Source organism: Adhaeribacter sp., assembly GCF_057359045.1.
This window is the reverse complement of the sequence record NZ_JBMQUD010000095.1, coordinates 1-57,671: the sequence shown is the minus strand read 5'-3', so window position 1 is coordinate 57,671 and position 57,671 is coordinate 1. Positions and strand designations below refer to the sequence as shown.

50 protein-coding genes and 1 pseudogene (1 of these 51 running past the window's edge) are annotated in these 57,671 nt (G+C 44.0%); 29 read left to right on the top strand and 22 right to left on the bottom strand.

Features of this window, described 5'->3' with window-relative positions:
- Positions 1-1,958, bottom strand: the beginning of a protein-coding gene (locus ACO1R6_RS15060) for a PKD domain-containing protein (protein WP_486265750.1). Its footprint begins 1,969 nt before the window's first position; the window shows 1,958 of its 3,927 coding nt (coding positions 1-1,958); the start codon lies at positions 1,956-1,958; its stop codon lies beyond the left edge, outside the window.
- Between the two features lie 291 nt (positions 1,959-2,249).
- On the opposite strand from ACO1R6_RS15060, the gene ACO1R6_RS15055 reads away from it, so the two are divergent.
- The 9 genes from ACO1R6_RS15055 (at position 2,250) to ACO1R6_RS15015 (ending at position 10,629) form a co-directional block, all read left to right on the top strand.
- On the top strand, positions 2,250-2,816 hold the full coding sequence (locus tag ACO1R6_RS15055) for a Crp/Fnr family transcriptional regulator (protein ID WP_486265749.1): 567 nt from the start codon (positions 2,250-2,252) through the stop codon (positions 2,814-2,816).
- Positions 2,817-2,872: 56 nt separating this feature from the next.
- Positions 2,873-3,325, top strand: coding sequence for a DoxX family protein (locus ACO1R6_RS15050; RefSeq protein ID WP_486265748.1), 453 nt, complete (start codon positions 2,873-2,875; stop codon positions 3,323-3,325).
- Positions 3,326-3,482: 157 nt separating this feature from the next.
- Positions 3,483-4,217 carry a hypothetical protein gene (locus ACO1R6_RS15045; protein WP_486265747.1) on the top strand — a complete coding sequence of 245 codons (735 nt, stop codon included), beginning with the start codon at positions 3,483-3,485 and terminating at the stop codon, positions 4,215-4,217.
- Between the two features lie 322 nt (positions 4,218-4,539).
- The gene (locus ACO1R6_RS15040; RefSeq protein ID WP_486265745.1) at positions 4,540-5,319 is read left to right on the top strand and encodes an NIPSNAP family protein; all 780 of its coding nucleotides are present in this window, start codon (positions 4,540-4,542) and stop codon (positions 5,317-5,319) included.
- Positions 5,320-5,585: 266 nt separating this feature from the next.
- Positions 5,586-6,458 (top strand): EboA domain-containing protein, encoded by an 873-nt coding sequence (locus tag ACO1R6_RS15035; protein WP_486265743.1) that lies wholly within the window; start codon positions 5,586-5,588, stop codon positions 6,456-6,458.
- Positions 6,459-6,590: 132 nt separating this feature from the next.
- On the top strand, positions 6,591-7,511 hold the full coding sequence (locus ACO1R6_RS15030; protein ID WP_486265742.1) for a TatD family hydrolase: 921 nt from the start codon (positions 6,591-6,593) through the stop codon (positions 7,509-7,511).
- Positions 7,512-7,640: 129 nt separating this feature from the next.
- Entirely contained in the window at positions 7,641-8,552 is a 912-nt protein-coding gene (eboC, locus tag ACO1R6_RS15025) for a UbiA-like protein EboC (RefSeq protein ID WP_486265741.1), read from the top strand.
- 31 nt (positions 8,553-8,583) lie between these two features.
- Positions 8,584-9,114: a hypothetical protein gene (locus ACO1R6_RS15020; RefSeq protein ID WP_486265740.1), complete on the top strand. Its 531-nt coding sequence runs from the start codon at positions 8,584-8,586 to the stop codon at positions 9,112-9,114.
- Positions 9,115-9,441: 327 nt separating this feature from the next.
- The gene (locus ACO1R6_RS15015; RefSeq protein WP_486265739.1) at positions 9,442-10,629 is read left to right on the top strand and encodes a 3-dehydroquinate synthase; all 1,188 of its coding nucleotides are present in this window, start codon (positions 9,442-9,444) and stop codon (positions 10,627-10,629) included.
- A 116-nt stretch (positions 10,630-10,745) separates the two neighbouring features.
- Here ACO1R6_RS15015 and ACO1R6_RS15010 read toward each other — a convergent pair whose 3' ends face one another.
- Entirely contained in the window at positions 10,746-12,053 is a 1,308-nt protein-coding gene (locus ACO1R6_RS15010) for a neutral/alkaline non-lysosomal ceramidase N-terminal domain-containing protein (RefSeq protein WP_486265738.1), read from the bottom strand.
- A 93-nt stretch (positions 12,054-12,146) separates the two neighbouring features.
- On the opposite strand from ACO1R6_RS15010, the gene ACO1R6_RS15005 reads away from it, so the two are divergent.
- The 3 genes from ACO1R6_RS15005 to ACO1R6_RS14995 all read left to right on the top strand — a co-directional run bounded on the left by ACO1R6_RS15005 (position 12,147) and on the right by ACO1R6_RS14995 (position 15,094).
- The gene (locus tag ACO1R6_RS15005) at positions 12,147-12,545 is read left to right on the top strand and encodes a DUF6960 family protein (RefSeq protein WP_486265737.1); all 399 of its coding nucleotides are present in this window, start codon (positions 12,147-12,149) and stop codon (positions 12,543-12,545) included.
- 334 nt (positions 12,546-12,879) lie between these two features.
- Positions 12,880-13,641 (top strand): SDR family NAD(P)-dependent oxidoreductase, encoded by a 762-nt coding sequence (locus ACO1R6_RS15000; RefSeq protein ID WP_486265736.1) that lies wholly within the window; start codon positions 12,880-12,882, stop codon positions 13,639-13,641.
- 166 nt (positions 13,642-13,807) lie between these two features.
- Positions 13,808-15,094, top strand: coding sequence for an MFS transporter (locus ACO1R6_RS14995; RefSeq protein WP_486265735.1), 1,287 nt, complete (start codon positions 13,808-13,810; stop codon positions 15,092-15,094).
- Positions 15,095-15,237: 143 nt separating this feature from the next.
- Here ACO1R6_RS14995 and ACO1R6_RS14990 read toward each other — a convergent pair whose 3' ends face one another.
- Positions 15,238-15,375 carry a hypothetical protein gene (locus tag ACO1R6_RS14990; RefSeq protein WP_486265734.1) on the bottom strand — a complete coding sequence of 46 codons (138 nt, stop codon included), beginning with the start codon at positions 15,373-15,375 and terminating at the stop codon, positions 15,238-15,240.
- A gap of 158 nt (positions 15,376-15,533) precedes the next feature.
- Between ACO1R6_RS14990 and ACO1R6_RS14985 the strand changes: the two genes are divergently transcribed.
- Positions 15,534-17,843, top strand: a complete 2,310-nt coding sequence (locus ACO1R6_RS14985; protein ID WP_486265732.1) for a DUF7133 domain-containing protein — start codon at positions 15,534-15,536, stop codon at positions 17,841-17,843.
- Positions 17,844-17,938: 95 nt separating this feature from the next.
- On the opposite strand, the gene ACO1R6_RS14980 is transcribed toward ACO1R6_RS14985, so the two are convergent.
- The 4 genes from ACO1R6_RS14980 to ACO1R6_RS14965 all read right to left on the bottom strand — a co-directional run bounded on the left by ACO1R6_RS14980 (position 17,939) and on the right by ACO1R6_RS14965 (position 21,776).
- The gene (locus ACO1R6_RS14980) at positions 17,939-18,610 is read right to left on the bottom strand and encodes an SGNH/GDSL hydrolase family protein (RefSeq protein WP_486265731.1); all 672 of its coding nucleotides are present in this window, start codon (positions 18,608-18,610) and stop codon (positions 17,939-17,941) included.
- 55 nt (positions 18,611-18,665) lie between these two features.
- On the bottom strand, positions 18,666-19,832 hold the full coding sequence (gene galK / locus ACO1R6_RS14975; protein WP_486265730.1) for a galactokinase: 1,167 nt from the start codon (positions 19,830-19,832) through the stop codon (positions 18,666-18,668).
- 109 nt (positions 19,833-19,941) lie between these two features.
- Entirely contained in the window at positions 19,942-20,970 is a 1,029-nt protein-coding gene (locus ACO1R6_RS14970) for a LacI family DNA-binding transcriptional regulator (RefSeq protein WP_486265729.1), read from the bottom strand.
- 422 nt (positions 20,971-21,392) lie between these two features.
- Positions 21,393-21,776 carry a T9SS type A sorting domain-containing protein gene (locus ACO1R6_RS14965; protein WP_486265728.1) on the bottom strand — a complete coding sequence of 128 codons (384 nt, stop codon included), beginning with the start codon at positions 21,774-21,776 and terminating at the stop codon, positions 21,393-21,395.
- Between the two features lie 155 nt (positions 21,777-21,931).
- On the opposite strand from ACO1R6_RS14965, the gene ACO1R6_RS14960 reads away from it, so the two are divergent.
- From ACO1R6_RS14960 to ACO1R6_RS14950, 3 genes are all read left to right on the top strand, one after another.
- Positions 21,932-23,044, top strand: a complete 1,113-nt coding sequence (locus ACO1R6_RS14960) for an NAD(P)/FAD-dependent oxidoreductase (protein WP_486265727.1) — start codon at positions 21,932-21,934, stop codon at positions 23,042-23,044.
- A 106-nt stretch (positions 23,045-23,150) separates the two neighbouring features.
- The gene (locus ACO1R6_RS14955; protein ID WP_486265726.1) at positions 23,151-24,260 is read left to right on the top strand and encodes a type III polyketide synthase; all 1,110 of its coding nucleotides are present in this window, start codon (positions 23,151-23,153) and stop codon (positions 24,258-24,260) included.
- A complete protein-coding gene (locus ACO1R6_RS14950) occupies positions 24,253-24,966 on the top strand; it encodes a methyltransferase domain-containing protein (RefSeq protein WP_486265725.1) in 714 nt (237 codons plus the stop codon). The genes ACO1R6_RS14955 and ACO1R6_RS14950 overlap by 8 nt, the downstream gene beginning before the upstream one ends.
- A 587-nt stretch (positions 24,967-25,553) precedes the next feature.
- On the opposite strand, the gene ACO1R6_RS14945 is transcribed toward ACO1R6_RS14950, so the two are convergent.
- Positions 25,554-26,456 carry a histone deacetylase family protein gene (locus ACO1R6_RS14945; protein ID WP_486265724.1) on the bottom strand — a complete coding sequence of 301 codons (903 nt, stop codon included), beginning with the start codon at positions 26,454-26,456 and terminating at the stop codon, positions 25,554-25,556.
- Positions 26,457-26,912: 456 nt separating this feature from the next.
- Here ACO1R6_RS14945 and ACO1R6_RS14940 point away from each other — a divergent pair, with 456 nt between their 5' ends.
- From ACO1R6_RS14940 to ACO1R6_RS14915, 6 genes are all read left to right on the top strand, one after another.
- Positions 26,913-27,539 carry a DUF6799 domain-containing protein gene (locus ACO1R6_RS14940; RefSeq protein ID WP_486265723.1) on the top strand — a complete coding sequence of 209 codons (627 nt, stop codon included), beginning with the start codon at positions 26,913-26,915 and terminating at the stop codon, positions 27,537-27,539.
- 454 nt (positions 27,540-27,993) lie between these two features.
- Positions 27,994-28,590 carry an RNA polymerase sigma factor gene (locus ACO1R6_RS14935; RefSeq protein ID WP_486265721.1) on the top strand — a complete coding sequence of 199 codons (597 nt, stop codon included), beginning with the start codon at positions 27,994-27,996 and terminating at the stop codon, positions 28,588-28,590.
- Entirely contained in the window at positions 28,565-28,795 is a 231-nt protein-coding gene (locus ACO1R6_RS14930) for a hypothetical protein (protein WP_486265720.1), read from the top strand. Before ACO1R6_RS14935 ends, ACO1R6_RS14930 begins: the two co-directional genes overlap by 26 nt.
- A 19-nt stretch (positions 28,796-28,814) precedes the next feature.
- Entirely contained in the window at positions 28,815-29,489 is a 675-nt protein-coding gene (gene nth / locus ACO1R6_RS14925) for an endonuclease III (protein ID WP_486265719.1), read from the top strand.
- A 217-nt stretch (positions 29,490-29,706) separates the two neighbouring features.
- Positions 29,707-31,575, top strand: coding sequence for an asparagine synthase (glutamine-hydrolyzing) (gene asnB, locus ACO1R6_RS14920; protein WP_486265718.1), 1,869 nt, complete (start codon positions 29,707-29,709; stop codon positions 31,573-31,575).
- Entirely contained in the window at positions 31,575-32,735 is a 1,161-nt protein-coding gene (locus tag ACO1R6_RS14915; protein WP_486265716.1) for a glycosyltransferase family 4 protein, read from the top strand. Before asnB ends, ACO1R6_RS14915 begins: the two co-directional genes overlap by 1 nt.
- A 49-nt stretch (positions 32,736-32,784) precedes the next feature.
- Here the strand turns inward: ACO1R6_RS14915 and gldB are convergent, their stop codons facing one another.
- Complete coding sequence (gene gldB / locus ACO1R6_RS14910) at positions 32,785-33,783, bottom strand: gliding motility lipoprotein GldB (RefSeq protein ID WP_486265715.1); 999 nt, start codon at positions 33,781-33,783, stop codon at positions 32,785-32,787.
- Between the two features lie 78 nt (positions 33,784-33,861).
- Between gldB and ACO1R6_RS14905 the strand changes: the two genes are divergently transcribed.
- Positions 33,862-34,518 carry a porin family protein gene (locus ACO1R6_RS14905; protein ID WP_486265713.1) on the top strand — a complete coding sequence of 219 codons (657 nt, stop codon included), beginning with the start codon at positions 33,862-33,864 and terminating at the stop codon, positions 34,516-34,518.
- Positions 34,519-34,586: 68 nt separating this feature from the next.
- Here ACO1R6_RS14905 and ACO1R6_RS14900 read toward each other — a convergent pair whose 3' ends face one another.
- The 3 genes and pseudogenes from ACO1R6_RS14900 to ACO1R6_RS14890 form a co-directional block, all read right to left on the bottom strand.
- Positions 34,587-36,197: an Rne/Rng family ribonuclease gene (locus tag ACO1R6_RS14900; protein ID WP_486265712.1), complete on the bottom strand. Its 1,611-nt coding sequence runs from the start codon at positions 36,195-36,197 to the stop codon at positions 34,587-34,589.
- 234 nt (positions 36,198-36,431) lie between these two features.
- A complete protein-coding gene (locus tag ACO1R6_RS14895; RefSeq protein ID WP_486265710.1) occupies positions 36,432-37,259 on the bottom strand; it encodes a tetratricopeptide repeat protein in 828 nt (275 codons plus the stop codon).
- 125 nt (positions 37,260-37,384) lie between these two features.
- Positions 37,385-37,723: pseudogene (locus tag ACO1R6_RS14890) on the bottom strand (HU family DNA-binding protein); the annotation flags it as partial.
- 171 nt (positions 37,724-37,894) lie between these two features.
- Here ACO1R6_RS14890 and mutY point away from each other — a divergent pair.
- From mutY to ACO1R6_RS14860, 6 genes are all read left to right on the top strand, one after another.
- Positions 37,895-38,974 carry an A/G-specific adenine glycosylase gene (mutY, locus tag ACO1R6_RS14885; protein WP_486265709.1) on the top strand — a complete coding sequence of 360 codons (1,080 nt, stop codon included), beginning with the start codon at positions 37,895-37,897 and terminating at the stop codon, positions 38,972-38,974.
- A 48-nt stretch (positions 38,975-39,022) separates the two neighbouring features.
- On the top strand, positions 39,023-39,475 hold the full coding sequence (locus ACO1R6_RS14880; protein ID WP_486265708.1) for a single-stranded DNA-binding protein: 453 nt from the start codon (positions 39,023-39,025) through the stop codon (positions 39,473-39,475).
- A 27-nt stretch (positions 39,476-39,502) separates the two neighbouring features.
- The gene (gene gldE / locus ACO1R6_RS14875; protein ID WP_486265707.1) at positions 39,503-40,840 is read left to right on the top strand and encodes a gliding motility-associated protein GldE; all 1,338 of its coding nucleotides are present in this window, start codon (positions 39,503-39,505) and stop codon (positions 40,838-40,840) included.
- Positions 40,824-41,441: a gliding motility lipoprotein GldD gene (gldD, locus tag ACO1R6_RS14870; protein ID WP_486265706.1), complete on the top strand. Its 618-nt coding sequence runs from the start codon at positions 40,824-40,826 to the stop codon at positions 41,439-41,441. Before gldE ends, gldD begins: the two co-directional genes overlap by 17 nt.
- Positions 41,442-41,582: 141 nt before the next feature.
- Complete coding sequence (gene recG, locus ACO1R6_RS14865) at positions 41,583-43,676, top strand: ATP-dependent DNA helicase RecG (RefSeq protein ID WP_486265705.1); 2,094 nt, start codon at positions 41,583-41,585, stop codon at positions 43,674-43,676.
- Positions 43,677-44,534: 858 nt separating this feature from the next.
- Positions 44,535-46,007, top strand: coding sequence for a hypothetical protein (locus ACO1R6_RS14860; RefSeq protein WP_486265704.1), 1,473 nt, complete (start codon positions 44,535-44,537; stop codon positions 46,005-46,007).
- Positions 46,008-46,041: 34 nt separating this feature from the next.
- Here the strand turns inward: ACO1R6_RS14860 and ACO1R6_RS14855 are convergent, their stop codons facing one another.
- The 10 genes from ACO1R6_RS14855 to ACO1R6_RS14810 form a co-directional block, all read right to left on the bottom strand.
- Positions 46,042-47,334: a MutS-related protein gene (locus ACO1R6_RS14855; RefSeq protein WP_486265702.1), complete on the bottom strand. Its 1,293-nt coding sequence runs from the start codon at positions 47,332-47,334 to the stop codon at positions 46,042-46,044.
- A 158-nt stretch (positions 47,335-47,492) separates the two neighbouring features.
- On the bottom strand, positions 47,493-49,280 hold the full coding sequence (locus ACO1R6_RS14850) for an acyl-CoA dehydrogenase family protein (RefSeq protein WP_486265700.1): 1,788 nt from the start codon (positions 49,278-49,280) through the stop codon (positions 47,493-47,495).
- Positions 49,281-49,450: 170 nt separating this feature from the next.
- The gene (locus ACO1R6_RS14845) at positions 49,451-49,690 is read right to left on the bottom strand and encodes a four helix bundle protein (protein WP_486265698.1); all 240 of its coding nucleotides are present in this window, start codon (positions 49,688-49,690) and stop codon (positions 49,451-49,453) included.
- A 52-nt stretch (positions 49,691-49,742) separates the two neighbouring features.
- A complete protein-coding gene (locus ACO1R6_RS14840) occupies positions 49,743-50,921 on the bottom strand; it encodes a thiolase family protein (protein ID WP_486265696.1) in 1,179 nt (392 codons plus the stop codon).
- Positions 50,922-51,416: 495 nt separating this feature from the next.
- Positions 51,417-51,542: a GIY-YIG nuclease family protein gene (locus tag ACO1R6_RS14835; RefSeq protein ID WP_486265695.1), complete on the bottom strand. Its 126-nt coding sequence runs from the start codon at positions 51,540-51,542 to the stop codon at positions 51,417-51,419.
- A gap of 106 nt (positions 51,543-51,648) precedes the next feature.
- Positions 51,649-54,051: a 3-hydroxyacyl-CoA dehydrogenase/enoyl-CoA hydratase family protein gene (locus ACO1R6_RS14830; protein ID WP_486265693.1), complete on the bottom strand. Its 2,403-nt coding sequence runs from the start codon at positions 54,049-54,051 to the stop codon at positions 51,649-51,651.
- Between the two features lie 92 nt (positions 54,052-54,143).
- Positions 54,144-54,578, bottom strand: a complete 435-nt coding sequence (locus ACO1R6_RS14825) for a MarR family winged helix-turn-helix transcriptional regulator (RefSeq protein ID WP_486265692.1) — start codon at positions 54,576-54,578, stop codon at positions 54,144-54,146.
- Between the two features lie 353 nt (positions 54,579-54,931).
- Entirely contained in the window at positions 54,932-55,555 is a 624-nt protein-coding gene (locus ACO1R6_RS14820) for a GntP family permease (RefSeq protein ID WP_486265763.1), read from the bottom strand.
- Between the two features lie 26 nt (positions 55,556-55,581).
- Positions 55,582-56,280, bottom strand: a complete 699-nt coding sequence (locus ACO1R6_RS14815; protein WP_486265691.1) for a GntP family permease — start codon at positions 56,278-56,280, stop codon at positions 55,582-55,584.
- A gap of 12 nt (positions 56,281-56,292) precedes the next feature.
- Positions 56,293-57,671: AMP-dependent synthetase/ligase (locus ACO1R6_RS14810; RefSeq protein ID WP_486265690.1), on the bottom strand; the 1,379-nt coding region annotated here is incomplete at its 5' end.

Below are 57,671 nucleotides of genomic sequence, written 5' to 3'. Positions count from 1 at the left end.
ACGGGCTTGGGGTAAATAATTACCCTCTGCGAGAGGGTATCGATACAACCGCCATTATTGGTAACCATTAATTTTACTCGGTAGGTACCGGGCGCCGAAAACAAGTGCTTGGGGTTTTGTTTATCCGAAATATTATTTCTTCCGGAACCAACATCGCCAAAATCCCAGCTCCATTTTTTTATGGCATTGTTCTGACTAACATTGGAGGCATCGGTAAAGGCAGTAGAGTCGCGGTAGCAGGGTACACTAAAATTAAAAGCTGCTACCGGGTTAGGATTCACGGTAAAGTCGTAGGTTATCTCGTCCTGAGCATCGCAATCTACATCGCTGGAGCGGGTTATCATTAACTTAACTGTAAAAGTACCGGCCTGGCTGTACGTATATTCCGGCGATTTAATGGTATAAGCCGTGGGCGATACCTGCACAATTTTGGTTAAATCTTTTTCTTCGTACACCGGCGAACCATCGCCAAAGTCCCAAACTATTTTCAAGGGGGCATAGGGGAAATTGCCCGTAAAATCCAGCACTTTGCCCAGACAACCCGAGTCGGTACCGGTATTGGTGTTGGCTGTAATATTTTTGGAGAGGTCCTTTACATTGGCTCCCGCCGAATAAGCGTAAGATTCTACGGCGCCGTAACCATAAGCAATTGCGTTAAAACCGGCGTCGGCGGTGAGGTTATGCGTAGGCTGGCCGTTCGAAATAAGCGATACATCTTCCTGCAGGTAAGAATATTCTGAATTGGGGATAGGTACAAAATTAGCTGTTGGGCGGTTGCCGTTTATCCGAAAAGAATTTATTTCGGCAGTTTTCATTACCACATTTATATAATGCTGGGTAATGTTGGTAGCCGGGTTGGTTTGGTTTTGTAACGCCGAGTAAAGCGTGGTGCTGGTTACAGTTTGTTCTACGGGGTTTAGTACTACCATATCGGGGTCGCCGGGAAAAAGCGGGTTATTGGTGCCCCGGCCCGAATTGCGGAAATCGCAGGTTTGGGCAATCTGAAACTGGGCTACCGAAATGCCTTTATCGGCGGTAATAACATTGCTCCGGTCGCTCTGGAACTCAATCATGGCTCCTTTGCGGTAAGGGTTGTTTAAAGGTGTACCATTGGCACTAACCGCCGAGCCATTTACCTGAACGGTGGTATTATCTTCGCCAACAATAATCCGGAAAATATCGAATGGGCGCTGAATAAACGGAGCCGTTACAAAATTTTTGCCCCAGGAACTAAGCGGGTAAAGCTGCTGGTAAAGGTTATCGCCGCCACTGGCCCCAAAACAGCCAAAAGCTGTCCAGGTACTACCCGAGAAAACCGCTACTTTTTTACAGGTTATGTTTTCGGGCACGTTGGTGGTTATCCGGCTACCCGTTAAATCAATTAAAGATTGTACCTGGTAAATTTCGCCGGCGTTTAATTTAACTTTAAACGGCGAATTGGCCGCCCGCCCGGCGCGGGTGCTTTGGGTAGGGGTAACTTCTACAGTGGTGTTATCTTCGGTTGCAATAATGGTAAATTGCGAGTAGCGTTCCGGTTCGTTGTTTGCCGGTAAAGATTGTTCGTAGTTCAAGGTGTAATATTCGCGCCCCATAGTAGCCGTGGGCAACACCAGGGTAGCCGCCGAGCGCGCACTCCGGAATATATGCGAATAAACCACAATGGGCTGCACGGCCGTAACGTGTATACCTTTTCTTTCGATTACCTCAGAGCCGGCAATGTACGCCTGGCTGCCTTCAATGGGCACTACGGTTACAGCGTTGGCATTAACCGGATAACTACGCGGTGCACCGACTCCAATGGTTACAGTAGCGGTAGTAGTTACATCAGAAGTTAAATACAGAAACATCCGGGAATTTAATCCGTCTATATGCCCCGTATAAGCCACCCAAAAATCGCGGCCTTTGTTAGACGAATTCTGGGCCTGCAGCGGCTGAACTACCCCTATTCCCAGAAGCAAGCATGCGCATAAAAGATAGAAATATTTTAACGAAAAGGGTAAAATTCTAATCATAATCCGGACAAAGCATAGAGCAGGGAAAGGGCTCTCCAAGTTAAATAATTAATCAGAAATTTGTATTCTCGCCGGTAAAAGTTTTATTTAAATAATCTAAAGCGCAGCCCAATTCCAATAAAGCGTTTTTAGCCGCTAAACAGATTTATATTTGCCAAGCTTATAGTAAGCTTATTTTTGTAAGAACCGCCAGCCTCTAATTACCCAGGGCAACAAAACAGGAAAGATTAAATTTAAATGGAACAAATCCGGGAATATTTTCAAAAACTGGTACCGCTCACCGAGGCCGAATGGCAAATATTTTCGTCGAAATTAGTACAACAGCAATTTTCTAAAAAAACCATTTTGCTTAAAATCGGCCAAACCGAAAATTTTCTTTCCTTTATCCAGGCAGGCATTATTCGGTTTTATATTCCCAAAGAAGAAAACGACTTAACCTTTGGTTTTGCCTTTACGAATAATTTTGTAAGTGCTTACGATTCTTTTCTGGCCCAAAAGCCCTGTACTTACCAGGTAGAAGCCCTGACAGATATAACGCTTTGGCGAATAACTTACCCTGATTTACAAATTGTTTACCGCGAAACGGCTGTTGGCAATACCATTGGGCGGTTGGCCGGCGAAGACCTGTTTCTAAAAAAATCGAGCAGAGAACTGGCGCTGCTAAATGAAACCGCCGAACAACGCTACCTGAATTTATTTACCGAACAACCGCAATTGATAAAACAAATTCCGCTTAAATATATTGCCACTTACATCGGGATTACGCCGCAAGCCCTCAGTCGCATCCGGAAACGGATTTCTTAACCCAGGTTCATTGTTTTCTTTTTGCCGGCAACGGAATTTTGTAGAAAAGAATATTTATGAAACCGTTAATTGTGTTACTCGCGGGTTTTGCGCTTGCCTTACTGGGCCAGCAAATTTGGGTTAAAGAAATTATTCTGGCGATAGCGGGCCAGGTTGCTATGGCGGTTATGTTGTGTTTTACGGCCGTGGCACATTTTGCTTTTACCCGAGGCATGACCATGATGCTGCCCGATTTTGTTCCGGGTAAAACAGCTCTGGTGTACTTAACCGGGATTATAGAAATTGCGGCGGCCATTGGTTTACTTATTCCGGCAGTACAAACTACAACCGCCTGGTCTTTAATCGGCTTTTTTATTTTACTACTGCCGGCCAATATTTACGCCGCTATGCACCACGTAGATTATCAGAAAGGCACTTACCAGGGCAACGGTTTGTCTTATTTATGGTTCCGGGTTCCGCTCCAGGTTCTATTTATTATCTGGACTTACCTATGCGTACTTGGGGGTTAACTCTAGCCACAAGAACTTAGACTTCTGCTTTAAAATATTATCATTCTTTAAGATTTAAGCGCCGGTTGCGGTAAGTTTAAATTTTACTTTCTGAGGAGCAGCTAAAATTAAGTTTATTGCGTAAAACCATTGTTTCCTGAACCACAACCAAACAAACTTGGGTAGAATCGAAGATTTTTTGGCCCGCGCCCTTCCCAGTAAGGCCGAAATATTGTTGCTAAGTCCGCTGATATTTATTTATGTGCTGCTGGTAGCTATACTGGTTTGCTACCTGAAAAAATACCGGCAGGTACGCACGCCCTATACCCGTAAAATTTTTCATTTTCTCATATTTACCACGGCGGGCATTTTCCAGTTCTGGTTTGGGCTGTCGCTGGTAGTTTTATTTGGCTCCATTGTAAGTTTATTTGTTTTGGCGGCTGTGCTGCTAGGCAATGGGTTTATATTTTATGAGGCCCTGGCCCGCGAAACCGATCGCCCCCACCGTACTTTGTTTGTTTTAGTACCTTTGTTTACCACGGCTTTGGGCGGTGTACTCATTAATATTTTCTTTCCGCAGTTCTCTTTTATTGGGTATCTGGTAGGCGGCTGGGGCGATGCCGTAGGCGAACCCGTGGGCACCCGCTGGGGCAAACACCGCTATGCTGTACCTTCTTTAATGGGCGTACCGGCCCAACGCAGTTTAGAAGGCTCGGGGGCAGTGGTATTGGTTAGCACTTTGGTGGCGTTTGCCGGCTTGTATTTGTCTGGCTATCCGGTAACAGTAGCCGCCGGTACGGCGCTGGCCTGCGGTATAGGTAGTGCCGCCGTAGAAGCCATTAGTAACCACGGCCTCGATAATTTAACCATTCAGGTAGCAGCCGCCGGCATTGCTTATTTTCTGCTTGGTTAAACCAGATATTTTCATTACAAAAAGCAACTGCCTATTTAACTTAAATCTACTATTTGCGCTATTGAGTTACCCATTTTCTTACAAATAAAACCGCGTATTTAAGTGTTTATATTAACTTAAAATATCATGATGCGACAGCGTAGATACCTATCATCTGCCCTAACTAACTTTCTTGTAATCCGGTCTTAAATAAGTTATCCACAAACCTGCAAAAAATAGCCTTTTAACGTCACCTTTAAACCCAAAAGAAAGTACACACAAGCTCTTAAATTAAATCTTATCATTTATCCTGAATTAAGTTTAATTTTTAGGTTACTGTTGTATGAAAAATATTTTACTTTTTTCGGTACTGTTTATTTTTGCAGCCTTTGGTTGCAACTCTTCTAAAACCACCTCTGCGGCTGCTAAATCCGAAGTACTTTATGAAATGATAACGTACTATGCCGCTCCGGGCCGGTTAAAAGATCTGGATGCCCGCTTCCGGAACCATACTACCCGGCTGATGGCCCGGAATGGCATGAAAAATATTGGTTACTGGATACCGGTAAATAACCCGCAAAATAAACTGGTTTACTTACTGGCTTTCCCTAACCGGCAGGCCCGCGACCAGGCTTGGCAACGTTTTAACCAGGATGCCGCCTGGCAAGCCGTAGTAAAAGCCACCGAAGTACACGGCAAACTGGTAGACAAAGTAGAATCTATTTACCTTAAACCTACCGATTATTCGCCGGTACCAACCTTAAACGGCACCCAGCAGCCCCGCTCTTTTGAGCTGCACACCTTTACGGCTACCCCGGGTAATATTGGCAATTTACACGCCCGCCTGCGAAATTATACCAGCAAACTTTACGAGAAATATGGCTTAACCACTATTGCTTATTGGCAGCCTACCGACCGCGATAAAGAAACCCGCAGTAATATGCTTATTTTTATGGTGGCCAGCGCTAACCCCGAAGCCGGCGAAGCTTCTTTTAAAGTGGTACGAGACGATCCGCAGTGGCAACAAGCGTTCCGGGCCTCTGAGAAAGAAGGAGGCGGTTTGCTTACCACCAAAGCCGAAGCGGTTTATATGCTCCCCACCGATTATTCGCCGCTTAAGTAAGTTGCGGGCTTAGCCCCAATAATTTGGGGTTTAGGTAACCGATGGCTCCGGCCTTATTATTTAGATGATTTATATCATATTTACGCTTTTAATATAGCTGCCTTTAACCCGGGCAGCTATATTTGTATATAGCCCGGGCTGAAACAACAACTTGTTTAAGCTATTTAAAACAGGTAAAAGTATTTACCTTTAAATAAATTTAAAAAAATCTAAAACTTACTTTGGTTAAGGAATCCTAACCAAACTAAAATGCTGTAATATTCATTATGCCATCCGCCAATATCAGCCAATACTTAACCCAAATCCTGTATCCACAATTACCGCCATCGGGCACCGACTGGCTACAAAAACAGTTAGCTAATTTAAAAACTGAAAAAGATTTTTACCTGGCTTTTAGCCTGGCCCCGCGGTTTACAGGCAAAAAAAAGTTAGACTTTAGTGCCGCTGATTTACAAACCGCACAAGCACTACGTTCCGGCTTTACGCCTTATAACTGGACAGCCGACCAGGCGGCGCGTACTTTACTGGTACTAGCTATACCCCATACTACCCCAGAAGCTTACGTAGCTACCCTGAATAAACTTTTTAGTACCGCCAATTTAAGTGAATTAGCTACGCTGTATGCGACTTTACCCCTGTTGCCTTACCCCGAGCTACACGTAAAACGAGCGGCTGAAGGCGTACGCACCACCATGACCCAGGTTTTTGATGCCATTGCGCTGAATAATCCTTATCCGCACGATTATTTACCCGAAGAAGCCTGGAACCAGATGGTGCTTAAATCAATCTTTAACGTACGGCCTTTGTACCAGATTTACGGTTTAGATGCGCGCCGCAACCTAGCTCTGGCCCACATTGCCATAGACTACGCCCACGAACGCTGGGCCGCCGGCCGTACCCTTACCCCGGAGTTATGGCGGTTAGTAGGCCCATTTTTAACCACCGAAAACCTGGCAAATATTAGCCGTTTATTCCAGAGCCCAGAAAATATTCAGCACAAAGCGGCCGCGCTGGCTTTGTCGGAAAGTAATTTACCCGAGGCAACCCAAATATTAAATCAGTACCCGGAATTAAAAGAAGAGATTAGCAACCAGAACTTAACCTGGGAAATAATTGGCGAAAAAGCTTATGCTGGCTAAAACTAAAAAGCTGGCTATTCCCATTCCGGAAATGAGAGAACAAAACTCTTAACTTAAAATATTTTTATTCTGATATTTTACTCCATTAGTGGGTAAATCTTAAATTTAACCAAGTCTTTAACATTTATAAATATGCTATTCATCGATCCCCACGTACACATGACCTCCCGCACCACCGACGATTACGAAGCAATGCGTAAAGCCGGCGTGGTAGCCATGATTGAACCCGCTTTCTGGATGGGCCAGCCCCGCACCGAAGCCGGCACTTTTAAAGATTATTACAGCCATTTAATTGGTTTTGAGCGTTTCCGGGCCAGCCAGTTTGGCATAAAACATTACTGTACCATTGGTCTTAACTCCAAAGAAGCCAACAACGAGGCCCTGGCCGAAGAAGTAATGGAATTACTGCCGCTTTTTGTGTGTAAAGAAGGCGTAGTGGGCGTAGGCGAAATTGGCTACGACGACCAAACCGCCACCGAAGATAAATACTACCGCCTGCAACTGGACCTGGCTAAAGAAGTAAACTTGCCGGTGCAAATTCATACACCGCACCGCGATAAAAGAAAAGGCACCATTAAAAGCATGGAAGTAGCCTTAGAACATGGTTTAGACCCTGCTATGGTAATTGTAGACCACAACAACGAAGAAACGGTAAAAGATGTGCTGGATCGTGGGTTTTGGGCGGCTTTTACCATTTACCCGCACACCAAAATGGGCAACGAGCGTATGACCGAGATTGTGCGGCAATACGGCCACGAACGCATTATGATTAACAGCGCCGCTGATTGGGGCATTAGCGACCCGCTGGCGGTGCCTAAAACGGCTCAGCTCATGTTAGAACGCGGCATTGCAGAAGAATCGGTGCAGATGGTAACTTACCAGAATGCCTTGGCCGCCTTTGGTCAGAGCGGGCAAATGCAGGAGAGCGATTGGCTCGAAGCCAGTCCTGTTGACCAAAGCCTTAAATTCTCCGGAAATTCTATTTTACGCGGTGGCCAAACACCCCGCATTGATACCGGCGAGAACGAATCTGACAACCGCATTATCCGTTAATAGCTGCGCCGGCTAGCGCAACCATATTTTTATTGGCAAACTTTTGTGAATAACAAAAGCAAAAAATGGCAAAATATCGGGTAATAATGCTCAAATTTGCAAATCCTGAAATTGTACTAGTTACCCAACATGAACCGAATATTTGCCCACCTGGTACTCATGCGACCGGCCAATATTATTACTGCCATCGCCGATATTATGCTGGGCTTTGCCGCTTCCGGCTCTTTAACTTTAATTGCCCAACAAGGTAATTTTTCGTTAGACCACCCGCAACTGCAACTACTGTATTGGCTTATGGCCGCTACCATAGGTTTGTACGGGGGCGGGGTGGTTTTTAACGATGTTTTTGATGCCGAACTGGACCGGGTAGAACGTCCCGAGCGGCCTATACCCAGCGGAGCCGCCACCCGGGTAAGTGCCACTATTTTAGGGGCGCTATTGCTGATACTGGGTATTGCGGCGGCTTTTCAGGTTTCTATTATGAGTGGGGCCCTGGCGCTAAATGTAGCTATTCTGGCTTTGGTTTATAATGCACTGGGTAAATATCATCCGGTTTTAGGTCCGCTAAATATGGGCGTTTGCCGGGGTGGTAATTTGTTGTTGGGCATTAGTGCCGTACCGGCAGCAGTTTGGGTTTATTGGTACCTGGCCCTGATTCCTATTGTATATATTGCGGCCATAACGGTTATAAGTCGCGGCGAAGTACACGGTGGCGATAAACGTGTATTGCTGGGTGCTTTATTTTTGTATTTTCTGGTAATTGGCGGCATCATTTGCCTGATGCAACTACAACAGTATCATATTCTGTATGCCATGCCTTTCCTGATTTTATTTACTTACCTTATTTTCCCGCCGTTGGTTAAAGCCATTAAAACCTTAGATCCCATGCACATCCGGTTGGCCGTTAAAGCCGGGGTTATTGCGCTTATACTTATGGATGCTACCATTGCGGCCGGTTTTGCGGGCTGGCAGTACGGCTTAATAGTGCTATTACTTTTCCCAATTTCCCGGTTCCTGGCTAAGCAGTTTGCAGTTACCTAAGGCCTTAATTAGGTAAGAAACAAGTAATGTTTTGAAACACGAACTTTACACAATTTCAGAAAAATCAAACAATAAACTTGTTATAAGCCGGAAGAAAAACAGGCATTTACAAGGAGCGGCCAGTTTAACGCTATTTCTTTTATTTTGGATAGTACCAACTTATAATATTGGGAACGAAAATAATATTCGGAATTTACAACAACAACTCAAATATCTGCTTCAGCACCCGGAATATTGGCTCCACGTTTTTCTAATTCCTGTTCTTATGGTTTTTGGAATTATTTGCTTGTTGTACGTCTTTTTTACCGGCGAAGAAATAATAATTGATAAAAGCAATAGCTTAATTTCTAAACAAGGAAAAACGCAAATACATGTTACAGAAGTCAGCCATTTACAAATCAGGAAATATACGGATAGCGATGGCGACATTGATTATCGGTTATCACTTGTAACTACCACAAACAATAAGTTATTTATCGATCGTAGTTCTAACCAAGATGGCATTATTTCCTTTGCCGAAGAAATTGGTGATTTTTTAGAGAAAAATATTCAATTTAAATAAACATGCTCTCAGAAACCTCCTTAAAAGTACTGTTTGTATATATAGGCATGTATTTTGTATTTGGGGAATATTTTTAGAGGCATCTTTCCTGTGGCCAATCAAATAAATACTTTATATCTTTCGGTATTTTAGAGTGCTTGTAAATTAAGTGGTTAAAACCGCTGTGGCTTAGGCCTCTCTAACAATCTCTGCCTGGTTGTAAATTCTTTATCTTTTCTATGCAAAAATCAGGGATAAATGCACTTAATTAGATCCTAATTTTGTTATCCCAAATATAAACGGTTAATTACCTGTTTCAGAATATTAAATTTAGCTCTACTTACATAAATGCAGATTGCTCCAATCCACCAAAAATTTAAAGTATCTTTTTCTTACCTAGTACACTTTACCAATGGCCTTTTTAGGCCTGATAATCATTTACTCCGCGATGTGATTGCCCAGGATGGCGGCGAAGGCCAGCGTAAGTTATTTTTTGTAATTGATAGCGGCGTACAAGAAGCGCACCCACACCTCTTAAAGGCCATTCAAGCCTATTTTGAAACCCACGCTCAAGTATTAAAACTGACCAGTACGCCGGTTATTATTCCGGGCGGCGAGCAGTGCAAAAACAATCCGGAGTGGGTAGAGCAGTTGCTTGAAGCGGTTCATTTGTACGGCATCGATCGGCATTCGTACATGGTAGCTATTGGCGGCGGCGCTTTACTAGATATGGTAGGCTACGTGGCTTCTATTGCGCACCGCGGCATCCGGCATATTCGCATCCCAACTACGGTGCTGTCGCAGAACGACTCCGGCATTGGCGTAAAAAACAGCGTAAATGCATTTGGTAAGAAAAACTTCTTAGGCAATTTTGCGCCGCCTTACGCTGTACTCAACGATTTCGATTTTTTAACTACTTTATCAGATCGTGATTGGCGGTCGGGTATTTCCGAAGCCATTAAAGTTAGTTTAATTAAAGACGCAGCCTTTTTCCGGTTTATTCAGGAAAATGCCGAGAAACTAGCCAAACGCGATATGCCGGCTATGCAGTACCTTATTTACCGTTGTGCCGAATTGCACCTGCAACACATAGGCGGCGGCGATCCGTTTGAACAAGGTTCTTCCCGCCCCTTAGACTTTGGTCACTGGTCGGCACATAAACTAGAGCAACTGAGTAACTACGAAATCCGGCACGGCGAAGCGGTTACGCTGGGGATTGCCCTCGATTCGGTTTATTCGCATTTAGTAGGCATTTTATCGGCGAAGGAGTTGGCGGAAATATTAACTGTAATCCGTACCCTGGGTTTTGATTTATACGTGCCGGAATTAAACGAACACCTGGAAGATGCGGCCCACCCCAATAGTTTGCTGCACGGTTTACAAGAATTTAGAGAGCACCTGGGCGGTAAATTAACCATTATGCTGCTTACCCAAATTGGCAAAGGCGTAGAAGTAAACACCATGGATAACGACACCGTGGTGGCCGCCGTACGCCAATTGCAGCAGTACCAAAACCAGGTTGCACCGGTACAATAAGCTTGCTATAGGTAATAAGTTTACAGCTATTTAGCGCCGTATAGTAATTATTTTTTAGTTACCAATAAATCAAAAGTTACTCCTGCAAAAGTTATAGCCCAGGTAAAGCCTGGTTGCTATAACTTTTGCAGGAGTAACTTTATCATTTCTGAGAGGTACGCGCCGTTATAAGGTCCAAAAAAATTCATGTCGCGGGTTTTGTATTTTGGCAGATGGTAATATTTATCGGGGGTAATGTACCCAATATAGCCGCCATTAAAACTGGTAATCACTAACTTATCAGCCGGATGGGGTAATTGCTGCGCCAGGTCCGGCACTAATTCTCCCGAAAAATCGCAGGGCGTTCCTACTAGTAATACATCGCCGAGGCGCAAACCCGAAAGCGTAGCCGGGTACTTACCAAAAATTCCGTAGAAAAATATTGGCCATAAGCGCCAATTCTGGGCAATTCGCCAATGCGGACTACGCAAATATAAAGGTACTTCTACTGCTTTTAGCCGAAACAAATAATTAACCGGCACCGATGCCACAGCCGGCATAATATGGGTGGCCAACCCCTGCGCCATGTTCGTTACTTTATGGTAGTTGGTACCCGTTGCTGCCGGACTATGGCTGGCTACCGCTCCAGCGCTAAACGCCGCAAAATCAATAGTAGCATCTTTCTCCAGGCGCTGTACCAGCGCCGACGGGTAATCACCGGATATATTTAGTTCGGCAGCGGGTAAGCAGGTTGCGTGCGCTGCATACGTAAGCCACACTGCCGTTTCGCCGGTTAATTTTTTAATTTTAAGCAGCCGCACCGCTGTGTCGCGTGTACCAGCCGTACCTACCAAGCGGTTAGCGACCAGGCTATCGGCCTTTAAGGCAGCATAACCCACCTGGGCCGGTGCCGCATTTTTATCAGCCAAGACAATAGCTTTTAAAATAGAATGCGTTAAATGGTCTACAATTTTTTTATCGTATTTACCGGCCATTACAAAACCGGCGGGTTTACGGGCCCACCCGCCCAGGCTGCTGTGGGCGTGGGTAGCCGTCAGGTATACCTGCTCTTTCCTAAACCCAATGCTACTGAGCTCTTCTTTTAACGCTGCCGTAACCGACATGGGCGCAATTAATAAATCTAGGGTAATTAAGGCCACGCGTTCAGTTTTGTTTTTAAAAACAAACGCCCGCACATAAATAGAATCGTGAATGCCGGTCAGGCGCTTGCCTTTACGCTTGCCGTAACCAGCTAAGGGCGCCTGGTGGTCAGGCGTAATATTTACTTTGGCCCACCCCACCCGCACGGTATCGGGGTTAAAAGTGGGTGCCGGTAATTTAGCTACTGCCGCTTTGGTTTGGCGGTAATATTTTTTACCCTGATAGGGCTTTTTACCCACTGGCAAACAGCTCTGTAAGCCGCAACCCAGAACAAACCCCAGCATAATAAATAAAAATCTGTTGTACGATTTATTGGCCACCAATACTACCCTGCTTAATTTTGTACGTAATTTGTTTTATTTTTAAAAGTACAAAGGATGGCCCGCAAAGCAATAGAATTTGGCCGTTATCCCTGGTTTCCGGCGCATGGGTACGCATATATACACCCCTCTAACCGCCGCGATTTTGAAGCGATAACGCCGCACGACAAAGTTTTTGAGAAGATAGATGAGAACGACCGCTGGGTGTTGCTGCAATACGGCCATAAACAGTTTAAAGTAGAACCCGATTTGTACACGCCGGTTGCGCCGTTGCCGTTTAGTTTTGGCGACAAAGTAGAAGAAGTCAATCGTACGCCCGGCCAGCTCCGGTTGCGCGGCGAAATATTTAATATTTTCTGGCACCCCGCCGAAGACCAGGCTTATTTTCAGATCCGGCAGGGCAAACAAGAACTAGAACGCCGTTTCCGAGCCGAGGAATTACGCCCCATGCAGTAAACCACTATTAAATTTTATCAGATTTTAATCCCCGCTTTTTACAGAAGCTAACTCCTGGCAACCGTTTAATGCCTAATCTGGTGGTAGCCGGCGCTTGTTGCGCCGGCTATTTTTAAAAAAGTAGCAAATACCTATTTTTTAATTTAATCGTTAATCTGGCTTTATTTAAGTTCTAAATTAGAAACCGCAAACGTTACCGGTAATTTTTAACAAGCCAAATAATTGTATTTATCAAATTCACATCTTTATTAACTCTTGGTAAAAGCCGCTTCAGTTGTAGCCATCATTTTCACAATTAAATTTATTTAAGCATATTGGAAAAAATTATCTATACATGAAGCAAAGTCCTTTTAGTTTAGAAAACAAAATTGCATTGGTTACCGGTGGCGGTACCGGTTTGGGTTTAGGCATTAGTAAAACTTTTTTAGAAGCGGGCGCAACCGTAATTATTACAGGTCGGCGGGAAGATGTGCTGCGCGAAGCCTGCGAAAAGCTAGGCGAAGGGGTAACCTATATTGTGAATGATGTTTCTGATTTAGCAGGTGTGCCCGGTTTGGTAAAGAAAATAGAAGAAGAGTTCGGGCGCATTGATGTACTGGTAAATAATGCCGGCATTAACTTAAAAAAACACACCTTGGAAGTAACCGACGAGGAGTTTCAGCGCATTATTCAAACCAATTTAAATGCGGTATTTGCATTAACCCGCGAGGTAAGCCGCAGCATGGTAGCCCGGGGCAGCGGCTCTATTATTATGATTACCTCTATGGCCGCTATGTATGGTTTATCGCTGGTAGCTGCTTATTCGGCTTCCAAATCGGCGGTATTGGGCATGACCCGCGTACTGGCCAGCGATTTATCGCCGTATGGTGTTCGGATAAATGCCATAGCGCCTGGCTTTATCGAATCGCCGATGCTGTTTAAAGCTTTGGACGCTGATCCGGAACGAAAAGCAAAAGTTACCGGGCGCACACCTATGCAGCAATTTGGTAAGCCCGAAGACATTGGTTTAGCCGCCGTTTACCTGGCCTCTGAAGCCAGCCGGTTTGTAACGGGTATTAACCTACCGGTAGATGGCGGCAACTCTATTGGTTTTTAAATCTGATAAATAATCCGGAGCATTACACCTGCCGGGCAACTGGATAAAACAATAGCAGCTTTTATCCAGGCCAGAATAAAATAAATTGATTAAAATAATTAGCCAATCGATAATTAACTTTGGCTAACAGCTCTTATTTGACTATTAAATAATTCACCACTGCCTCATGGAAAAAACCAAAACAGGCCATTATCGCTGGGTAATTTGCGCCTTGCTCTTTTTTGCCACTACTATCAATTATATCGACCGGCAGGTTATTGGCTTACTTAAACCTACCCTCGAAACCGAATTTAACTGGACCGAATCCGATTACGGCAATATTGTAATGGTTTTTGCGGCCTGCTACGCCTTAGGCTACATTATCTTCGGTAATTTTATTGATAAAATCGGCACTAAGCTGGGTTATACCATTTCTATTATTATCTGGAGTATTGCCGCCATGTTGCATGCCCTGGCAAAAAGCACGTTCGGTTTTGGCGTAGTAAGGGGTTTATTGGGCTTAGGTGAAGCGGGTAACTTTCCGGCGGCGGTTAAAGCCGTAGCCGAATGGTTTCCGAAAAAGGAAAGGGCTTTGGCTACGGGTATATTTAACTCCGGTACCAGTATTGGTGCAGTGGCCGCTCCTATTCTGGTGCCCTGGATTCTAGGCGCTTACGGTTGGCAAGAGGCTTTTTTAATTACCGGTGCCCTGGGTTTTGTCTGGCTTATTTTCTGGTGGTTTGCCTACGAAATTCCGTCTAAGCATAAAAAAATCACCCCCGAAGAGTACACCTATATTCACAGCGATAACGAACCAGCTGTTTCAGAAACGGCCGCAAAACTACCCTGGAGCCGCTTACTCAGTATAAAACAAACCTGGGTTTTTATTTTAGGTAAACTCCTTACCGACCCAATCTGGTGGTTTTTCCTGTTCTGGCTGCCGTCTTACTTTGCTACTACGTTTAACCTCGACCTGAAAAAACCAAGTTTGCACCTAGCTATCGTATACACAGCTACCACGGTGGGTAGTGTGGGCGGCGGCTATTTATCGTCTTACTTAATTAAAAAAGGCTGGCCTATTTTAAAAGCCCGGAAAGCAACTATGCTGTTGGTAGCCTTTTGTGTACTGCCCATTATGCTGGCCCGGTTTGCTACCGATATTTGGGTGGCAGTAGGTATTATTAGTTTGGCGGCCGCAGCGCACCAGGCCTGGAGCGCCAATATTTTCACCATTGTTTCGGATATAGTACCCAAAAGAGCTGTTAGCTCGGTAGTTGGTATTGGGGGTATGGCCGGTTCCATTGGTTCTACCCTGTTCCCGTTATTGGTAGGTTACTTACTCGATTATTATAAAGCAGCCGGTAATATTGGAGCTGGTTACAACATACTATTTATTATTTGTGGTTGTGCTTATTTTATTGCCTGGTTTATTATTCACCTGCTTACTAAAAACCTGAAACCCGTAGATTTATAGATTAACTCTGGCAGGCAATGGTCTTATCCTTTCTGTTTTATTTCTAGCCATTTATTTAATAGAAATAGAACAGGAAAGGTATTTAAATGCAACTATAAAGGCGGTATTATTTGTTCTAAAGCAGGCTTAATAATTGAAGCTGTTTAGTTTTTGTAAACAGCATGAACAGTTTGCCCTGTCTGTGTGTTTTCACCGGCAAGGGCAAAAGCTAAAGGATTGGCGGTGATAACACCACCACTGGCAGCGGTTAGTCCCTTTAGCAAAACACTAAACAAGTTCATTATTTAGTTACAAACCAGCAAAGCTTTCTAATATTTACCTTTCTGCGCCCTTTAGTAACAGAAAATATAAAATATTAATTATCAATCTGGTAAAAACATTAAATGCATCCAGGCAGTTGTTTTACAAAAAATATATCAGGGAAAGTACCATTTATCAAATGAAAAAATTTCTTTATCCATTTTTGTTCGTGTTGCTTAGCGGTATTTTATTTTATTGCCGCACAAATAAAACGAACAGTTCTCAATTACCGGCCGAAACCACCAATGCCACGCCCATTCAGGTAGACTTAAATTCTTCCCCGGTTTTTTCTCCGGCCGAATCGCTCAGAAGAATGCAGGTAGAAGATGGTTTTGAGGTTAAACTGGTAGCCGCCGAACCTTTGGTGGTATCGCCGGTGGCGGTAACCTTTGATGCTAAAGGCCGCATTTGGGTAGTAGAAATGGAAGGCTATATGCCCGATACGGTGGGTACCGGCGAAGAACTACCCAACGGTAAAATTGTTATTCTGGAAGATAAAAACAAAGATGGCGTAGCCGACGAGCGCAAAGAATTTCTGGGTTCGCTGGTTTTACCCCGTGCCATTTGCCTGGTAGAGAACGGGATATTGGTAGCCGAGCCCCCGCGCTTGTGGTACTACGAAATAAATGATGATAAACCCGGCAAAAAGGTTTTGGTAGATGATAAATATACCGAAGGCGGTAACGTAGAACACCAGCCCAATGGTTTGTTCCGCGCCATCGATAACTGGATTTACAATGCCAAATCGAGCAAGCGCTACCGTAAAAGCGGCGATAAATGGTTAATTGAGCGCACGCACTTCCGGGGCCAGTGGGGCATTAGCCAGGATAATTATGGCCGGCTTTATTACAACACCAATTCCGAAAATTTATTAGGCGATTATTTTTCACCGGGCTTTGGCGCCACTAATAAAAATCAGCGCGGCGTTGCCGGTTTTAACGAAAGAATAGTAGCCGATAACAAAGTGTATCCGGCCCGACCTACCCCCGGCGTAAACCGCGGCTACATGGACGGCATACTGGACGCGAACCTGCGTTTAGTTAATTTTACGGCTGCCTGCTCGCCTTTGGTATACCGGGGCAGTTTGTTCGGGAAAGAATACGATGGCAATATTTTTGTGGCCGAGCCCTCGGCTAACCTGATTAAGCGCAACGTAGTTACCGAAAACGGCTATGCCCTAAAAGGCCGGCAAGCTTACCAGGGCAAAGAATTTCTGGCCAGCGTAGACGAGCGTTTCCGGCCGGTAAGTTTGTATAACGCGCCCGATGGTGCCTTGTACGTAGTAGATATGTACCGCGGTATTATTCAGCACAAAACGTATTTAACCACTTACCTTAAAAACGAAATAGGTAAACGCAGCTTAACGCACCCCTTGGCTTGTGGCCGCATTTACAAAGTGGTACCTAAAAACAGCAAAACCAAAATGGTTACGCTGCCCAATAAACCTGAGCAGCTGGTAAAATTATTAGGCAATGCCAACGGTTGGGTGCGCGACCAAGCTCAGCAAATGTTAATTGATGGCCATTATACCCAGGTAGTACCGGCTTTAAAACAAGCTACTCAGAAAACCGATAACCCGTTGCTGGCCATGCACGCCCTCTGGACGTTGGAGGGTTTAGGCGCTTTACAAACCGAAGAAGTACTTACCGCCCTTAAACAACCGGTTTGGCCAATCCGGATGCAGGCGTTAAGTGTTTTGCCGTCGGTAATAAACCAGCGTACCTATCCGCAATATGTTACCGCCCTGGAACAGTTATTGGCTGCCAACGATACTTTAGCAGCTCCTTACGTAGCTTTTGCCGCTAATTACATTCAGCCACTCGATCAGAAAGCGGCCAGTAAGCTGCTAACGCAGGTTGTACAAAAATACCCGAACAACCGGTATGTAGCCGACGCCGTGGTAAGCACAGTACAAGACCGCGAAGAAAATTTTCAGCAGGAAATTACTGCCCTGGTGCCCAACAGCAATTTTGCTATTCAAAAACAATTGCAAAGGGTTATTACGGGTACCCAAAATGCCCGCGCCAACCGCGACCCGCAGGCCTTACTCAAAGCTTATCCCAAAGGAGCAGCCATGTATGGTACTATCTGCCAGACTTGCCACGGCCCGGATGGTAACGGGGTAAAAGCCTTGGCTCCTCCGCTTAACCAATCGGAGTGGGTAACCGGCGACAAGGATAAACTTATTTCGATTGTATTATTTGGCTTAACCGGCCCGATAAGTGTAAATGGCCATTTGTACAAAGCGCCCGAAATAAACGGCGATATGCCGGGCATAGGATACAGCAAAGAACTTTCCGACGAAGATATAGCCCAACTCCTTAGTTTTATCCGGCAGTCGTGGCGCAACAATGCCTCTAAAGTAAGCGCCGAAGAGGTGAGCAAAGTACGGCAAAAGCTAAAAAACCGGCAAAAAGCCTTTACCAGCGAAGAGTTAAAACAAATCTAATCAATTGCGGTTTTAAATTCTAATAAAGCAAAACCCCGGGCTATGCGTTAAGCACTGGCCCGGGGTTTTGCTTTATTTAGGAAATATTAGTTTGCTTACTTCAAATACGGTTTTAGTGCCTGGGCCCAAATATCGTAACCGGCTTTGGTCATGTGCAGGCTATCAGCTTTAAATAATTCGGGTTTGGGTTTGCCGCTGGGTAGCAACATAGGGGTGTAAATATCTACATAACTGGTTCGCTTTTGCTCTTCCAGAAAATTTTTAACCAGCGTATTGGCTTGGGTAATCTGGGGCATTAGGTGTTTGCGCGACGGACTGGGCTTTATAGCAATAAACGTGACCGTGGCCTTAGGCGATGCTGCTTTAATTTTATCGTACAACACCTTAAAATCCGCAAGTACTTTTTCAGGCGTTTTACCCGAGGCCAAATCGTTATCGCCGCTGTAAACAACTACTTGTTTGGGTTTGTATGGTGTAACCAACCGATCGGCAAAATAAGCCACCTCATCGGTTTGCGAGCCTCCAAAGCCATGGTTCAGGATTTTCTTACCCGGAAAATATTCCGTCAGGTTTTCCCACAAACGAATAGAAGAACTACCCGTAAAAACAATATTCTTTTTAGCTGACTTATCGGCTTTGTTGCGCGCTTCTAAAGTAGAAATTTCTTTTTCCCACTTTGCAAAATTCTGGGCCGCAGCGCCGGGCAACCAAAAGAAATATAACCCGATTAATACTAAAACACTTAAAATTTTTCGGTCGATAAACATGTATAAAAATATTTAATATATACTTAAAAGATAGCTATTTTAACTAAACCTGATTTTACACCTGGTAACTGCCCGCCCCGTCTACCAGTTGATAATGACTAATTTCGGTTACAATATCGTATTCCCGGGCATACTCATCGGTCAGGAAATTATTAAATTTAATGACCGAGTCTTTCCGGACCAGGTTAATGGTACAACCACCAAAGCCGCCGCCCATCATGCGGCTGCCGGCACAATACGGCAATTGCAAAGCAGTAGCTACCAAAAAGTCGAGTTCCGGGCAACTTACCTCATAATCGTCGCGCAACGACTCGTGCGAAGCGGTTAATAATTTACCCAGTTCTTCAAAATTTTTCGTGCTTAAAGCTTCGGCGGCTTTAACTACCCGCTGGTTTTCCAATACCAGGTGTTTAATGCGCTTGCGCTGGGTTGGGTTACTGATTAAATCCAGATGGGCTTCGGTAATATCCCGGAAACCCTGCACCTGGCTATCTTTGCTTTTAATTTCCTGCAGGGCATCGGCAGTTTCCTGTACCCGTTCCGAATATTTGCTGCCGGCCAGTTCGCGCTTTACTTTGGTATCGGCCAAAATCCAGGCCCAGTCTTGCATATCGGCATCAACGTACTCAGAACTTAACTGGTTAAAATCCAGAATCATGAGCTTACCTACCCGCGAAAACTGCGAAGCATATTGGTCCAGGAGGCCGCTGTTTACTTTTAAATATTCGTGCTCTACCCGCTGGCACATTTTTACCAAAGCCAGGTCGTCCATATCGGGGGCAAAAGCAGCGCGTAAAGCATTCATGAGGGCCACTTCCATAGCCGCCGACGAAGATACGCCGGAGCCAATAGGTACATTGCCCCAGATTACGGCCTCAAAGCCTTGTTTAATGGGGTATTGGTTGCCAAAAATAGAAATGCTGCCGTACGTATATTTTTCCCAGCTATCGGCCGGCGTAAATGACTGCCCCAGGGTATATTCCATTTTATCGTGGTAGTTCTGGCTGGTTACCGAAATGGTTTGGTCGGAGCGCAGGCGCAGACATACCACCACCCACCGGTTGATAGCGGCCGGCATAGAAAGACCTAAATTATAATCAGTATGTTCGCCAATAATATTAATACGGCCGGGAGCATAAGCAACCAGCGTGGGCGCACTGCCATATTTTTCTTCAAAATAGCTACTGGTACTTTGTATATACTTTTGCAGTTCGGTATTCATGCTTTTCTATTTAGTTTTATATAAATAACCTTTGGTACTAACCAACGCAGGCAGGTATTATCCGGTTTTATTTTCTCTTTCAGAAATATTAAATTGTATAACCGCTTTTTTACCCCGGTTGCCGCAACGACGATTTGTTTACAATTAATTCGGTTTTTAAAACTTTGGTTTGCGGCACGTAAACTTCGGGGTCGGTATTTAATTGTTCCAGAAAAAGCTGCGCCGCAATTTTACCCATTTCAAAAGGATATTGCATTACCGTAGTTAAAGGTGGGTCCAGAATAGCCGAAGTAGCTTCATTGCCAAAACCTACTACCGCCACATCTTCCGGAATGCGTAACTGGCGGTCTTTTATGGCCATAATAGCACCAATGGCTACGCGGTCGCTAATGGCAAAAATAGCATCGGGCGGCTGGGGTAAATCCAAAAGTTTCAGGGTGGCTTCGTAGGCTTGGCGGCGGTTAAAGTCGGTTGTCAAAATTAAGTCAGGCTCTACGGGCATATTATGTTGCCGAAGCGCATCTAAATAACCATTAAGCCGGTTTTGAGTGAGTTTAAGTATTTCGGGGCCCGATAAATGCGCAATGCGGCGGCAGCCCATACTAATTAAATGTTCTACCACTTTAAAAGCCCCCTCGTAATCATCTACAAGCACCCGCGAAGCTTTTATTTCTTCGGAAATCCGGTCGAAAAATACCAACGGCACGCCCCGGCGCTGAATGGTTTCAAAATGCTCGAAGGTGGTAGTTTTGCCCGACACCGACACAATAAAGCCCGCTACCCGGCTCGAAAGCAAAGCATGAGCATTATTTATTTCGGTATCTTCTGACTCGTTCGACTGACAAATCATAACGTTAAATCCGGCCTCGGCGGCCACTTCCTGGATGCCGCTGATAGCTGACGCAAAAAACGGAATAGTAATATCCGGAATTATTACTCCCAGAATATTGGTTCTGTTTTTTACTAAACTTAAAGCAATAGAATTGGGCTGATAATCCAGTTCGGAGGCCAGATTAATAACGGCTTTCTTTGTTTCCGGGTTAATATCGGTAGCTCCCCGCAAAGCCCGCGAAACAGTAGAAACAGAAATATTTAATCTACGGGCAATGTCTTTGATCGTGACCGGTCGGTTTTTCATAGCTGATTTTAAGGACTAGCGAGCCACCAAATATATTAAGATACCCGTTGCCCCAACAATATTCAGGCTGATTTTTATTCGGGTGCAACCCGCTGTATTAGATAAGTGCTACTTGCGTACGTTTAATTAAGCCGGAATTATGGCAAAATGCCGGCAACTGCCTGGCTGGTGCCTAAATCTATAAGCGTATTTAGCTATAAATTATTGTATAAACAGAGGAGCTTAGTTATATTATTGCCTAAACGGTATAAGGAAATAGTTGGTTAGAGATAAAGAAATTAATGAATGGGTATTATACCACCCGTGCTGCAGTTGAGATTATATCAGACAAGAATTTACCGCAACAAAACTTTAAATAAGCTGTTAAACAAATAAGTATTGCACAATGGGTACTACAAAAATGTAAACCGCCAGTAATAAACCTACTTTATAATTACTTTCCGGATTTCGCTAAAATCATCGGTTTGGAGTTTAACGTAATAGAGGCCACTGGCAAACTTAGATAAATCAAGCTTTTTATTACTTTCATCATCGGTTAAAACTTCCCGGTGCACCACATTACCAATTACGTTTATTACCCGCAGGTCGGTGCGTTTGCCTTTAAAACCCGACAGCGAAACATATACAATACCATTGCTGGGGTTCGGGAAAACAGTTACACTTTTCCCATCAGGTTCGCTAACGCGATTATTGAGCGATTCTGCCGGCGCAGCTACTTTAGCTGCCTCGCTAGCGGTGCCAACCTGAGCCCAGGCTACGGAAAAGAGCAGGGTGTAAAACCATACAAAAAGTAAATATTTTTTCATGTATTTTTATTTGATTACTTCCGTTTAAGAATTGCTTGTATACCTGTTTCTAACGTGCTTAAAAAAATTTAGGTTTTGGATTTTAGATCAAAAATAGAGACTAAAGCAGTATTTACCTTGTACTTTTTTTATATACCTGTTGTATTATTAAAAATTTGTGTGAAATAACCATTGTTGGCGGCGGTTTAGCCGGTTTAGTTAGCGCCATTGCCCTGGGGCAGGCGGGCTTGCCCGTTACCTTATATGAACGGAAACAATATCCGTTTCATAAAGTTTGCGGCGAGTACGTATCTAACGAAGTGATCCCGTTTCTGCAGTCGCTGGGTATTGCGGTAGAGCCGTTAAGGCCAGCTCACATCCAGCATTTTCTGCTTAGTTCTCCTTCGGGTAAAACCTTAACCTGCCCTTTAGATTTAGGTGGCTTTGGTATCAGTCGGTATACGCTCGATAATTACCTGGCTAAACTGGCCCTGCAGGCCGGTGTTGTTATCCGGGAAAAAACGCCGGTACAGGAAGTGAAATTTATAAACGACCAATTTCTGATTAAACTTACCGATGGCGAAGCATGTACGGCTAATGTAGTAATTGGCGCATACGGCAAGCGCAGCAACCTGGACCGTAACTTACAACGGCATTTTTTTAACCAGCGCTCGCCTTACATTGGCGTTAAATACCACGTGCGCACCCCGCTACCCAAAGATTTAATTTGTTTACACAATTTTAAAGATGGCTACGCCGGTATTTCGGCCATTGAAGAAGATAAATATTGCTTTTGTTACCTTACCACCCGCGCCAACCTGAAAACCAGCGGCAATATTGCAGCATTAGAAGCGAATATTCTGGCCCGTAACCCTTATTTAAAAAATATTCTGGCCGAAGCCGAATTTTTATACCCCCAACCCGAAGTAATAAACGAAATTTCTTTTGCGCCTAAATCCTGCGTAGAAGACCACGTACTTTTTTGCGGCGACGCCGCCGGTTTAATTACACCTTTATGCGGTAATGGCATGGCCATGGCCATTCATGCCGCTAAAATTGTAAGTGATTGTATTCTGGAATACGCGGCGGGCCATTTTACCCGTGCCCAACTAGAACAAACGTATACCCAGCGCTGGCAAAAACAATTTAATAGCCGGTTAAGAACGGGCCGATTGGTGCAGGGGCTCTTTGGTAAACCAATTCTAACCGAAATGGTGCTAAGCACGTTTAAACAATTTCCGGCGGGGGTTCGTTTTCTCATGGCCCAAACCCACGGCCGGCCTTTTTAATTTATCTCAAATTACCGGCCTGCCGGCAGTAGCAATTAACGGTAGCGCCAGAAGCATACCCAATCATTTTAAAACAATTTGTACCAATTTTGCTTATAATAGCACGATGAATAGTTATATCTGTGCCATAGGCACTGCCAATCCTGAAGTGCGTATTCCGCAGATGCAAATAGCGGGTTTTATGGCTGATGCTTTGGGCTTTGATGCTGCCGAGACCCGGAAATTACAAGCTTTATACCGGGTGTCTGGTATAGAGCAGCGCTATACGGTACTCGATGATTATCAGAAACAAAATGGTAATTTTACTTTTTTTCCAAATACGCCTAATCTAGAGCCATTCCCGACGGTTAAGCCTCGCATGGCCCTTTACCGGCAGCACGCCTTAAACTTATCGGTAGCCGCTATAAACGATTGTTTAAGCCAAATACCCGAAGTAACGCTCAGCGCTATTACCCATTTAATTACGGTAAGCTGCACCGGCATGTATGCGCCCGGCCTCGATATTGAAATATTAGAAGAGTTGCACTTGTCACCGGCAATTCAGCGTACAGCCATTAATTTTATGGGTTGTTATGCCGCTTTTAATGGCTTAAAAGCCGCCGATGCTTTTTGCCAGGCCAACCCCAAAGCACGCGTATTGGTAGTTTGCACCGAAATCTGTACCATTCATTTTCAGAAACACCGCGAAGCCGACCACTTGGTATCTAACGCTTTGTTTGGCGATGGTGCCGCGGCGGTACTCCTGCAGGCCCAACCCACCGACAGCACCTGTTTGCAGATAAAATCGTTTCACTGCGATTTGGTACCCGCCGGCAAAAAAGAAATGGCCTGGCATATTTCTGACTTTGGCTTTGAAATGACTTTATCGTCGTACGTGCCCGACATGATTAAAAAGGGCGTTAGGCAACTTACTGATAATTTACTGGCTAATCTGCCCATTGATTTTTCCCAGATAGATTTATTTGCCATTCACCCGGGCGGGCGTAAAATATTAGAATGTATTGAGCAGGAATTAGGTATTACCAAACACCAGAACCGCTTTGCCTACGAAATATTGCGCCACTTTGGCAACATGTCGTCGGCTACGGTGCTGTTTGTTTTAAAATCGTTGCTAGAATCGGTGGGGCCGGAACAGGCCGATGCACCGGTACTGAGTTTTGCTTTTGGCCCTGGCCTGACCCTGGAATCGATGCTTACCCAAATTCACTATGTTTAGCCAGCGCTCGCAAGACCTCGAACTAATGGACGACCTGAACCTATCGGGTGAGGCATTGCGCAAAAACCTGGACGAGCTGGAAATTATTAACCACTGGCTCGGCGGCAACCGGGTAGTTACCGATGCTTTAAACAAAATATTACATAAGCAAAGCCGTTTAAACCCATCGGCACAACCTTTACAAATAGCCGATATTGGGTGTGGCGGTGGTGATATTTTGCGGGTGGTAGCCCGATGGGCGCAAAAGCAGGGTGTGCCGGTGGCGCTTACCGGCATAGATGCCAACGATTTTATGGTAAATTATGCCCGCCAGAAATGTCGTTCTTTCCCCAACATCAGCATTATTCAGGAAAATATTTTTACGACTGGTTTTCAGGCCCGCCGCTACGATATTATTATTTGCAGCTTATTTTGCCACCACTTTACCACCGAGCAGCTAATCGCTATGTGGCAACAACTTTACGGGCAAGCCCTTACGGCCGTTATTATTAACGATTTGCACCGGCACCCGCTCGCCTATTATTCCATTAAATACCTTACCCAATTATTTTCCGGTTCTTACCTCGTTAAAAACGATGCCCCACTGTCGGTGCTCCGGGCCTTCCGCAAACCCGAAATTCAGCAAATTTTAGCAGCAGCCGGTATCCAGAAATATTCGCTAAAATGGCAATGGGCTTTCCGGTGGCAGGTTATTATGAATAAATGAGTTAGGAGTTAATAGTCGGATAACAGAATTGCCGGCCATTCTCAGAAAGCAATTCTGGTGCTATTCTAATAATAATGAAGCGCTCGAGAATTCTATTTAGATACAAGTTTCGCTTAAAACCTGCACCTTCGATCCTCGGTTTGTGCCCTCACAAACCGAAAGATTGAGGCATTTTTAGCTTTTCTGCGGACACAAGTGTTGTGCTTACATTAAAAAAAGCCGTTAGCTATCTGTTTAGAAAGAAAAATAAGAAATGCTTACTGCCACTAGTTTGATGCAAATTATCCCATCGGACTTATTATTTTACAAAAACCTTTCATTATTTTACTCATTTTCATTATCTTAGTACCTCACCATCGGCAGCAATGCTTTTTTATAATGGCCAAAAGATCAACCCCTTTCTGGATATTATTCTTCTGCTCTTTATTTATTGCCACTATTTTTTTATCATTTGTCTTTAATATTCTGCAGGCTGTTTTCTTTTTAGTGCTACTGGCAGGGCTTACTCCCATTATTTATTTACTTTTAAAAGCCATTTTTACAATGGGCCACGGCTACAGTCGCCCCGCTAAACTTAAAAGCCGTAATTAAAAATATAAGTACTGGGCCAACCGGAATGTATTGGCGTGTGCCTCTACAATGTCCGTAATTTTTTGGGAGTAGCCGCCGCCCATGCTTACGGTTATGGGTATGCGGTGGTGCCGGCAAGTATCCAGCACAAACCGGTCGCGCTCTTTGCAACCGGCTATGCTTATTTTTAACCGGCCTAATTTATCGGTAGCTAATATATCTACCCCCGATTGGTAGAAAACAAAATCTGGTTGTACCTGATCTATTAGTTTGGGCAGCGTGTCTTTTAATAATTTTAAATACGCCGCATCTTCTATGCCGTCGGGCAAAGGCAAATCTAAATCCGATTTTTCTTTATGAAAGGGATAGTTGTGGCCCGAGTGCATGCTAAATGTAAACACCCGCGGCTCGTGCGTAAATATTTGGGCGGTGCCATTTCCCTGATGTACATCTAAATCAACGATTAATATTTTTTTTATTTTTCGGTGGGTTAGTAAATAATTAGCGGCAATAGCCATATCGTTTAATAAACAAAAACCTTCGCCCCGGTCGGTAAAAGCGTGGTGGGTACCACCGGCTATGTTCATGCCAATACCAAACTCCAAGGCAAAAAGCGCCGCCTGCACGGTACCGTTCATAATTATTATTTCTCGCTCTACCAACGCCTGCGACAGCGGGAAACCAGTTTTCCGGATTTCGGTGGGCGTAAGCTGCAGGTTACTTAAGCGTTGCCAGTACGTGGCGTCGTGGGTAAGTAAAATGGTTTCTTCGGCTAAAGGCGCCGGCGCAAATATATTATCGGGTGTAATTGTGCCTTCGTAAAGCAGTTGCTCGGGCAGCAATTCGTATTTAAGCATCGGGAAACGGTGGCCTTCGGGCAGGGCGTGAGCGTATTGGGTTGTCCAGGCTATTTTAAGCATGCAATAATTTAAGCAACTGGTGTAAATAAAAAGAATATGCCGGCAAAATCCGGTATTTGTCTGCCTTCTTTAACCACCGGTGTTGGTTTTATGTTTTCAAAAATTATACAGTCGCACTAGCTGTCAGGCGGTACACCATGGCAGCAATTGCCGTTCAGAAAAACACATCTTTGAAGAACGAATTACTAGCTTTCATTTCTTTTAACCCTTGTTAATTACTATGTTATAAGCATACGCATTAAACATCACTACTGATAAATTATTGGGGTATTTACCGACTTTATAAATATTTTAACTACCTGTTTCATTAAATAAAGGCAAAAGGCAATAAAAAATACAATTGCTATTTTCTTTAATTTTTATTAACTTAATTGCAGCACAAATTGTAACAAAACTGCTCTTATTATGATTCTGGAGCAAAATTTGCATTAGCGAGATATAATTAATTTTATTTCTATGAAAACAAAACTTATACTTTTTATTAGCGCTTTAATGCTTTGGGGAACCCAAGGTGTGCAAGCGCAAGACACCAATCCGCAAATAAAACCTTCGGCTTTAGAACCTGCTAAACTTAAAGATGGCTATGCCATGTACCAAAGTAAAATGGTGCAAATTAAAAACGGAGAATTAACGCCGCTTACCCAAGATGTAACTTTAGCTAATGGCACCAAAGTAATGCGCGATGGCACGGTTGTTTTTAAAGGCAAACGCCGCGAAAAAATTAAGGAAGGCTATGTACTAAACGCCGAAAACAAGATTGTAATGCTGGAGTACGATATGCTGCGTTACAAAGTAATTCAGGAAAACGCCCAGAAAGCAATTGGTAGTACCCAAACCGAGCTGATAGTAACCGAGCAAGGCTTTGCCGTACCAGCCAATTCGCCGGAAGCCCAAATGGCCAACCGGAAAGTAGCTATTGTAAACGAACGTAATGCTTTAATAAAACAAAAAGCCGAATTGCTAAACAAAGCCAAAAACGTGAAAGAACAGCAAAACAGCCCGGCCATTAAAAAAGTAGACGAGCAGTTGCAGCAGTTAGAGGCCGAGTTAAAACAAATAGAAGCTACTTTGCCTAAGAAGTAATATTTAATCTGAACAAGTGTTCTGTAAATCCCGGGCGCAGGTTTTAAGGCCATGCCCCGGGATTTATTTTTTTATTTAGCCCAACTTAAAATAGCGAATGCATGGCTCAATTATTGCAAAGACATAAATTTACCAGTCAGGCAAAATTTTAAATTATTTTCTTGAGGTAAAGCAACCATTCGGTAAAAAATTGGGTCATGGGAGTAGCGTTGTTTATGGCTAATATTTAAATAAAATATATTATTTTAATATATTAAACAATAAGCGCTTTTTAGAAACAATTTGAAATTAATGAATTTATTTTTAGATAAAATATTTAAAAACTTTTAATAAGGCATTGCATTTCTAAAAATACTTACATAAATTTGGATAAGGCAAAAACAAAATTAGTTCTAACATTTTAGACTCCTACAGCATGATAAAAGCTCTACATTAATCCTTATGTAGCTTTAAAATGAATATTGTTCAACTTAGCGATTCCGCTTTAGTTTCGCTCTATATTACAGGTAACGAAAATGCCTTTGAGCTTTTGGTTAACCGACATAAAAACAAGGTTTACACCACTATTTTACTGATAGTAAAAGATACTGAAACAGCCGAAGATCTGTTACAGGATACTTTTATCAAGGCCATTCATACCATGAAAAGCGGCCGGTACAATGAGGAAGGTAAATTCTCGTCTTGGATCTGCCGGATTGCCCACAACCTCGCAATCGATTATTTCCGGAAAGAAAAACGCAATCCGATGATAAATTTAGAAGACAACGGCAATATTTTTAATACGCTGTCGTTTTCAGAAGAGTCAATCGAAGCATTGCAAATTAAAGAGGAAACACACGATCGTCTGCGGGAGCTGATTCAGCAATTGCCGGAAGCTCAGAAAGAAGTACTTATTATGCGGCATTATGCCGATATGAGTTTTCAGGAAATAGCCGAGACTACGGGTGTTAGCATTAATACCGCCTTGGGCAGAATGCGGTATGCTCTCATTAATTTGAGAAAGAAAATGACTAACCCGCAAATATATGACAAAAATCTTTACTCAGAATGAGCTGCTTCAGTATGTATATAACGAACTGAACGAGAAGCTTAAAAAGCAACTGGAAATTGCGCTGTTACAGGACCAACACCTGGCCGAACAATGCGCCGAACTTTTAATTGCCAAGGCTACCCTGGAGCAACTCCAAAAAGAACCGAGCGAAAAATCCATAAGTGCTATTTTAAGTTATTCTAAAAAATTAAGTTTGCAGCACTAAAAGCTGCAAACTTTTTTTTATGCGCAAACCCGAACGTTTCCGCCATTTAATTGAATATTTTACTTCTAACTTTCCGGAGCCCGAAACTGAGCTGCATTACAGCAACGCTTACGAGTTATTGGTAGCCGTTGTACTAAGCGCCCAGTGCACCGATAAGCGCGTAAATATGGTAACACCCGCCTTGCTGCAGGCCTACCCTACGCCCGAACATTTGGCCGCCGCTTCGCCCGAAGAAATATTGCCTTACATTAAAAGTATTTCTTACCCCAACAACAAGGCCAAACACCTGAGCGGTTTAGGTAAAATGCTGGTAAGCACCTTTGGTTCAGAAGTACCCAGCACCGTAGAAGAACTTCAAAAATTACCTGGGGTAGGCCGTAAAACAGCCAACGTAATTGTATCGGTTATTTACAACCAGCCCGCCATGGCCGTAGATACGCACGTGTTCCGGGTATCTAAACGCATTGGCCTGGCTTCTAAAAATGCGCACACGCCCCGCGAAGTAGAAAACCAGTTAATGAAATACGTACCTACTGCACTAGTGCCTAAAGCCCACCATTGGCTTATTTTACACGGCCGCTATATTTGTGTGGCCCGCCGGCCTAAATGCGAAATTTGCCCTTTAACCCATTTCTGTTACTTCTACCAAAAATATTACCCCAACCTACCCGACGACCCGGAGAATAAGATTTAATGAATGGGTTTTGAATGAGTGAATGACTGATTTTTTGAAAGTTAAAGTTGGGTAAATAATTTTTAGGGTAAATAACAGGACAGTAGTTAAAGGTTGAAATTTATTTTTTACTGTTTGGCTTCCTGTACCAGTACCCCTACCTTTGTAACCACAAATTTTATTCAAACGCTTACCTATCTATACCCATTCACTCATTCAAAAATTTACTCTTTAAATTTTGTGCGGCATAAATATTATTGTTGATAAGAAGGGAAAGCTTAGTGAAGAGCCAATCCGGCAAATGGCCGCCGCTACCTTGCACCGTGGCCCCGATGCAACGGTTTTTACCGCCGAACCATACAACCCTAATGGCAGGATATTTTTTGGGCACAACCGGCTTAAGATTATTGACCCGCGTGATAGCGCCAACCAACCTTTTGCCTCGACAGATAATCGTTATTGGCTGTTATACAACGGTGAGCTCTATAATTACCGTGAGTTACGCCAGCGGCTCGAATTAAAAGGCATAATTTTCCGGACTCAGTCCGATACCGAAGTAATTTTACATCTGCTGATTCTGGAAGGCCAACGAGCGCTGAATCATTTAAACGGCATGTACGCGCTGGCTTTCTACGACCGACAACAACAGTTATTGTGGCTAGCCCGCGACCGCTTTGGCATAAAGCCTTTGTATTACGCCGAAACCCCGGATTACTTTATTGTATCGTCCGAAATAAAAGGTATTCTGCGCTCGGGCTTAATCCCAAAAGAATTAAACCAAGCCCAGTTGCCGCAATATTTAAATTACCGGCACGCGGCCAAACCCCAAACTTTCTACAAGCGGGTACAAGAGCTAAAAGAGGGTTGCGCCTTGTATTATTCGCAAGGTAAAAGTACGTTACATACCTACACCAGTCCGCAGCACCAAACCAATACCGATAAGTTTGACCAATTAGTACCGCACACCGAACGCCTGCTATCCGAAAGTTTACAAAAGCACTTAATAGCCGATGTACCGGTGGGTTTATTTTTAAGTGGCGGCATTGATTCTACATTACTGCTTGCGCTGTTGCACCGCGCCGGGCACCGGCAATTTCCGGCTTTTACCATTGCCCTAAAGGCCAGCGAAGGTTCTTATGGTTCCGACGATGCCCGCTTTGCCCGCTTAGCCGCCGAAAAGTACGGCGCCACCCATACCGTATTTGAGATTGATGATTCGATTTTAACGCAAACCGATGCGTTGGTACAAGGCTTGGACCAGCCCATTGCCGACGGCGCAGCTTTATTAACCGCTTACCTGGCCCAACAGGTAAAACCGTATATAAAAGTGGCCCTCTCGGGTGCCGGCGCCGACGAATTATTTGCCGGTTATAACCGCCACCGCGCTTTTTATAAGTATTTACAAAATCAGCAAAAAGCCCTTATTTTTAAGCAACTGGCCAAACCCCTGGTTGGGTTTCTGCCTACCGGCTTTAACCACCCGCTTCGGAAAAAGTTTGCTTTGTGGCACAAGTTATCCTATAAAATCCAAAAAAGCCCCCGCCAGACTTTCCTCAATTTTACCTCCTTGGATCAGCGTTTGGGGCAATTATTACTTAACGCCTCTTTACCTAAAATTATAACCAACCCCGCCGACGAAAACACAGATTGGCTACGTTGGTGTTTGCGCCACGACCAGCATCATTATTTAATTTCGGATGTTTTGGCCGTAACCGACCAAGCGGCTATGCAGCACTCCCTGGAGGTACGCACTCCTTTTCTCGATAACCACCTGCAGCTTTATTTAGCCGGTCTGCCCACCGAATTGTTATTCCGGCACGGACAAAAATGGGTACCCAAAGAGTTATTGGCCCGTCAGGATGGCAAAGCTTTTTTAGGCCGAAGCAAAGAAGGTTTTGGCATGCCTCTGGGGCGGTGGTTACGCCAAAATCAAAACCAATGGCTACTAGCTGAACTGCAAGATCCGGAGCATTTGCTTTTTACGTACCTGGATTTTACCCGCACCCAAAAGTTGCTACAAATACATTTGCGGGGCCGCCATGATTTTAGTGCCGAGCTATGGGCTTTAATTGTACTGGCCAAATGGCTCCAACATAATTTTGGTTGATGAAGATAATCTACATTCATCAATATTTTCGCAAACCAGAACAGGGCGGCGCTTTACGCTCTTTTTACCTGGGCAAGGCCCTGATTGATGCCGGCCACACCGTAGAATTAATTACCGCCCATAATGGCCCAAATTATTACCAGGAGCAGGTGGCCGGTATCCGGGTTCATTATTTGCCGGTAAACTACAACAATAGCTATGGCGCAGCCCGCCGCATTCTTTCTTTCCTTAGCTTTACCTGCCGCAGTTTGGGGGTAGCATTTAAGATTAAACAAGCCAATTTGGTTTATGCTACTTCTACCCCACTCACGGTTGGCCTGGTAGCCTTGGCTTTAAAAAAGCTCAAAAATATTCCTTTTTATTTCGAAGTACGCGATTTGTGGCCCGAAGCCCCCATTCAGTTAGGGTACATTAAGCCCAAAATATTGCAACGCTCGCTCTACGGTTTAGAACATTATTTATACCGCCAAGCCAGTAAGGTTATTGCCTTATCACCGGGAATTAAGGCTGGTATTTTGCCTTATAAACCAGCCGCAGCTATTGCCCTGTTGCCCAATATGGCCGATTGCCAATTTTACCAACATGGTAGCCCCACGCGGAGAAATTTTACAGATGATTTTGTTATTTTGTATGCCGGTGCTTTGGGGCGGGCCAATCAGGTAAGCGCTTTGCTGGATATTGCCACCGCCTGTTTAGAGCATAACTTACCGCAAGTAAAATTTATAATTGCCGGTAGCGGTGCGCAAGCCAGTTGGCTACAACATCAGGCTCAGCTAAAGCATTTAGAAAATATTACCTGGGTGGGTACATTAAACCGGGAACAGGTAAAAGAATACTTGGCTGATGCCCACGCCACCTATACCTCCTTCGATACCCAACCGGTTTTGCGTACTACCAGCCCAAATAAATTTTTTGATTCGCTGGCCGCAGGTAAACTTACGCTTGTAAACACCCAAGGCTGGTTAAAGGAATTAGTAGAACAGCACCAATGTGGCTTTTACGCTGCTCCTGATGCCCCGGAAACTTTTGTACGGCAATTAGTACCCTATCTGCAACACCCCGCATTATTAAAAGAAGCGCAGCAGAATGCCCGCCAGTTAGCCGAGCGTGCTTTCTCCCGCGAAAAAATCACGCACCAGTTTCTGCAACTTTTCCAGTAATAACGGGAGCTACCAACCTATTATCGCGCTAAAAAATTTTATTACGGCCTTACTTTTTGCGTTTGGGCTTGTACCGCGCTTGCGTAAATATTTTCTGTGCATCAGTCTCGGCCATGAGTTGGGGCAAGGTTACATGGGGATTTTCCTGCATGTATTTTCTTACTATTTGCCAGCCCACCCAGGTGGCCACACGGCCCGGGCAGCGGTTACTAATTTCGGGAATGCTGGGCCGCTCGCCGGTATATTTATTTATTTTAAAATGACTGGTTTCATACAGCAGGCTTTTCTGAATAAAGTGCGCCCATATTTTACCTTCGTTAAAATTCACATCGGCTATTTGCTGGTCGGAGTAGCCCATGATTACCGAATCGGGCGTACAAGGCAACATGCGCTGGGTAAAATAATAAGACTTACCGTAGTTAATCATTTCGGCCAGCATGGTGTTGTTGCGCGAATCCGTTTTATTGTAGCGCGACGAAATAAGTGTAAACAGCGCCGGCACTATGTTTGCCCGGTTATAGCGGGTTAAAATATAATCGGGTTGTTGCGGGCGGTAGCTGGCTTTTTTCCCGGCAAAATAATCAATACCCAATATTACCAAACTATTAGTCAGGAATAAATCTGGTCCTAGCAAACCACTATTAAAAGTTTTTACAGCAGGTACGTTAAAGTTGGGGTAAAAATATTTAAGGTGCTTAAAACCTTTAATTAAATCTTGTTGTACATCGGTCAAGTCGCCAAAATAAGCATCGGTTTCGCGTACAAAGCGTTGTAAGTTGGGTTCCTGAATTAAAGCTAGTAACGAACCTTCTAAATCTGCTTCTTCGCCAAATTGGTTGCCCGCCAAATATTTATTTGTAAAGGCCGGATTATTTTTTAGAAAGTTTTGTACCTCATTTTCGTTCTTTAATCCGTAGAAAGGCCTTTCCAAACGTTCAAAGTTTAGCGTAACATTAATTTTAGCAACCTCCGGATCTATTTCACAGGTTTGTGGGCGGCAACTAAGAAAGAATAGGAAAGTAAAAAGAAGAGCTATTGGTTTTCGCATGAACTAAGTACATTTGGGCAAAATTAGAAACGAATTGTCTAACAAAATCGATATTAGCATAAATAATTAATCTTCACTATGAAAAAAATAACTTTAATAGCCGTTCTGTTTTTTATAACCGGTACCGCCTTTGCCCAATGGGAAATAGGCCTTAAAATTACTCCTTCTATTGCTACAAACCGGGTAGTTGGCCTCAAAGAGCTAAATTTTGAATCTTTAAATGCCAAGACCCGCTTTGGCGGCGGCGTTACGGCCGATTATTTTTTTGGTGCGAATTACGCTTTTAGTACCGGTTTGATTTACAATAGCCGTGGTGCGGGGGTATCTTTTAAACCAACGGCAACAGCTACCAGCCGCGAATCCGACGAATTTAACCTGCACTACCTGGAAATACCACTTACTATAAAACTATATACCAACGAAATTGCTCCCGATACCAAGCTTTATTTTCAGCCGGGTGCCTCGTTAGATACCCGTATGGCGGCGCGGGTTAACGGCGAAAAGCTAGATGCCTCGAACGATAAATACGCCAAACGGTTTAATTTATTTGATTTTAGCGTGTTACTGGGAGCAGGCGTAGAAAAGCAACTCGGCGAAAGCACCAAAGTATTTGGCGGCTTATCTTACCACCGCGGCTTGTTTGATGTAGATGATTATTATGAAGAACGGTTTAGCAATAAAAATATTGAGATTAAAAACACGTATGTTGCCTTAGATTTAGGAATGAAATTTTAACCAATTCAGAACTCATAAAAAAAGCCCGTAATAACATTTATTACGGGCTTTTCTATTAATTCAATTTTTTATTCGGTTTCGGCCGGCACTAATTTATCCGACACATTATTGGGTTCAAAATTATTGGCGTGCAGCTCAATTTCTTCCCCTCGTTCGTCTACCACTTTAAAGTCAGTAATTCCCAGCGATGTATCTTGTACAAACTTAATCCATTTGTAGTATTTAAAATACAGTTTCAGCTGTTTAGACACCAAACCTTTGGTATAATACGAGTACACAAACGGATGTACATTTAAGGTAATATCCTTTTGATTTTGCACCGTGAGCAAATCGTCTATTGTAGACTCAATCTGGTCGGTTACCAGAATACTGGCGGTTATTTTACCGGTGCCCCCGCACGAAGGACAAACCTCTCCGGTTACAATATTTTGTTCGGGCCGTACCCGCTGGCGGGTAATTTGCATTAACCCAAATTTAGAGATAGGAAGCACCGTCGATTTAGAACGGTCTCGTTTCATCTCTTCCTTCACTACATCAAATACCTTTTGCCGGTTTTCGGCTGATTTCATGTCGATGAAATCGGTAACAATAATGCCGCCTAAGTCGCGCAGGCGCAGTTGCCTTACTATTTCGCGGGCGGCCGTTAAATTTACGTTCAGCGCCGTAGCTTCCTGGTCGGTTTCGGAGTTAGATTTATTACCGCTGTTTACATCAATTACGTGTAATGCTTCGGTGTGCTCTATAATCAGGTAACCGCCACCCGGTATGCTAACCGTTTTACCGAAAAGCGATTTAAGCTGCTTCTCGATGCCGTAGTGTTCAAAAGTTTTTACTTTGCCCGTATAATGCTTTAATATTTTGGCCTTATCAGGGGCAATTTTTTCGATGTAAGTCTTGATTTCTTCGTGCAATTGTGGGCTATCTACCACTATGCTATCAAAACTCTCGTTTAAAATATCTCTCAGTATGGAGGACGAGCGTCCTAATTCGCCGATAATTTTATCGCGATCTTTAGCTGTTTTAAGTACTTTAACCCCTTCGTCCCAGTTGGCTACCATGCTGCGCATGTCGCGATCCAGTTCGGCTACCTCTTTGCCTTCGGCCACTGTCCGGATTATAACCCCAAAATTTTCGGGTTTAATAGACATAATAAGCCTTTTAAGCCGGGTACGCTCTTCTTTGCTCACTATTTTCTTAGACACGCTCACCGTGTTAGAGAAAGGAACGAGCACCAGGTAACGGCCTGCCAGCGATAACTCACAAGACAAACGGGGGCCTTTCGTAGATATTGGTTCTTTTACAATTTGCACCAATACCTGCTGGCCTTTTTTAAGTACGTCCCCAATTTTACCCAGTTTATCTATCTCGGGCTCAAACTTAAAGCCATTGAGCCGCGGCGAGACGTTTTTCTGGTTTTGGGTTACTTTAACAAACTTATTAAGCGACTTTATGTGTACGCCTAAATCGTGATAGTGTAAAAATGCGTCTTTCTGATAACCAATATCAATAAAAGCCGCATTTAGTCCCGGCATTACTTTTTTCACGGTGCCCAGAAAAATATCGCCAACGGTATAATTGGTATCGTTCCGTTCGTAATGATATTCGACCAGGCGTTTGTCCTGAATCAGGGCAATCCGCTCTCCATCTTGAGTAGAATTGATAATTAATTCGTTACTCAATGTCGTAATGGTTATAAATGAAAGAAAATACTAAAACCCACGATTGCTAAGGCAACGTGGGTTATACAGAAAATAACTAAGCGTTACTTCTTCTTATGTCTGTTTTTCCGAAGACGTTTCTTTCTTTTGTGGGTTGAGATCTTATGTCTCTTTCTTTTTTTTCCGCAAGGCATAATTTAAATGTTTTTATGTTAAAATTTATTTTTCTTCTAACCAGGCAATTACCTGACTTTATTACTTTAATTTCTCGAGTTCCGTATCGATAGAAGCCTGATAACTAGGATCAGCGTCCAGTTTTTTAGCATTGGTAAATACCTGCCGGGCTTCTTCTTTTTTGCCGGTTTCGGCTAAGCAAACGGCCAGGTAAAAATTACCTTGTACGTGTTTGGGATTTACTTCTACCAGGTGCCGGAACCGCTCTACAGCTTTATCGTATTGCCCCGACTGAATAGATAAAACGCCCATGTTAAACAAAGCTTTCTGGTTATTCGGGTCGGTATTAATTACTTCTCTTAATAATTGCACGCCCTGCATGGGCTGCTCGCCGGTGGCAATGTAGGTCATAGCCAGGTTAGTTTTGGCATCGAGATTGGCCGGGTTATTTTGCAATACTTTGTCGTAGAGGCTACGGGCTTTGGCGCCTAAAGCTTTAGAACGGTCTTCGGTAGCGGCAAAACTAAAAGCTTCAAAATATTGGTCGGCCGCTTTCTGGTACATTTTTTCGCCGGGCCGGGCTGCTGCCACCTGCTCGTAATAGTAGCCGGCACTGTCGTATTTGGCAATGGCGGTATATTGTGCAGCAATTTCTTCGGCTAATTTAGTCCGGTCAGGACCAGCTTCGGCTTTCCGGTAATCAGCCAATAAACCTTTTAGTTTCCCTAAGGCCTCCGGACTGGCTTTGGTATGCGCTGCCGAAATCTCGCTTTCACTATCGCCGTGCAAATGCCCTTCGTGGTCGTCGGTGTCGGCATTGGTTGCACCAGCCGGATTATCGCGGTTGGCAGTAGCTGTAGTCCCGGAAAACGAGGCATTCTTTTCTTTATTGATAATAAATTTGGGCAAAGAAAACAGCACTACCACCAGTACAATGGCGGCAACAATAACCAGAATTTGTGAACGAAGCGCTTTCAGAGGTTTATAGAAATTATTAATTTACAACACTTTAAAGCTACAAAGGTAGCAAAAACTTAAGAAACAACTTCAGTTTTTATCTTTTTGCTATTCTTGATTTTTTGTACGAAAGATTTAGAAGGCTTAAAACTTGGCACAAAGTGTTCGTCTATAATAATAGAAGTGTTTTTAGAAATATTCCGGGCTACTTTTTTAGCACGTTTTTTATTGATAAAGCTGCCGAATCCACGCACGTATATGTTATTTCCGTTGGTCATGGAATCTTTAACTACTTTGAAAAAAGCCTCTACGGTAGCCTGTACGTCACCTTTTTCAATCCCTGTTTTGTCGGCAATTTCTGATATTACTTCTGCTTTAGTCACTTTACAGTATTCGTTAAATGGGTTAATATAATTTTTTACTTTTCCGTTTAAGTCCGTAACATTAACAAATTGTTTATTAGCTTTAAACGGGGCACAAAGGTAGCTTCATTTATGAAGAACTAAAAACTATTTAAATAAAAAAATAGCAAAACAGCTGATTTCCCGTTCATTAGCCCACATTTTTATACTTTTCAAATATCCAGCATGAATTCTCCGGAGTCGTTTTTATTCTCCCAAGCCTTACTTAACTGGTACAGTCGGCACCAGCGCCCTTTGCCCTGGCGCGAAACCCGCGACCCTTACGCTATCTGGTTATCTGAAATTATTTTACAGCAAACCCGGGTAAAACAAGGCTTACCTTATTACCAAACATTTATCAGCAATTACCCTACTGTAAATGATTTGGCCGTTGCGCCGCCCGACGAAGTACTGCGGCACTGGCAAGGTCTGGGTTATTATTCGCGCGCCCGCAACATGCACCATACAGCCCAATATATTGCCCGGGAACTAAACGGCAAATTTCCGGAAAATTATGCTCAACTATTAAAATTAAAAGGGATTGGCCCTTACACGGCAGCCGCTATTGCTTCTTTTGCCTTTAAAGAAAAAGTAGCTGTGCTCGATGGCAACGTATTTAGGGTACTGGCGCGGGTATTTGGCTTGGCCGAAGATATTGCCTCGCCGGCAGGTAAAAAAGCATTTCAATTATTAGCCGATAGCTTAATTCCGGCCGATAACCCCGATACTTACAACCAGGCCATTATGGAGTTTGGCGCTATCCAATGCACGCCGCACATGCCCGATTGCTTGTTTTGCCCATTGCAACAAACCTGTTTTGCTTTCCGGAACGGATTGGTACAGGTATTGCCCCATAAAACCAAAGCCAAAGCGGGCCGCGAACGGTATTTTCATTACCTGGTGCTGCAATACCAAAACCAGTATTACATGCGCAAACGCACCCAAAGCGATATCTGGCAAGGTTTATACGACTTTTACCTGCACGAAACCGATACGCCCGATCTACCCACTGAATTAATTACCAGCGAGTTAGAAACCTTAACCGGTTACTCTACGCTGCCGGCAGTGGGTAATATTTCAGCAGTATACAAGCATGTGCTCACGCATCAGAAAATATTCGCTAAATTTTATCTGATACCGCTGCAGTTTCGTTTAAGGGAAGAAGTAACTTTGGCAGCTGGTTTAAATTTATTTGCGGTTACCGAAATAGAAAAATTGCCCAAAGCAATCATGATAGATAAGTATTTGAAAAAAGAGCTTTTTTAATTATATTTACCTAAACAACATACTAAAACTTTAAACCACAAGTAATAAATGGCCAGTGTAAACAAAGTGATCCTGATTGGTAACTTAGGAAAAGACCCGGAAATCCGTCATTTAGAAGGCGGTGTAGCAGTTGCCCGTTTTCCGGTGGCTACTTCCGAGAGCTATAAAGATAAAACCGGCAACAAAGTAGAGCGCACCGAGTGGCATAACATTGTTGTTTGGCGGGGCTTAGCCGAAGTAGCCGAAAAATACCTGAAAAAAGGCCATTCGGTTTATATAGAAGGCAAAATACGCTCTAATAATTACCAGGATAAAGAAGGCATACAGCGGTACAGTATAGAAATTGTAGCCGATAACATGACCATGTTGGGTAGCCGGGGCGAGGGCAATGGTCAGGGTAATAATGCCCAGGAAAGCAACAACGGGTATAGCAGCGGCAACAACACCAAGCCCGAGATGAGCGCCGCCTACGACAGTGAGCCCGACGACCTGCCGTTTTAAATATTTGTTTAACTAATATTTTCTGATTTGGGAAATACAGATGCCGGAGACCCTCCGAGTTATTTATTATACACGGTTTCCGCTTTAATACCTTCTATTAGCCTGGAACTGGCCCTTGTGGCAGCAGGCACTATTTTTTTATTGCTGCTTTCGGCTCTGGTTTCCGGAGCCGAGGCAGCATTTTTCTCTTTATCCGAAACGGAACTGGATTCTTGCCGTCAGGATTCCCAAGGCTCCTGCAAACGCATTGTTCATTTACTAGAAAATCCGCGGCGCTTGCTTACTACCATGCTCGTGCTGGATAACATTATCAATGTTGGTTTGGTAATGGTGGTTTTAAATGTAGCTATGCGGCTTTATGGCAATAAACTTAGCTTTGCCACTATATTAACCATTAGCATTGTTTTAACTATACTGGTTGCTTTTTTTGCTGAAGTACTACCCAAAATCAGGGCTACCCATAACCGGTTACGTACTGCCCGCCGTATGTCGGGTTTTATTTACCTGGCCGGCGTAATATTGGCACCCATTATTTCATTACTGCTGGCCCTAAGTGCCTATATCGAGCAAAAAGCCCGCAGTAAGCCTTCTTCGGTACGCCTCGACGAGCTACAAAATGCCATTGACGCATCTTTAACCACCGAAAACACTACCGAAGAAAAAGAAATATTAAAAGGCATCGTTAATTTTAGCGCCACCACGGTTAAGCAGGTTATGCGCTCGCGCGTAGATATAATTGCTTTTGATATTACCACTACCTTTGATAACCTGCTTTCTTTAATAAACCAGTGGGGCTACTCGCGGGTGCCGGTTTATTCCGAAACCGTAGATAAAATAGAAGGCATTTTATACATCAAAGACCTTCTTAACCATTTAGACAATGGTCCGGATTTTGCCTGGCAACATTTGCTGCGGCCACCTTACTTTGTACCCGAAAGCAAAAAAATAGACGATCTGCTGCGGGAGTTTCAGGAAATGCACGTGCACATGGCCATTGTGGTAGATGAGTACGGCGGCACCGCCGGTTTGCTTACTTTCGAAGATATTGTAGAAGAAATTGTGGGTGAAATTAAAGATGAATTTGACGAAGAGGAAGAAGTAGAATATGCGCAGATTGATGAAAACACGTTTATTTTTGAAGGACAAACTTCATTAAATGAATTTTGCAAAGTAACGGGTATTGAACCCGAAACCCTGGAACCCGTGCGTAAAAACAACGAATCGGTGGGCGGACTCATGTTAGAGTTATTTTCAAAAATTCCGCAGCCCGGCGAAGAAATTGCCTTAGATACGTGTAAGTTTACCATCGAATCGGCAGATAATAAAAGAGTAAAGCAGGTTAAAGTTTATGTGGGAGTTTCTTAAGCGTGTACGGCCGGCAGCCGTAATAAACAAGGCAGGTTGGTTATTTATCGGCCTGTTATTTATAACAGCTTGCGGCAGCGAAGAATATTCGCCTAAACCCAAGGGGTATAATCGCATAGACTTGCCCGAGCACGCGTACCAGCCCTTAAAAGAAAAACATCCGTATTATTTCGAGTATTCTACGCATAGCAAAATTCTGCGCGATTCTTCGCGCACGGCCCTGCCCCATTGGATAAATATTTATTATCCACAATATCAGGCGAGTGTGCAGCTTACTTACCGGGCGGTAAATAACGATAAAAAAGCGCTAAACGATTTGCTCGAAGACGCCCGCACCTTAACCATTAAGCACCAGATTAAAGCCGAGTCGATTGAAGGCGGGGTAATAAAAACCAACAACGGCATGTATGTAAACGTGGCCGAGTTAACCGGCGAGGTACCCACGCAGTTTCAGTTTTACGTAACCGATAGCACCAAACATTTTTTCCGGGGGGCGCTTTATTTCCGGACGGCTACCGCCAACGATTCGCTGGCCCCCGTAATTAACTACATTAAAACCGATATTTTACACCTGCTTAACACCTTGGAATGGAAAGAATAGTTGTTAGTTTAGGTTAATGAGTTAAAAATTTAATTTACGATGGCTATTTAACTCTTAACTTTTCAGGAAATCATGTCATCTAAAAGCTATAGCATTCAAAGCAACTTTTCACTCTTAACTTTTAACTCTCAACTCTCTTAAGTGTCCGGTTTTTTTAATACAAAAATTGAGTTTCTGAAAGGCGTTGGGCCGCAACGCGCAGCTTTATTCCAGACAGAGCTTAATATTTTTACTTACGGCGATTTAATTCAGCATTACCCCTTCCGGTACTTAGACCGTACCCAGTTTTACCAGATTGCCGAAGTACACGAAGATTTGCCTTACATTCAGGTAAAAGGCCGCATCCGATCAAAAGAATTGTTGGGCGAAGGCCGCAAACAACGTTTGTCAGCCATTTTAACCGATGGCTCCGGCGAGTTGGAGTTGGTTTGGTTTAAAGGCGTAAAATGGATGAACACCAACCTGAAGCCCGGCACCGAATATATTGTTTTTGGCAAACCCAATTTATTTAACAGTCGCATAAACATGGCCCACCCCGAACTGGAAGAGGCCGCCCAGGTAAAACAAGAGCAAAGCTACCTGCAACCCGTTTACAACACCACCGAAAAGCTAAAAAATCACCGGCTAGATAGTAAGGCTATTTCCCGGATACTGGCCGAACTGCTAAAGCTAGCTGCACCCAATATACCGGAATCGCTTCCGCCCGACCTCATTGATCAGTACCGGATGGTATCTAAAAGAGAAGCGTTGCTGCAAATTCATTTTCCGGCCAATACCGATAAATTAACGGCAGCCCGTTTCCGGCTAAAATTTGAAGAGTTGTTTTACGTGCAGTTGCGCTTGTTGCGGCAAAAAACAGTGCGCAAAGCCGAGCTGCGCGGGCAAGTATTCCGGCAGGTACCCACGCTTACGGAGTTTTATAACCACCACCTCACTTTTGATTTAACCAATGCCCAAAAACGGGTTATAAAAGAAATTTACAAAGATTTATGCGCCGGCAAGCAAATGAACCGGCTTTTACAGGGCGATGTAGGCAGCGGTAAAACTATTGTGGCTTTTATAACCATGCTCATGGCTACCGACAACGCAGCCCAAGCCTGCCTCATGGCGCCCACCGAAATATTAGCCGACCAGCACTACACCGGACTAAAAGTTTACGCCGATAAATTGGGCATTAATCTGGGTAAACTAACAGGCTCAACTAAACAAAGCGAACGCCGGATAATCCATGAGCAACTTCAATCCGGCGAAATGAAAATGATTGTGGGTACCCATGCTTTGCTCGAAGATGTGGTGCAGTTCCAGAACTTGGGTTTGTGCATTATAGATGAGCAGCACCGGTTTGGGGTGGCGCAACGATCTAAGCTGTGGCAAAAAAACCCGCAGGTAATTCCGCACGTGCTCGTCATGACGGCTACGCCCATACCCCGTACGCTGGCCATGACCTTGTACGGCGACCTGGATGTATCGTTGATAGATGAGTTACCGGCCGGGCGCAAAGAAATTGTAACCGTGCACCGCTACGATGCCCACCGGCTGCGGGTATTTGGCTTTTTGCGGGAGCAAATAAAACTAGGTCGCCAGGTGTATATGGTGTACCCATTAATCGAAGAATCTGAAACCATGGATTACAAAGATTTGATGGATGGCTACGAAAGTGTGCAGCGGGCTTTTCCGGAGTACAAAATAAGCATGGTACACGGTAAAATGAAGCCCCAGGACAAGGACTTTGAAATGCAGCGATTTGTTAAAAACGAAACCCAGATTATGGTGGCTACTACCGTGATTGAAGTAGGGGTAAACGTACCCAATGCTTCGGTAATGGTAATAGAAAGTGCCGAGCGATTTGGCTTATCGCAGTTGCACCAGTTGCGGGGCCGCGTAGGCCGGGGCGCCGAGCAGTCTTACTGCGTTTTAATGACGAGTTATAAATTAAGCAAAGAAAGTAAAATCCGGCTCGAAACCATGGTACGCACCAACAATGGTTTTGAAATTGCCGACATCGATCTAAAACTGCGGGGCCCCGGCGATTTAATGGGTACCCAGCAAAGTGGTGTGCTAGACCTGCTGATCTCCGACTTATCGAAAGATGCTAAAATATTGCAGGAATCGCGGGCTGCGGCGCAGGCCTTATTAGAACAAGACCCGCAATTAGAACAGCCGCAAAACGAGAATATACGCCGCCATATCCAGTCTTTGCACAAAAAAGCGGTAAACTGGAGCCGAATTAGCTAAAAAAGAAAGAGAAGATTTTGGCTGGCCGAGCAGACCAGCCGATATTGTTAGTAGTTGTTGTAATTAACCGATATTTTCTGGATTTCTTGCCCGGGGAGCATCTTAGAATTTACATTTAAATCTGTATTCTGAGAATATACAGGGCTATAAACACTTTTGGTTCTTTTACTTAATAAATGATTTTCTTTCTCCCATTTACCAATTACTATCAGTACGATCAAAAGCAAAACCTTAAAAGCTAATTTCATAATAATTTAAATGTTTCAGATTACGCTCACAAAAAGTTAATAGTAATACTACGCTCTCAACTACGTTTTTGCTATTAACTTTAGGTTAAGTTAATAGTGTAAACCTGCCATGATGCCCTATCTCTACTTCTTTAAGTATTTATACCTGCATTTATTCTTTTAATATGTATTTAAACGCAGGGCTTACATTTACTCTTTTAAAAAATAAATGTTACAAATATTTTAAACCCTTTTCCTCATGATTATTTAATATGCAAATATATTTGTTTTTTATTAAAAAAATTAAAACAATTGAAAATTAAAATCCTATTAGAAATAATAATATTTATATAGCTTTTGAAAAAAATTTCAATTTTTTCAATGTGCTTTTTACAATTTTTGCAGCGTTTAACGGTTTCTTACTCTGGGGCCAAGTTGCGCTAAAGTGCTTGGAGGGCAAAAAATATTTTTAAAGGTAGTACAAAAGTCGTTAGTCAGGCGGTTTCTAATTATAATTTCCGGCTGCCAGTTTTGGTCCTTGGCAGGTAGCCTAACCCATAGGTTAGCATTTGTAGTTTATTTAACCTTTATATTTGCAAAAAATTAATAATATATTAAAGTGGTTAAGCTTATGCAGGGAACCAAGGTAGCTATATTTTGGCAGGTGTTAATAGGGGTTATTTTATTGGGCAGCGGCATTAACCCTGGTTTTGGCCAAAGTCGGTCACGTTCTGTTGCATTTACCACCTTGCCCGACCAATCGGAAGACCAATATTACCAGCGCATAAAAACCAAAACCTTGCCCGTTAATAACCGCGATTTGGTAGTTCTGTCCAGAAAAGCCGAGCGCACGTATGCCGTTGCCTATTACACTTCTGATTTAAAGAAACTCTGGGAAGTTCCTTTTCCTTTAACTGCCTCTGAAGACATAGAAGCTTTTACCCACAATGGTCAGCAGGTATTGGTACTGGTGCATCAAAATAACCAGGAGGCGGGTATTCAAACTTTAATGGGCTATACCCTAGATTTAAAAACCGGCAAAAAATCGGAAGGGAAAAAAATAGTAGAAGCACCGGCAAAAAGCCGCCGGATTGGAACTGCTTTTTCTCAGAATGGCAACCATTTAGTGGCTTACGCCTACGAACACCAGCAAGCCCAATTAAAAGCAATAAAAGCGCATTTACTAGATGGTAATTTAAACCAAATAAAAGAGCGCACTTACAACTTCAGCGACATAAATGGTATTCAATCGGCAACTATAAAAATAGACAATGCCGGCAACCAATATGCCTCCCTTATTACCGATAATGCCACCAAGCTTTCGGTGCGCCGCTACACCAACCAAAGCCAGGAAATAAAAGGCATGGATATTCAGATAGGCGGGGTATTTGAAGGAAAAAAAGTTTATGTGTTTGATACCAATTTTGCCTTGCAACAAGATAGTAGCGTGTATGGAGCAGCCCTGTGCGCCGATGAAAAAACCGGCGATTTTTACAGTCTAAAAGTAATTAAGTTTGATTTCCGGTCCGGCGAAATGAAGTATGCCCCGGAGTTTAGATTTACGCCGCAATACCTGGCCGATTTAAATAAGCTGAGTAAAGCTTCTGGTGCGGTTATTTCCCGCCTCGAAGATATTTATCTATCGGAGATAGTAGTAAGTCCCGATAAAAAAGTACTGGTAATTGCCGAAAAGAAATTTAACGAAGGGCCCCGTTTACCATTTAATGCCCGCGAGCTGCACCTCTTTACCTACGACGAATTTATGAACCCAACCTGGCACTCGGTAGTAAATAAAAATCAGGTAGCCCCGGCCAACGAAGGTTTTGTTTCTATCTCTTATAAAGCCAACCTGGCTGGTAACGACCTGCACCTGCTTACCCTGGAAACCCTGAACAACAAAACCGATTTATACCTCCGGAAAATAGATATTACCAAAGGTACTACGGCTGCCCCCAAACCATTAGGTTTAAATATCACGGCCAACCAAGCCTTACCTTACCAGAAAGAATTTACGGCGTGGCTCGATGAAAAAACAATAATAGCGGTAACCAAACCGGCAAAAAAAGCCAGCACATTACAACTAAATAAAATTACTACCCGGTAATTGATATTTAATTTAAAAGCGAAACACTTACCTTTTAAAGCTTACCTAACAATTGGGTTAAGCCTTCTTTTTGAAACAAAATTTTACCAATTTTTAAATCTGACCAGCCTTTTTTTAAAGCATAAGTAAACAACGGTGCGCCGGCTTCCAGTTGGCAATCGATGTAATATTTACCAATGGCAGGAGTAGCACTGGGCAATTGATTTTGCAGATGGATTAAATGAGTAGAAACAAAAAACAAGGAATTATTTAATTTAGTAAGGCCATTAATGGTAGTAAGCGTTATTTCCTGGGCATCATCAATGTTGGTGCCTTTAAATAATTCGTCGAATATGGCAAAGCACTTTTCACCGGCATTTGCCGCTTCCAGCACAATTTTTAGGTTTATGATTTCGGCCATAAAATGGCTGTAGCCGTTCCGGAGGCTATCATTCACATTTATATGAATGGCAATATTGTCGTAAAACGGTATTTGGCAAGAGGTAGCGGGCACGGCTAAACCAATATGCGCCAGGTACACGCACAAACCCACCGCTTTTAGCAAAGTAGATTTTCCTGACATATTTGGCCCCGTGAGTAATACAGTATTTTCTTCGGGATTTAAACAAATATTGTTTTTTACGGGGTTGGGCACCAGTGGATGATAGAATGCCTGGAGCATAAACTGCTGCGCCTGGAACGCGGGAAAAGAAAAATGATACTGCCGGATAGCGCGCGCTATTGAATAATAAGCTTCAAAAGAAAAGAAAAATTGCCAGAAAGTTGTTACCTCAACTGACGATAAATGATGTAACTTTTGGTAAAAGGCCAATACATCGGTAATCGAAAGTTTATCTTCGGTAATAAGGCCAGCATACCTGGGCAAATTTAAATTACCTAGAAAAAGTAGTCCTTGTTCCAGGTGTTGTTTAAACGCCGCCGGAAATTTAGCTTTATCAAGCCGTAACAAGTAACGCCGGTAAATATTATCGAGCAGCAACACTACCTGAATTAACTGTGATTTTTTCTGATTGCGCTGGGTTTCGGAGAAATGCAAACGCACCCGGGCTTTCAGACCCAATGTACCCTGATTAAAAGAACCCGCCATTATTTTTTGAAACAGGGCATAGACCTCATTTAAATACAGGCGCGGGTACGTAAAATTTTCCAGAATAGCCCAGTTCTGCAGAAAGCCTTGTAGTATTTGTTGTCTTTCGGTAACCGCCTCTACTGATGCGGGGATTTCCCGGAATAATTTCTTTAATTCAGCGGCGGCATAATCGTTGTTTGTGAAGTTAAACAACGGTAAAATATCTGCATCAATATTTAAGTCATTTACCTGCATCATATAACTGGCTCGAACTGTGCAGGTAAAACGACAAAAAGAGATAAAATGAGATAGCTTTAAAACAAATAAAAATCCAGGTGCCGTTCTGCTTTGAAATTAGCCACAGCACCTAGATTTTAGAGGATGAATCAGATTATTTAAATCTAAATTCTACTACCTCAATACACGTACTCGTCGGCTTGGATTAAAGTAGCAGCAACACGACGGCGGGCTTCTTTGGTATTGTAAAGTTCGGCCTTGGTAAAGCGTTTTAACCCAATAAACAATAACTTCTGCTCGTCGCCGCCTTCGCCCATAGCACTAATTGCCTCTTTACCGGCCGCGTAAATTTTATCTAAGGCTTCGTATAAATAAACCAAAGCAATATCTGTTTGGCGGGCAGCGGCCTCCTCCCCTTGTTGGTTTATTAGCTTTTCTACCCGCAACAACGTCGACTCGGCTACATAGGTTTTAATAGCCATATCGGCAATATTCATGAGTATTTCCTGTTCTTTTTCCAGGGTCATCATAAATTTTTGTACGGCCGTACCGGCTACGAGCAAAATAGCTTTTTTCAGGTTCCGGATTATTTTTTTCTCGGCGGTAAATATTCCTTCTGCTTCGTCGCCAAAATCCGGGATGCTCAGCAGTTCGTCTTGTACTGCTTTGGCCGGGCCCATTAAATCTAACTCTCCTTTTAAGGCTTTCTTCAGAATCATGTCTACCACCAGCATGCGGTTTATTTCGTTGGTGCCTTCAAAAATGCGGTTAATGCGGGAGTCACGGTAAGCCCGGTCCATGGGGTAATCGGCCGAAAAACCGTAACCACCGTATATCTGCACCCCTTCATCTACCACATAATCCAGCACTTCGGAGCCTTCTACTTTTAAAATGGCGCATTCCACGGCAAATTCTTTGGCAGCACCCAATAGGGCTTCGGAAAAAGGTTTACCGGCCGCTAGCAATTCTTGTTCTTTATTATGGATATCCATGCCGCAGCGGTACAATGCCGATTCCATGGCATAGATGCGTACGGCTTGCTCGGCAAGTTTATACCGGATAGCACCAAACTTAGAGATAGGCAGCTTAAACTGTACCCGCTCATTGGCATATTTTACCGATAGGTTGGCTACTTTTTTGGCCGCGCCCAAGGTGGCGGCGCCTAATTTAATCCGGCCGAGGTTTAAAATATTAAAAGCAATTAAGTGGCCTTTGCCAATTTCGCCGAGCACATTTTCTTTCGGCACTTTACAGTCGGTAAAAAATACCTGCCGCGTAGACGAGCCTTTAATGCCCATTTTGTGTTCTTCGTTGCCCAAGCTTAAGCCTTCGGTTGCGCGCTCCACAATAAAGCCGGTAAATTTATCGCCGTCTACCTGCGCAAATACAATAAATACATCCGCAAAACCGGCATTGGTGATCCACATTTTCTGTCCATTCAAAATGTAGTTTTCGCCGGCAGCATCCAGCACGGCTTTGGTTTTGGCGGCTAAAGCATCGGAGCCCGAACCCGGTTCGGTTAAGCAGTAGGCGGCAACCCACTCGCCGGACGCCAGTTTGGGCAAATATTTCTGCTTCTGCTCGTCGTTGCCAAAGTACAGGATGGGCAAAATACCAATACCGGTGTGGGCTGCAAAAGCCACCGGAAACGAATGCCCACCGCCTACCGATTCGGTAACCAGCAACGAGGTGTTAAAATCCTTCTCAAAACCACCGTATTCGGCTGGCAACGACACGGCAAATAATCCTAGTTCGCCAGCTTTTTTCATCAAGCCTTCCATTAGGCCTTCTTCGTGGTTGTCCAGCCGGTCTAACAACGGGTTCACTTCGGTTTGAACAAACTGTAAACCCGTTTCGGCCATCATTCGCTGTTCTTCGTCAAATTCTTCGGGGGTAAATATTTCGGCAGCCTCAGTTTCTTTAATGATAAACTCGCCGCCTTTTAAGGTTTTGCTTTGTATGTTCATGGTAATTAGTTTTTTAGTTTGATAAAAGAAGACGGTAGAAGGATAAAGGATTATTACTTTGAAACGATATTCGCTTTAAAGCTGCTAATCATTATTTGCAACAGAACAAGTTTCTCTACCAATGACACAAGTTCCAAGTTTGAAATAACGCCAAAATCCTGGGCTAAAATCTATTGTGTTTCCAGTTCATAAGCGGAACCTAAGGCTATGTTCAGGAAATGAGCTAATTCTTTATTTGAGTCTCTTCCTGCTCCTTCGGCAATATTAGAAGGAATAGAAACTGCCGCTCGCCTAATTTGAGCGGTTAAACCATACTTCTCGTCCTTTGGGGAATTGGCAGAAATGAGATAAACATTTTTAGCGATTTGGATACCTTCCTTCCACACCCGCAATTCTCGGGAATTATGCATAAGAATTATTGATCTTTCCTCCTTTATCCTTCTACCTTTATCCCAACAGCATCTAACGCAACAACTCATATATCCCCGCTACGCCTTGGCCACCGCCAACGCAGGCCGTCACCAGGCCGTACTTTTGGTTACGGCGGCGGAGTTCGTGCCATTGCTGAATGCTGAGTTTGGCGCCCGAGCAACCCAACGGGTGACCGGTAGCAATGGCCCCGCCACTCACGTTTAGTTTTTCTTCTGGAATATCCAGGTGCCGGATTACGGCTAAAGTTTGGGCGGCAAAGGCTTCGTTAATTTCGAATAAATCAATGTCGTTGAGTTTCATGCCGGCTTTTTCGAGGGCTTTGGGTACGGCGGCAATGGGCCCCATGCCCATAATGCGCGGGTCTACCCCACCAGAAGCATAGGTAACGAGGCGGGCAATGGGTTCCAGGTTAAGTTCTTTTACCAGTCGCTCACTCATTACCAACACAAAAGCGGCCCCATCGGAAGTTTGCGAGGCATTACCGGCAGTTACAGTGCCGTTCAGGGCAAAAACCGGTTTGAGTTTGGCTAGTTTATCCAGCGACGTATCGGCCCGTGGGCCTTCATCGGTATCAACGGTGTAGCTGCGGGTTTTCTTTTTGCCGTTGTCGTCTACATAAGTCTCCTCTACCGTTATGGGCACAATCTGTTCTTGAAATAAACCGGCTTCTATGGCTTTAATGGCTTTCTGGTGCGAATTATAGGCAAATTTGTCCTGGTCTTCGCGGGTTACGTTATAGTCTTTGGCTACGGCTTCGGCGGTTAAACCCATGCTCAGGAAATATTCCGGGTGTTTTTGGGCCAGATTAAAATTGGGCACGGTTTTGTACCCCACCGTTGGCACCAGCGACATGGATTCGGTACCGCCGGCAATAATACAATCAGCTTGGCCTGCGGCAATTTTGCTGGTGGCAATGGCAATGGTTTCAATCCCCGACCCACAGTAGCGATTCACGGTCATGCCCGATACACTTACCGGCAACGACAACAAGGCAATCATGCGGCCCATTTGCAGCCCCTGCTCCGCTTCCGGTACGGCATTGCCCACAATTAGATCATCTACCCGTTCGGGGTCTAGTTGGGGTACCGAAGCCAGCAAATACCTGATGACTTCGGCGGCCAAGTCGTCGGGGCGCATAAACCGGAAGCCGCCCCGGTTGGCTTTGGTTACTGCCGACCGGTAGCCGGCTACGATATAAGCATTTTGCATATTTTTAGTTTTTAGATATTTGATATTAGAGGTTCGATTATTCGACTCCTCTCTAAATTTTATGAATACTTTCAATCTCACAAACTATCAGACACTTAATTGCCTTTAGACAGTTTTGCTGGCGATACCAGTCCTTTTCTCATATTATCCTGAAAGAATCTAATCGGCCATCAGATAAGGTTTACTATTAATAATTCTTGTTTCAGATGGCCTATTCTTCACTTCATAGTTCAGGAATAAGAAACCTCCGTCATTCTGAAAGAATCTTCTGATTAAACCCGGGCAGCATCTGCTCTTTGCAAGCATTTTATTACCTGTATTTATTCAAACAAAAATCTGCAGGAACAGCATTTTTGGATTATCTATTTTGATCATTTTTCTTTTCCCTCTCTGTTCATCAGCTTTATCTCATTTTCTCTTTCGATGGCATGGTTGGCATTGGTATGTCTTTCGTAATAAACCAGGTTGTAGCAGTAATATTTCCCAGCAATTGTTTCAGGCTTTCCTTTGTTCTACACGGTATTGCAATATTCTTCTTTCCAAATTATTCGTCATACCCACATAGAAAACTGTTCTCCCTGGATTAGTTGTGATATAAACGAAGTAGTTTTTGTTCCACATCTACTTAGCTTTGGCTATCCAGGCTCATCAGAAGATTCTTTCAGAATGACGGAGAAAAAAGAGAATAGCAATAATCTTTTAAATTCATAATCATTAACTCTCCTTCCTAATTCCTCAACGGTTTACCACCCGTTAAAATGCTTTTAATGCGCTCCAGGGTTTTGCGTTCGCCGGTTAGGGATAAAAACGCTTCCCGCTCCAGATCGAGTAAATATTGTTCCGATACCAAGGCCGGGGCCGATAAATCGCCGCCGCACATGACGTAGGCCAGTTTGTTGGCGATTTTGCGATCGTGCTCGGTAATGTAATGGCCGTCGAACATGGCGTAAACGCCGGTAATAAACATACCCAAAGCGCCGCGCCCCAGTACTTTTATATCTTTGCGTTGAACAGGTTGGGTATAACCTGCCTCGGCTAAGTCCAGGGCGGCTTGCTTGGCTTCGGAAATTAAGCGGTTGTTATTAATGGTAATGGCATCGCCGCGGCGCAGAAACTTATAATCAAACGCTTCGTGCGCCGACGTAGAAACCTTGGCCATGGCAATGGTGGTAAAGGTGTTGCGCAAGCTGTTGTATTCCGGATCACCTTCTTCAAATGCATCGGCGGTGCGTAAAACCATTTCTTTGGTGCCCCCGCCGGCCGGTATTAAACCAACACCAAACTCTACCAGGCCAATGTACGATTCAGCCGCAGCTTGCACTTTATCGGCGTGTAGGCAAAGTTCGCAGCCGCCACCTAAAGTTAAGCCGTGCGGGGCCGCTACTACCGGTATAGAACTGTAGCGCATCCGCATCATGGTGTTCTGAAACTGCCGGATCATGAGGTTTATTTCGTCGTAATCTTGGTCGAGGGCATACAGGTACAGCAAGGCTAAGTTAGCGCCCGCCGAAAAATTAGGGGCATCGTTGCCTACCACCAATCCTCTAAAGTCTTTCTCGGCAATTTCTACCGCTTTATTCAAACCTTGCGCCACTTCGCCGCCCATGGTGTTCATTTTGGTATGAAACTCCAGGTTTAGAATACCATCGCCTATATCGAATAAAGTAGCGCCAGCATTTTTCCAGACTACGTTGCTCTGGCGGTAATTTTCCAGAATAATAAAACTTTCGGTGCCCGGTATGGCCTGGTAAGTTTTAGAGGCGAGGTCGTAGTATCTACGTTGGCCTTTTTCTACTTGGTAAAAAGTATGGTTGCCGTTTTCCAACATTTCGTACACCCAGGCCGCCGGCTTTTGTCCTTCGGCTTCCATGGCCCGAACCGTGTCGGCTACACCCAGAGTATCCCATAATTCAAATGGCCCCATATCCCATCCAAAGCCGGCGCGTAGGGCATCATCTATGCGGTAGAGTTCGTCGGATATTTCTGGAATGCGGTTAGAAACGTACCGGAATAACCCGTGCGAAGTAGCCCGGAAAAATTCGCCGGCTTTATCGGTGGTTTGGTAAAATGCCTGCAAGCGGGGCTTTAAACTTTCGATAGGCTTTAATTGCTCCAGGCTGGCAAACCTTACTTTCTGCTTGGGTTCGTACGCTAAGGTTTGCAGATTCAGGGTTAATATTTCGGTTTCGCCGCGGGCATTTTTGGTTTTCTTGTAAAAACCGCCTTGTGTTTTATCGCCCAACATTTTTTTATCGAGCATCTGCTGCACGTAAGGCGGCAGTTGGAACAATTCGCGGGCTTCGTCGTTAGTGCCGGTTTGGTACAAGCCTTGCGCTACTTTGGCGAGAGTATCCAATCCCACTACGTCCAGGGTGCGGAAAGTAGCTGATTTAGGCCGGCCTATCACCGGACCAGTAATACGGTCTACTTCGTCGATGGTGAGATCCAGGCGCTGCATCTGGTTAAAAGCATCCATAATGCCAAATATGCCCACGCGATTAGCAATAAAGGCCGGCGTGTCTTTGGCTAATACCGTGGTTTTGCCCAAGTATAAATCGCCGTAATGCAACAAAAATTTAATTACTTCGGCATCGGTATCGGTCGTTGGAATAATTTCTAGTAACTTCAGGTAACGGGGCGGGTTAAAAAAGTGCGTACCGCAAAAGTGTTTCCGGAAATCGTCGGAGCGACCGGCCGCCATCAAATGAATCGGAATTCCCGAAGTATTAGATGTAATTAAAGTACCGGGCTTGCGGAACTGTTCTACCTGCTCGAACAAAGACTGCTTTATTTTCAGATTCTCCACCACTACTTCAATAACCCAGTCGCAGGTAGCAATGTCTTTTAAATTATCGGTAAAGTTCCCGGTGGTAATAAAGCTACTGGCCGTTTTTTTGTAAAGCGGCGACGGATTAGCACCAACGGCGGTTTGCAACGAACTGTTTACAATCCGGTTTTTTACCGCCGGGTGGTCGAGGGTTAAACCTCGTTCCGCTTCTTCAGCGGCTAACTCTCTTGGCACCATATCCAGTAGCAAAACCGGCAATCCAATATTGGCAAAATGACAGGCAATCCGGGAACCCATAATCCCCGAACCCAATACAGCCACTTTTTTAATAATTCTTTTCATATTTTTATTTAGGCATAAGTATCAAGATATTTTTCTCAACTTTCCTTAACTTGCTAGTTGTTTAGGTTAATGACCTTTTGTAAAGCCGATCATTAGAAAATATTCTTGTTATCTATCATTTTATTAATCTGACCAATAACTTTAAAAAAAGTAGCCAGCTCTTTTTCCGGTATTTTTTCCCGTACTTTCTGATTAAAATGCCGCACGGTTTGCCGCGATATTTCTCTTTTCTCCAAGCCATTTTCGGTCAGGAAAATGCGCACCGAGCGTTTATCTTTTAAATCACCTTGTTTGTAAATAAGGCCTTTTTCTTCCAGGCTCTTTAGCAAACGGGTAAGGCTGCGGGCTTCCAGGCCCAGGAGCGGCGCAATTTTAGTCGCCGGCGAGCCTTCCTGGGGGTCAATATTCAGCAATACAAACCCAATTGAAGTAGTAATATCGTGTTGGGCCGCCTCTGTATTATACATCCGGGAAATAGCATGCCAACAAACCTTTACATTGTAATCTACTGTTTCTTCTGGTTTCATGCCGCCACTGTTTCTTATATCTGGTTATACCAAATATATAAAAAATTGTTATGCTTGCATACTACTTTTAGATTTTTTTTATCTCTTGTACAAGGTTGAGGTGCATTATTAGAGATAAATATTCGTCTGGGTTGCGCCCGCAAATAGTTTTTACCAGGCCATTCTACAGCCCAGAAAGGACGAAAATCTTTTAAGTTATCTAATCAACTCATGGATTAAGCCCATATGCGGCTTTAACATGCGAATGCGAAGGAAATATTGGTTTGATTGCTACACGTGGATTCCCGGAGCAATAAATCTTACTAAAGTTAGCCCCAGGCACAGATTTTAATTATGGGTGCCGGATGCCAGCTTTAACAAAACAGGTAAAAGCCGACTACAATAAACAGAAGTGCGGTAACGCCTTGCAACAACGTAACAACAGTAAAACCTTTGTACGCTTCTTTTACTGAAAGGCCACTAAACTGATTAATTACCCAGAAATAAGAATCGTTGGAGTGCGAAACCACCATGGCACCGGCGCCAATAGCCATTACCAATAAACTAAGTTCTAAGGCTGAGGCGAAACCGGCGGATACCAAAAGCGGTGCCAGCATAGACGACGTAATAACCAGGGCCGAGGTAGTAGACCCCTGGGCTGTTTTAAGTAAAGCGGCTACCAAGAAGCCACCTATTAATAAATAGCTTCCCGAAGAGGCATCGGTAGTTAACCAGGCACTAACCAGATCAGCGACCGGCGTGGCTTTTAAAACAGCCCCAAAAGCACCGCCGGCACCGGTTAATATTAAAATGGGTCCGGCTTGTTTTAAGCCTTCGCTTACCCAATTGGTAAAACCTGCGCCGCTCCGGTTAGGTACCAGAAAAAAGCATAAACCTACGCCCAGTAACAACGCTACCAAAGGTGTACCAACAAACGCAATACTTGCCGCCACTGCTGGCGGCAGGGGCACCACCGCTTGCACCGAAGCCAACGCAATTAATAAAATAGGTAATAAAATAGGCGCTACCGACCAGCCCAGTCCTGGTAAAATAACGGTATTTTTTCGGACGTAGCAGGTATATTTTCGGCGGGAACCGGCCCCAGGTGCCGGCCTGCAAATAAGGCATAAAAATAAGCTACTGCCATTACGGGTATCGAGAGAAGTAAACCCACCACGATAATGGTACCCAAATATTCTGATGCGCCCAGATTACCCGCCGCCGCAATGGGGCCAGGCGTAGGCGGAATTAAAGTATGTGACGTATATAATCCCGAAGCCAGGCCAATGCTTAACGAACCGGTTGCTACCTTGCTGCGTTGCGCCAAGGCCCGGTTAATACCCGACAACAGAATAAAACCCGAATCGCAAAAGACCGGAATACCCACCACCAAACCAATTACCGACATCGCTAAAGTAGGCTTGGTGGGCCCCACCGCTTTTAAAACAGCATCGGCCAGGCGCAAAGCGGCGCCCGATTGTTCCAGGGCTACCCCAATAATACTGCCCAACACCACCACCAATCCAATAGATCCCAGTAAACTGCCAAAACCGCTAGTAATAGTGGTACCAATAGTGGGCAACGGCATCCCAACCAATACTCCTACCCCAAAACAGGCCAGCAACAAGGCCAGGAAAGGGTGCATTTTTAAAACCGCTGTACTAAAAACAATAAATGCAATGCTTAGCCCAATAATAAGCAACAGCAAAGGGCCTTCTACCATAAATCCGAATAATTACTTATAAAGCCCCTCAATAATGTGGCGGTAATTATTGTAAATAACTTTACGTTTAACACTTAGCTTAGCCGTTAATTCACCGCTTTCTATGCTCCATAGTTGCGGCAACAATTCAAACTTTTTCACCTGCTCCCACTGGGCAAAGCTCTCGTTAAACTTATTTATTTCCTTTTTGAATTTGGCCCTTACTTCCGGATGCTGAATCATTTCGGCATCGGAGGTATAAGGAATATTATGTAGTTTGCACCAATCCTGCAGGTTGGGGAAAGAAGGTACAATCAGCACCGACGGAAATTTTTGTCCTTCGCCCACTACCATTGCCTGCTCTATTACCAGCGACTCTTTCAATTTGTTTTCAATGGCCTGCGGCGCAATATATTTACCACCCGAGGTCTTAAACATTTCTTTTTTGCGATCGGTAATTTTCAGGTACTTGCCCTGTATAAACTCGCCAATGTCGCCGGTATGGAACCAGCCATCTTTGTCAATCACTTCGGCGGTCAGGTCGGGGCGTTTGTAATATCCTTTCATTACACAAGGTCCGCGGGTTATTATTTCGCCATCGGCGGCAATTTTTACTTCTACATCATCAACCAGCGGCCCTACGGTGCCAATTACGTTTTCGTCGGGGTTGTGCCGGTTTACCGCCATTACCGGCGAGGTTTCGGTAAGCCCGTAGCCTTCCATTACCCGTATTTGGGCGGCCCAGAAAACCCGCGCCAGCCGCGGCTGTAACGCTGCCCCTCCCGATACAATGGCAATCACATTCCCGCCCAGGGCCTCACGCCATTTATTAAAAATCAACTTATTTGCCAAGGCCAACTGGGCATTGTACCAGGCCGTGCGGTTCTGATTATCGTATTTTAAACCTAGCTCCAGTGCCCAGAAAAAAAGCTTCCGTTTTACACCCGTCAGGTCCATGCCTTTACCTACAATTTTTTCGTAAACTTTTTCTAGCAGCCGCGGCACCGTAGAAAACACGTGCGGTTTTACTTCTTTTAAATTATCCGCAATCACCTCCATGCTTTCGGCAAAATAAATAGATACGCCTACCGTAAAATACAAGCCTGTAAGCATGCGCTCGTAAATATGGCAAAGCGGCAAAAAGCTTAAGGCCCGGTGCCGGTGATCGACGGGCACATAAGCCATGGTAGCTTTAATATTGCTGATTAAGTTATTATGGGTAAGCATTACCCCTTTGGGGTTGCCGGTAGTGCCAGAGGTATAAATAATGGTTAATAAATCCTCGGGGGTTACGGCGGCTTTGTAAGGTTCTAAATTGGCTATATCGGCGGGGTTTGCCAAGCCCAGCAGTTCACGCCAATGTTTGGCACCGGGTACCTGATCGAACGTATAAATTTCCTGAATGCCTTCTA

What these genes read in the sequence shown, in the direction of transcription:
- ACO1R6_RS15030 (WP_486265742.1), top strand. Translation starts at nt 6,591, where the DNA reads ATGCTATTCATCGATCCCCACGTACACATGACCTCCCGCACCACCGAC.
- ACO1R6_RS14970 (WP_486265729.1), bottom strand. Translation starts at nt 20,970, where the DNA reads ATGAAAAACCGACCGGTCACGATCAAAGACATTGCCCGTAGATTAAAT.
- ACO1R6_RS14860 (WP_486265704.1), top strand. Translation starts at nt 44,535, where the DNA reads ATGCAGGGAACCAAGGTAGCTATATTTTGGCAGGTGTTAATAGGGGTT.
- ACO1R6_RS15040 (WP_486265745.1), top strand. Translation starts at nt 4,540, where the DNA reads ATGAAAAATATTTTACTTTTTTCGGTACTGTTTATTTTTGCAGCCTTT.
- ACO1R6_RS15050 (WP_486265748.1), top strand. Translation starts at nt 2,873, where the DNA reads ATGAAACCGTTAATTGTGTTACTCGCGGGTTTTGCGCTTGCCTTACTG.
- ACO1R6_RS14965 (WP_486265728.1), bottom strand. Translation starts at nt 21,776, where the DNA reads ATGAAAAAATATTTACTTTTTGTATGGTTTTACACCCTGCTCTTTTCC.
- mutY (WP_486265709.1), top strand. Translation starts at nt 37,895, where the DNA reads ATGAATTCTCCGGAGTCGTTTTTATTCTCCCAAGCCTTACTTAACTGG.
- ACO1R6_RS15010 (WP_486265738.1), bottom strand. Translation starts at nt 12,053, where the DNA reads ATGCTGGGGTTTGTTCTGGGTTGCGGCTTACAGAGCTGTTTGCCAGTG.
- ACO1R6_RS14825 (WP_486265692.1), bottom strand. Translation starts at nt 54,578, where the DNA reads ATGAAACCAGAAGAAACAGTAGATTACAATGTAAAGGTTTGTTGGCAT.
- gldD (WP_486265706.1), top strand. Translation starts at nt 40,824, where the DNA reads ATGTGGGAGTTTCTTAAGCGTGTACGGCCGGCAGCCGTAATAAACAAG.
- ACO1R6_RS14985 (WP_486265732.1), top strand. Translation starts at nt 15,534, where the DNA reads ATGAAAAAATTTCTTTATCCATTTTTGTTCGTGTTGCTTAGCGGTATT.
- ACO1R6_RS14905 (WP_486265713.1), top strand. Translation starts at nt 33,862, where the DNA reads ATGAAAAAAATAACTTTAATAGCCGTTCTGTTTTTTATAACCGGTACC.
- gldB (WP_486265715.1), bottom strand. Translation starts at nt 33,783, where the DNA reads ATGCGAAAACCAATAGCTCTTCTTTTTACTTTCCTATTCTTTCTTAGT.
- ACO1R6_RS15035 (WP_486265743.1), top strand. Translation starts at nt 5,586, where the DNA reads ATGCCATCCGCCAATATCAGCCAATACTTAACCCAAATCCTGTATCCA.
- ACO1R6_RS15005 (WP_486265737.1), top strand. Translation starts at nt 12,147, where the DNA reads ATGGCCCGCAAAGCAATAGAATTTGGCCGTTATCCCTGGTTTCCGGCG.
- ACO1R6_RS14845 (WP_486265698.1), bottom strand. Translation starts at nt 49,690, where the DNA reads ATGCATAATTCCCGAGAATTGCGGGTGTGGAAGGAAGGTATCCAAATC.
- ACO1R6_RS14835 (WP_486265695.1), bottom strand. Translation starts at nt 51,542, where the DNA reads ATGTGGAACAAAAACTACTTCGTTTATATCACAACTAATCCAGGGAGA.
- ACO1R6_RS14855 (WP_486265702.1), bottom strand. Translation starts at nt 47,334, where the DNA reads ATGATGCAGGTAAATGACTTAAATATTGATGCAGATATTTTACCGTTG.
- nth (WP_486265719.1), top strand. Translation starts at nt 28,815, where the DNA reads ATGCGCAAACCCGAACGTTTCCGCCATTTAATTGAATATTTTACTTCT.
- ACO1R6_RS14995 (WP_486265735.1), top strand. Translation starts at nt 13,808, where the DNA reads ATGGAAAAAACCAAAACAGGCCATTATCGCTGGGTAATTTGCGCCTTG.
- ACO1R6_RS14950 (WP_486265725.1), top strand. Translation starts at nt 24,253, where the DNA reads ATGTTTAGCCAGCGCTCGCAAGACCTCGAACTAATGGACGACCTGAAC.
- ACO1R6_RS14830 (WP_486265693.1), bottom strand. Translation starts at nt 54,051, where the DNA reads ATGAAAAGAATTATTAAAAAAGTGGCTGTATTGGGTTCGGGGATTATG.
- ACO1R6_RS14955 (WP_486265726.1), top strand. Translation starts at nt 23,151, where the DNA reads ATGAATAGTTATATCTGTGCCATAGGCACTGCCAATCCTGAAGTGCGT.
- ACO1R6_RS14990 (WP_486265734.1), bottom strand. Translation starts at nt 15,375, where the DNA reads ATGAACTTGTTTAGTGTTTTGCTAAAGGGACTAACCGCTGCCAGTGGT.
- ACO1R6_RS14980 (WP_486265731.1), bottom strand. Translation starts at nt 18,610, where the DNA reads ATGTTTATCGACCGAAAAATTTTAAGTGTTTTAGTATTAATCGGGTTA.
- ACO1R6_RS14935 (WP_486265721.1), top strand. Translation starts at nt 27,994, where the DNA reads ATGAATATTGTTCAACTTAGCGATTCCGCTTTAGTTTCGCTCTATATT.
- ACO1R6_RS14930 (WP_486265720.1), top strand. Translation starts at nt 28,565, where the DNA reads ATGACAAAAATCTTTACTCAGAATGAGCTGCTTCAGTATGTATATAAC.
- ACO1R6_RS14915 (WP_486265716.1), top strand. Translation starts at nt 31,575, where the DNA reads ATGAAGATAATCTACATTCATCAATATTTTCGCAAACCAGAACAGGGC.
- ACO1R6_RS15055 (WP_486265749.1), top strand. Translation starts at nt 2,250, where the DNA reads ATGGAACAAATCCGGGAATATTTTCAAAAACTGGTACCGCTCACCGAG.
- ACO1R6_RS14945 (WP_486265724.1), bottom strand. Translation starts at nt 26,456, where the DNA reads ATGCTTAAAATAGCCTGGACAACCCAATACGCTCACGCCCTGCCCGAA.
- ACO1R6_RS15000 (WP_486265736.1), top strand. Translation starts at nt 12,880, where the DNA reads ATGAAGCAAAGTCCTTTTAGTTTAGAAAACAAAATTGCATTGGTTACC.
- ACO1R6_RS14840 (WP_486265696.1), bottom strand. Translation starts at nt 50,921, where the DNA reads ATGCAAAATGCTTATATCGTAGCCGGCTACCGGTCGGCAGTAACCAAA.
- ACO1R6_RS15015 (WP_486265739.1), top strand. Translation starts at nt 9,442, where the DNA reads ATGCAGATTGCTCCAATCCACCAAAAATTTAAAGTATCTTTTTCTTAC.
- ACO1R6_RS14880 (WP_486265708.1), top strand. Translation starts at nt 39,023, where the DNA reads ATGGCCAGTGTAAACAAAGTGATCCTGATTGGTAACTTAGGAAAAGAC.
- galK (WP_486265730.1), bottom strand. Translation starts at nt 19,832, where the DNA reads ATGAATACCGAACTGCAAAAGTATATACAAAGTACCAGTAGCTATTTT.
- ACO1R6_RS14940 (WP_486265723.1), top strand. Translation starts at nt 26,913, where the DNA reads ATGAAAACAAAACTTATACTTTTTATTAGCGCTTTAATGCTTTGGGGA.
- eboC (WP_486265741.1), top strand. Translation starts at nt 7,641, where the DNA reads ATGAACCGAATATTTGCCCACCTGGTACTCATGCGACCGGCCAATATT.
- ACO1R6_RS14815 (WP_486265691.1), bottom strand. Translation starts at nt 56,280, where the DNA reads ATGGTAGAAGGCCCTTTGCTGTTGCTTATTATTGGGCTAAGCATTGCA.
- ACO1R6_RS14850 (WP_486265700.1), bottom strand. Translation starts at nt 49,280, where the DNA reads ATGAACATACAAAGCAAAACCTTAAAAGGCGGCGAGTTTATCATTAAA.